We start from the raw sequence: 57671 nt of genomic DNA on the forward strand, positions 1-57671 counted from the left end.
CAGGGCGTGGCTTCGAATGAATGGGACCCTGAGGGCTTCACGCGACTGCAATAGATACCCCGGCTTGTCGCATCGCGAATGCGGATTCAGATGGCGTTTCGTTTCCACGTTTGCGCTTTCGAGCCTGAGCAGGTTCGGCTCGGTGGTGGAATAAGCGCGACTCGACAGTTGTGTTGAAGACGAGGCTCGTTGGATACAAGGTGCCCGAGTGGCTGATCGTGCTCGATGAAATTCCGCGTACCGGGATGGGCAAAGCGATCCATCCGCGCCTGCAGGAGCATGCGGCACAGGCCTGAGCGCGGCGCGCAGTATCTGCTTGCACGGCCTGGCGGCTGGCTGCCGGTCGCGCATCCTGGCGAGCCTTCCGCCTTCCTTCGGGTTACGATCACGGTATCGTCCATGCGGTATCGTCAGCAGGAGCGCCCGATGAAAGACGTGAAGGCTTTCGTATTCGATGTGTTCGGCACGTTGGTCGACTGGCGAGGCGGCGTTGCACGTGAGGCCGCGGCCTTTCTCCAACGGCATGGACGAAGCGCTCAGGAAGCCGACGCGTTCGCGGATGCATGGCGCGCGCTTTACCAACCGGCGATGGAGAAAGTTCGTCGGGGCGAGCGGCCGTTTGTGAAGCTCGATGTGTTGCATCGGGAAAACCTCGAGCAGGTGCTTGCCGTGTTTGGCATCGATGCCAGGCATCTGCATGCGCCGGAACTCGACGAGCTGAATCTGGCATGGCATCGGCTCGATCCGTGGCCCGATACGGTCGAGGGGCTGCGTCGGCTCAAATCGCGCTACATCATCGCGCCGCTGTCCAATGGCAACATCCGGTTGATGATCGACATGGCGAAACACGGCGGCTTGCCGTGGGATGCGATTCTGGGCGCGGAGGTTGCGCAGGCGTACAAGCCGTCGCCTGACGCTTACTTGCGCACGGCCGACGTGCTTGCATTGTCACCCGATCAGATATGCATGGTCGCCGCGCACAATAGCGATCTCGCGGCGGCGCAGACGTGCGGGTTCAGGACGGCGTTCGTTGCGCGGCCCTATGAACACGGGCCCGCGCAAACAATCGATTTGCAGGCGGAAGGGGCGTGGGACTGGGTGGCCGCCGATCTTGCCGAACTGGCCACGCAGGTTATCTGAGCGGAAAAACGCCGCTTTCCTTCAGGCGCGGCTCGATGATCGATGTCGCGCTCAGCGCTGCGATGTGTCCGTGCCGTTGACGAACGCATCCGCGAACTGATCCGAATAGAGTTCCGCGAGCGCGGCCCGCAGCGCCGCCGCGCGTTGCGCGCCGTACACCTCTTCGAACCGATTCTGCGCTTTGCGCCACAGGCGGTTTGCCTGCGTGAGCGCGGCCTTGCCGCCGGCAGTCAGCTGGACGCGCTTGCTGCGGCCGTCGAGCGCATCGGGAACCTGTGTCAGATACCCCGCACGTTCGAGCGGCTTGATGTTGCGCGCGAGCGCTGAACGGTCCAGCACCATCGCGTACGCGAGCTCGGTCATGGTCGGATTGCCGGCGCGATCGATGTGCACCAGGATCGAGCGCTGGGACACGCTCAGTCCGCACGGCGTCAGGAACGCGTCGTATAGCTGGCTGATGCGCCGCGTCGCCTTGCGCAGCGCGGCGCCATTGCAGACGAGCGGATCTTTCGGAATGGTCGGCGGCACGACATGACTCCCAGGCGGATGGCGCGCGGCACGCCTCGGGTGCACGCGGCTTCGGACTCGAATTCGACATGCGCAGTGTACTGCAGCTTGACCGATGTTGGCATGTGCAAGTAAATTGACGTCATGTTTTGTTTGCATATACCAATACTTTTCATCCGCCACCTTTCATGACATGTCATCGGTAAACGGCAATCCAGTTCCCTCCGCGGCGCCGCGCGCGGACAATCCGCGTCTGCGCCTGATGCTCGATGCGCCGATCGCGCCGACGCTTGTCCGCATGGCGTGGCCGAATATGCTGATGATGCTCGCGCAGTCGTCGACCGGGCTGGTCGAAACATGGTTTCTCGCGAAACTCGGCACCGATGTGCTGGCGGGTATCGCAGTGGTCGTGCCGGTGCTGATGTTGATGCAGAACATGTCGCAGGGCGCGATGGGCGGCGGCATTTCGTCGGCGGTCGCGCGTGCGCTGGGCGCCGGCGATGCGTCGCTGGCCGACCGGCTGCCGCGCCATGCGGTCGCGCTGAACGCCGCAATCGGCCTGGTTTTTTCCGTGCTGTTCGTGTGTTTTGCGCGGCCGCTGTTTGCGCTGCTCGGCGCGCGCGGCGCTGCGCTCGAGGCGGCCACCACATATGGTCACGTGCTGTTCGCGGGTCTCGTGCTGATGTGGGTGATGAACGCGCTCGCGAGCGTGATCCGCGGCACCGGCAATATGATGGTGCCGGGTGTGGTGATTTGCGGTGGCGCGGTATTGCTGATCCCGCTGTCGCCGTGCCTGATTTTCGGCGTCGGCCCTGCGCCGCGCCTGGGCGTGGCGGGCGGCGCTTATGCGCTGCTCGCCTATTACGCGGCGGGGACGGCGATTCTCGCGTGGTACTGCGCGAGCGGCCGCAATGCCGCGCGCCTGATGCGCGGCTTGCTCGAATGGGCGACGCTGCGCAACATCCTGACCGTCGGCGGCCTCGCATGCGTGAATCCGATTCTCACGAATGCGCTGATTGCGGCCACGACCGCCGCGGTCGGCGCGGCCGCGGGCACGGCGGCGCTCGCCGGTTACGCGACCGGCGCGCGCCTCGAATATCTGCTGATGCCGATCGCGTTCGGCCTCGGCGCGCCGATGGTCGCGTTAGTCGGTGCGAATATCGGCGCCGGTCAGGTGGATCGCGCGCGCCAGATTGCGCTAACCGGCGGCGCCCTCGCGTTTGCGATTGCCGAGACGGTGGGCGTGGCCGCGGCGATCTGGCCGCATGCGTGGCTGCGTCTGTTCGGCGCCGACGCGCGCCTGCTCGAAACCGGCACGCTGTACCTGCATATCGTCGGTCCGTTTTACGGATTCTTCGCGCTGGGCTTTTCGCTGTATTTCGCGTCGCAGGGCGCGGGGCGGCTCATGTGGCCGCTCGCCGCGGGCGGGATGCGGCTCGCGCTGTTTGCCGGACTCGGGTCGATGGTGCTCGCCTTGACTTCTTCACTCACGCTGTTCTTTGTGATCGGCGCGTTGGCGATGCTGCTGTACGGCATGTGCATTACATGGTCGGTTGCGACGGGGCGATGGATGCGCCGTCGCTGACGTTTCGCTTGAAGGAGCAGGGCTGCGCCGTCGTGCTGTGCCGGCCGCCGGCGCAGCGGTCTCGTGGCGACAGCCCTGGTTGAGGACGTGTTTATGCCGGAATGATCCGTTCCGCCTTGAGCCGGTCGAACAGATCGAAAAACGCGTCCGGCGTGCTCTGATAGTCGAGAAAGCCTGCCTTGCGGCTCTTGGTCATGTCCGTCAACACTTCCATCGGCCGGCCAAGGTCGGCGTCCGTATGCCACCACGACACCAGCTTGCCGATCTCGGCCTCCTTCAGCTGGTGACGCGCGGCGATCTCCGCCCATGGCTTGCCGGCGTGCTGCATGCGGCTTTCGAGCGGACGGGTTTGTCCGTCGAACGGCGCGGGCTCGATGCCGAAATACTGCGCGATGCGCGACCACATCCATTTCCACCGGAACACGTCGCCGTTCACGACATTGAAGTCTTCGTTGCGTGCGTTCGGCGAGGTAGCCGCCCATTCCAGATGCCGCGCAAGCAGTCGCGCGTCGGTCATATCCGTCAGGCTGTCCCATTGAGCGGGGGAACCGGGGAACACGAACGGTTGCCGCGTTTCCTTGCAAAGCGTCGCATACACGGCAAGCGTCATGCCCATATTCATCGCGTTGCCCAAAGCGAAGCCGATGATCGTATGCGGACGATGCACGCTCCAGCCGAAGCCATACCGCCCGGCCGCTTCGAACAGGCGGTCTTCCTGTTCATAGTAGAAGTTGTCGACCGGCTGGCGGCCCTGTTCCTCGCGGAACGGCGTGACCGGAACGTTGCCCTGCCCATAGGCTTCGAAGGGCCCGAGATAGTGCTTGAGGCCCGTCACCAGCGCCGTATGTTGCAGGTTGCCGGTCGGTCCGAGGGCCTCCAGCACGTGCTGCACCATCGCACCGTTGACGCGAATGTTTTCGCGCTCCGTTGCCTGTCGCGCCCAGGCGGTAAAGAACACATGACTGAAATCGCGTCCCTTCAACGCGTCGGCGACCGATGCCTGCGACGTCAGGTCGGCCGCGACGGAGGCGACGCCGCTTTGCATTGCGTTGCGGCCGCGCGAGAGGCCGGTTACGTGCCAGTCGCCGCGGGACAGCAGATGTTGCGCGAGATTGCCGCCGACAATGCCCGTCGCGCCGATGATGAGTGCCTTTTTTTCCATGAGAAGCCAGATTTGCTGAATGCCTGTTGCTGGGAGAAGCGTCCGTTACGATGCGCTCGCGGCGCTATGGTTTTGGACCGGATGACATCACGAAGCCCGGTTCAGCACGAAATCGAACTCGAGCGTGGCGAACGGCGTAGTCATGTGCGTGCCGTCGGGTGCTGTGCCGCTTGCGTGCTGGCGCCATGGTGCGATCAGCGACGAACGCACGCCGAATACGGCATCGGAGTCGAGGTAGCGATCGTCTTCGCGAAACACGTGCGTGACGAGCCGTTCGTAACCGGGCGCGGTAATCATGAAATGCAGATGGGCGGGCCGCCACGGATGCCGGCCGAGCGCGTCGAGCATGCTGCCGACCGGGCCGTCATGCGGAATAGGGTACGGCACCCCGACGATCGAGCGGAAGTGGTAGCGTCCATCCGGCAAGCTGTGCAGCACGCCTCGTGCACGATGCGTGTCGTTGTTGTCGTATTGCACGTCGTAAAAGCCCGCCTCATCCGCTTGCCAGACTTCGATGCGCGCGCCGCTCACCGGTTCGCCTTCGAGGCCGCGCACGACACCTGACACGAAGCAAGGTTCGCCTTGCGCGCCGTTGGCGACGTCGTCGCCGTTGTTATAGACCGGCGCGTTGTCGACGAAGAATGGCCCAAACACGGTCGCTTCGGTGCAGCCTGCCGGCTTGCGATGGTTCATCGCGGTGACGAGCGTCGACAGTCCGAGCGTATCCGACAGCAGAATGAACTCCTGGCGCTTCTCGTCGGTAATGTGGCCGACTTCGGTGAGAAAGCGTATTCCCGCCTCCCATTCTGCTTCGGTCAAATGGGTTTCGCGCGCAAACGCGTGCAGGTGCCGCACGAGGCTTGTGACGATTTCCTTCAGCCGTTCGTCGGTTGCCTGCGCGAGACGGGCCAGCACCGCATCCGTGATCGTGTTCTCGTCGAGATTCCGCATGGTTCGGGTCCAAATGCCTTTTCAGCGATGATAGTCGCTTCATCGCTGGCTGGCAGTGGACCCGGCATCGCCGTCCGGAGCGGTGTGTGCGCCGGGGAGAGAGGCGGGGAAGGGAACGCCGGCGCCCGATCGGGTACGTTCGGCACCGCGCTTTTTCGGCCCGAAGGAAGGTGGCGCTCAGGAAGTCGAGGCGCCGGGGCAGAACGATTCGCCGGTCGCGTTTATCAGCGCATTGACGCCAGCTTCGCCGAGCAGGTCCTTCGCCCTCGTCTGGGCAATCGACCACGAGCTCACCGCGCGATCAAGCAGCGCGCTGCCTTGCGGCGTCAGCGACAAGGGCCGGCTGCGGCCGTCGCCCGCGAGAAAACCTTCGCGCACCCACCCTCGCGACACCAGCGGCTCGACATTTTTTGTCAACATCGGCCGGTCATGATGACTGCGTCGCCCGAGGTCCGCGCGGCTAAGCGGTCCGTGTTCCATGAGTAGCGCGAGCAGCGTGAATTGATGGGCGTTGATGCCGAAAGGCCGCAACTCGTTATCGTAGATTGCGGTCAGGACCCGGGAAATCTGCCGCGCGCATTCGAGCAGGCAGTCTCGCGCGATTCGGCGGCGCGCGTCATGATGTGCGTGATCTGGAGCATCCAGCGCCATATCGACCTCGCGTTGCGTTTGCCCTGTACGAGGAACCATTGAGCGGCTGGGATGTATCTCGTGTTTGTCGGGAAACACGGCATCTGTATGCGCATGTTTCCCACACATACTGCGGATACATTGAAGTACAAACGATCAAAGCACGCGATGGTGCTCAATACTCAATACTCCTGACGCGTCGGTCGGAACAGGATCTCGTTGATATCGACGTCATCCGGTTGCGTCATCGCGTAAAGCACGGCTCGCGCGAACGAATCGGGCGGAATGGCGAGCGAGGCGTAAGACGCGCGGATCGTTTCGCGCACGTCGGGTTCGGTCGCGCTGTCCGGCAGTTCGGTGTCCACGGAGCCCGGTGAAATGACCGTGGTGCGGATGCCGTACGGCTTGACCTCCTGACGCAAGCCCTCGGAAATGACACGCACCGCATGTTTGCTCGCGGAATAAACCGTGCTTCCGGGGCGCACCTTATGCCCCGCAACCGACGACACGTTGATCACATGTCCCGCCTTGCGTTGCGTCATATGCGGCAGCACTGCCGCGATGCCGTACAGCACACCTTTGATATTGACATCGATCATACGGTCCCAGTCCTCGATCTTGCATCTTTCGAGCGGGGAGTGCGGCATCAGGCCGGCGTTGTTGATGATCGCGTCGACGTGGCCGAAATGCTCGACGGCGCTGTCGACAAGACGCTGGACCTGCGCCGCTTTCGTCACATCGGTCGCGACTGCGAGCGCCTGCCCGCCTGCTGCGACGATTTCCGATGCGAGCGCTTCGATGCGCGAGACGCGGCGTGCACCGAGCACGACAATCGCGCCGTGTCTGGCAAGCATCCGGGCAGTCGCCTCACCGAGGCCGCTGCTGGCGCCTGTAATGACGACGACCTTGCTTTTAATGTCATTCATGTCTGAACCTGGGGGTTGAAGTAGCGCTTCGACTTTAATTCAGGGTCGACGCCTGGGAATCCGGTTTTTTGTTGATGCGGTATGAAGCGTCGCTTCAAGACGTGGTCAAAGGGGGCTGGCGAAGTGGCGTCGTCTCGCGTCGTCTTGCATCGCCTTTAGCGCCGTCTGAACGACGCTGCGCATACCGCACCGCAGATCAGTATTCCGCCGAGTGCGGTTCTAAGCGCAGGCGTTTCGCCGATCAGCAGCCACGCGAGCGCAATGCCATACACCGGCTCCAGGCCGAACACGACACTGGTTGTCTGCGCGCTCAGATGTTTCAGACTGGCGACGACGAGTCCCTGTCCCAACGCGGTAAACACCACGCCGAGGACAATCAGATACAGCCAGTCGGTTCCGGAAATCGGGTTGTGTGCCTGGATTGCGAAAGGCAGGATGCATAACGCGGCGACGGCCTGCTGATAGAACGAGATGCTCACCGACGGATATCTGGCCGTATAGAGACGGTTTAGCAATGCGAGGACAGCATAGGCGAAGGCGGACAACACGCCCCATAGCACGCCCTGCGTCAGCTGATTTCTGAAATCGAGGCTGGGCGTCACGAGCACGAGGCCGAAGGTGACAATTAGCGCGGTGACGACGTCATGGCGGTGGATTCGCTCGCCGAATGCGAGCGGTTCGAGAAACGTCGTGAATAGCGGAAACGTCGAGAACGCCAGCAGGCCGATCGCGACCGTCGAGACTTGAATGGAGTGAAAGAACGTGTACCAGTGCAGCGCGAGGATCATGCCGGATATTGCGAGCGCGGCCGTATCTTTTAGCGTTGCCAGCCGGAGGCTTTTTTGGGTGGCCCATGCGAATAGCAACAAGGCCACACTGCCAAAGACGGTCCGGCCTGCGGTCAATTGCGTCGCGCTGACGTTGAGCAGTTTGGCAAACAGGCCCGCACAGCCTGCTAGCAATACGGCGATATGAATCTGGGCGAGACCGAGCGTATGGTTACGTTCATATTTATGCATCGGCGTAGGATACCGCACTCGTGTGCCGGCCTTCCAAGGTTGCGATGCCTGTGTTTCGTGAGGATGGCAAAGCGGTATGCCGCGGATATCCCGGTTTCGAACCTGAGCATGCATGTCGAAGACGGACGGCGGCCTGTCCGCGGCAATCCCCGATACCGACGCAGTAGAATGGCGCTGGTCAAATCACATGAGCCTGTTACGCAGAGGTTGCGGGCTCGAGAGTTCAATCCTTATGTCCTATTTCGGAATCGGCTTACACATTATCGTCGCGATCTGTTTCGCGGTGCACGCGGTCCAGACCCGGCAGAATTTTTACTGGCTTTTTATTCTTTTTGTGTTTCCGCTGCTCGGCAGCCTGGTTTATTTCTTTGCCGTGCTGTTGCCGAGTTTGCGCCAGTCGCGCGGCGGGTATGCGGCGTCGCGGGCGATTGCGCAGCTCGTCGATCCCGATCGTGCGCTGCGCGAGGCCCGCACCGATTTCGATCGCGCGCCGACCGTTCAGCACCGGATGCGCCTCGGCGCGGCGCTATTGGCGGCCGGCCGGGCAGGTGAGGCGCTCGAGCAGTATCAGGCGGCCGCCAATGGTCCCTTCGCGGACGATCCAGGGCTGCTGCTCGGTTTGGCTCAGGCCCAGTTTGCGGTCGGCAATGCCGCGGCCGCCAGTGCGACCTTGACGCGTCTGTTCAATGCCAATCCGCAGACGCGCAATCAGGCTGAACCGGCTTTGCTCTATGCGCGTGCGCTTGCCGCGCAAGGCACGGCCGACACGCGCGCGGCTTTCGAGGTCGCGCTCAAGTGCGCGAGCGACGCGGCTCCGCGTTGTCTGTTCGCCGACTGGCTCGTTCAGCAGGCCAACGAGGCGGACCGCGAACGGGCTCGCGGCCTCTATGCGGATATCGTGCAGGACGCGAGGCACTGGCCGCGCCACGCGCGGGAACACAATCGCGAATGGCTGCAACGCGCGCAGGCGGCGCTGGCCTCGATGCCGGCTCACGGATGAACCTGCGGGAGCAAGCCGCGCGATGACTTCGCATGGTGACGGCGCGCGGACCTTATTCGCGCATCACCTACGCGAGCACATCGAATCCGCTGCCTGTACCCGCATTGCGCGACGTTAAAGCGCATAGAGCGGCTCGCCGTGCGACACGCTAAACACATCGGCCGCCGCAAGCACCAGCTTGTGTTCGACCGCGCGCTGCGCAAGCCCGGCCGAATTGTTGGACACACGCTGCAGTTCCGCAAGCCGTCGGATTGACGGCAGTTTCACGCCGGGCGCGCTTTCTGCGCGCCCTCTTATTGCCGCCACGGACAGCTCGACGCGGGTGGGTGTTTTGATCCGGCCCACCATCTGTGCCTCTTGCTGAGTCAGTACAGATTGGTCGAACCGTACCGTATCTGTTTCTGTCAATTGTACCCGCCACCTGATAATTTGAAGCTCGGCTCGCGTTCAAAGAGCGCGCGGCCAGGCTTTATCCGACGGCTTGCAAATACTCATCCGGAAAAGGATTCCCATGATTTACGAAGACATCACGCGCACGATCGGCCACACGCCGTTGGTCCATATGGCGCGATTGGCCGCGCATCAGCCCGGACGCCTCCTCGCGAAACTGGAAATGCGCAATCCGGGTGGCAGCGTGAAAGACCGCGTCGGTCTCGCATTGATCGAGGACGCCGAAGCGGCGGGCCGCATCGCGCCCGGTGCGACGCTGATCGAAGCAACCGCCGGCAACACCGGCATCGGTCTTGCCGTTGCGGCGGCCGTCAAGGGTTATCGCCTGATCGTCGTGATGCCGGAGGTGATGTCGGAGGAGCGTACGGCGCTGCTCAGGCACTTCGGCGCGCAGGTGCGTCATACGCCCGGCATTCTGATGGCCGACGCGGTGCACCTGGCGAGACAGTTGCAGCAGGAGATTCCGGGCGCGATTCTGCTCGATCAGTTCAACAACCATTCGAACACGGCGGTGCATCGGCGTACGACGGCCGAGGAAATCTGGTCGGACACCGGCGGTGAAATCGATGTGCTCGTCGCGGCAGTCGGGACGAGCGGCACGCTGATGGGAATCGCGAGCGTATTGAAGGAACGGCGGCCTGGCATTCGCGTGGTCGCGGTCGAACCGGTGGATTCCGCGGTGCTTTCCGGCGGACAGCCGGGGCAGCACCGCATTCCCGGCATCGGCGTCGGATTCGTTCCGCCTCTGTTCGACCGGACGCTGGTTGACGAGGTGATTCCCGTGTCGAACGACGATGCTTTTGCAGCCGCACGGTTGCTCGCGAAAACCGAAGGCATCTGTGCGGGGGTGTCGGCTGGGGCGGCCATTCATGCGTCGCTTGCCGTACTGGTGCGGCCCGAGATGGCAGGCAAGACGGTTGTGGCGATCTTGCCCGATACGGGTGACCGCTATGCGAGCGCGGGTCTTTTCGAGGGTGGCGCGCAGTCGTGAGAGAGCGGACGGGCGTTCTTCGCTGACGCGGCCACGCGGCAACCCACCACGCTTACCTCATTGGCGCATGCATGACATGCCTGTCAAGAAAACGAAAACCGCTCCCGATACGTCTGCGGCGCTACGCGCAATAGCCGGATAAAGCTGCGCCGCATCGTTTCTTCACTGCCGAATCCGCAGCGGGTGGCGATCCGCTTGACCGACCACGCGGTTTCGCCGAGTAGCCGCTGGGCTGCCTCGACGCGCAACTGCTCGACCGCGCGCGCCGGCGTGCGGCCCGTTTCCGCCTTGTAATGACGCATGAAACTGCGCTCGCTCATATTCAGGCGCCGCGCCAGCAGCGGCACTGAAAGATCCGACGCAAGGTGCGCGGCCATCCACGTGTGCAATTCACCGAAGCGGTCGTCGGCCTTTTGCATCGACAGCATGGTGCTGAACTGCGACTGGCCGCCCGGCCGCTTCACAAACACGACGAGCTCGCGTGCGACATCGAGTGCGATCGAGCGACCGAGGTCTTCTTCGACCAGCGCAAGCGCGAGATCGATTCCGGCAGTGACGCCTGCCGACGTCCAGATATCGCCGTCGCGCACGAAGATCGGATCGGTCTCGACGCGCAGGTTCGGATAGCGCGTTGCGAGTTCGTCGCAACGCGCCCAGTGCGTCACCACGCGCCGCCCGTCGAGCAATCCGGCTTCCGCGAGCAGGAACGCACCTGAACACACCGACGCAATGCGCCTGGCCCGTTTGACCTGGCGCTGCGTCCAGCGTGTCAGGCGCGTATCCGCCGACGCCGCGATCACGCCGCGCCCGCCGGGGATGAGAAGCGTATCGATCGGTCCTTTCACGGACCGTATCGAATCGGCGAGCAGTGCGAGGCCGGACGCGGACGTCACGAGGCCGCTTTCGGCGGCGATCACGCGGGGCGCGTAGGGCGGGTCCAACCCGCGTTGCGCGGCGAGTTCGTTGGCGGATGCAAAGACCTGGAGGGGGCCGCAGACGTCGAGCAACTGGACGTCCGGGAAGGCGAGCAACAGAATCGGTCGAGGTTCGCGTGACATGGCGACAACGGCGGCGTGGCGGAAAGCGAGGGGAGAATGGCAATTTTGCCAAAGGCTACCTCTCTAGAATGGATCTGTCCACTTCGCGATGGCAGTCGCGGGTGTGCACCTTCCGACACTCGATGAGGTATTTCAATGGCACTGCAAATCGGCTTTCTGGTCTTTCCGCGCGTACAGCAACTCGATCTGACGGGGCCGCATGAAGTGCTTGCGTCGCTGCCTGACGCGACGGTGCGGATAATCTGGAAAACGCTCGAACCCGTGGTGTCCAGCAATGGACTGACGCTGACACCCAACACCACCTATGACGATTGCCCGCCGCTCGATGTGATTTGCGTGCCCGGCGGCAGCGGCGTGACCGATCTCCTGCAGGATGCGCAAACGATCGAGTTCGTTCGGAAACAGGCCGCCGCCGCGCGTTATGTCACGTCGGTCTGTACGGGCGCGTTGCTGCTGGGTGCGGCAGGTTTGCTTCAGGGGCGGCGTGCGACGACGCACTGGGCGTTTCACGCATTGCTCGAACCGCTCGGTGCGATTCCGGTGCGGGAGCGGGTCGTTCGCGACGGCAACCTGATCACGGGCGGCGGCGTGACCGCCGGGATCGATTTCGGCTTGACGGTCGCCGCGGAACTGGCGGGGCCGGATGAAGCACAGGCCATTCAGCTCGAGCTCGAATATGCGCCGGCTCCGCCGTTCAATGCCGGCGATCCGGATCTGGCGCCGCGTGCGGTGGTGGAGCGGGTGACGCAGCGCTCGGCGCAGACGCTCGCGACGCGGCGTCGAATCGTCGACGATATTGCCGCCAAACGCGCGGCGCGTTGATGCAAAACGATGCCGATCGATTCCGCTGCGGCATTGATCGGCATCGATCGGCATCGTGATTCGGGGAGGGCGCATTCACAGTTTGCCTGTTGTCGCGATCGACGTGATTCTTGCGAGAGCGACCGTACGGGACGCACACCGGACGACGACAAGTTATACGCGCGACTGCGGCGCGTACAACAGCGATACGCGCCGCATTGACTCCAGGCGTTACGCGTCGCGTTAGCGCGTGGCTGCCGCGCAGCGAACGGGCATTCGATGGAAGCGGCCGCCCGGCCTCATCCGCCAATCGTCCTTGCCTGTTTCGCCGCAAAGTCCCAATACAACGCCTGATTCGTCGCGACATCGGCCGGCAACAGACCGTTGTGATAGAACGCATCGGCGATGGTCTGCTGCTCGGTGAAGTTGCGCGCTTGCACCGGCCGCACGAGATAGCTTCGGCGTGCGTTGGCCCGCTCGATGGTCGACGCATCCAGCCCCCAGATCGGCGCCAGCGTGTTTGCCGCATCCTGTGGATGCGCGCGCAACCAGTCGCCCGCTTCCTTCAACTGATCGAACACGATCTGGACGACTTGCGGATGCGCGTCGGCGAACGCGCGCGACGCGAGGTAATAGCGTTGATAGGACGCGAGCCCCGCACCGTCGGCGAGAATACGCACGTCCGCATGGCGGTCGACCGACGCCACATACGGATCCCACGTGATCCACGCATCGACGCTGCCGCGCTCGAAGGCCGCGCGTCCGTCGGCCGGCGTCAGGTAGCTGGTTTTCACGTCGGCCGGCTTCAGGCCGGCGCGCGCCAGCGCCGCAAGCAGCAGATAGTGGCTGCCCGCTGCCTTGGTCACGGCAATGCGCTTGCCCTTCAGATCGCCAAGCGTATGCAGCGCGCTGTCGCGTTTCACGATGATGGCCTGCGCGCCCGGCGATGGCGCTTCCTGTGCGACGTACACGAAGCGCGCATGCGCAGCCTGCGCGAAGACCGGCACGGTGTCGGCGACATCCGCGCTGAAATCGACCGCGTCGACGTTGAGCGCCTCCGTCAACGGCAGGCCGCTAGCGAACTCATTCCACGATACCCGCACATTGAGCGGCGCCAAGGCCTTCTCGAGCGAACCGCGCGCTTTGAGCAGTGTGATCAGCGTCGACGATTTCTGATAGCCGATTCGCAGCGCGACCGGCGCGGCGTTTTGCGCCGGCGTCTGCGCGAAACCCGGCATGCTCGCCGCGGCCAGTAGCGAAACAAAAGCAAAACGCCCGAAGGCGCGGCGGGTGATATGCGGCATGGCGCGAGTCCTGGTTGTCTTTGTTGTCGCCGAGCAAACGATGCGGAATGACTCGGTGATCTGCGATCGTAGCAATCGCAGCGCGGACTGCGAACCGACAGATTCAGATATCGATTCAACTGGCGCAGATAAGCGCACGCGGTATCCAACCCGCGGCATCCAACCTGTCGCGTGGCCATGAGCGGCTCGCGAAGCGAGCCTGTTCGCCTGCTCGTTCGCTTATTGGCTGGAGCCGGGGGAGGCGCCATCCTTTGCCGCGGCGGCCGGCGCGCTAGCCATCGAGGTATCGGTCACCGTGCCTGATTGCCCGTTACTCGCGGTGATATGGCTACTGCCTGCGCTCATGCTGTCGTTACCGGCGTCGTGGGCTTTCTTGCAGGCGGTGGTGCCGAATGCAAATGCGGCTGCGGCGATTGCAATATAGGCGAATCGTTTCATTTTTCCTCCTCGCGTGTGTATTGCGTGACGGACAGCAGACGCTGTGCCCAGTCCAGGCTCCATGCAAAGGCCGACGCGTCGAACTTGCGCCGTTTCCCGCTGCGCGGTGCATGTCGGCTCGATGAATGCTCCAGGCACAAGACGTGCAAGCGCTGAACCGCCAGGGCTCGACGCCATAACGGCACGAACCCGGCATGCGATGCACGCAGACAGCATCAAGTCGAGGCGGGACCGGCGATCGGCGCCGCATCGCTTGTCTCAGGCTTATCTTCAAGGAAGGACTTCACCATGACCCCAAGCTCCCCGAGATACCGGTCGAGATTCGCGACGGCCGTCTTCGATCTGCTCAACCCCATCCCCTATGGGCTGTTTGTCGGCACGTTGATCTTCGACATCACTTACGCAAGCACGCGCAATGTGTTCTGGGGAAAAAGCGCCGCGTGGCTTGTCATAGTGGGATTGTTTTTCGCGATCATCCCGCGCCTGATCAACCTGTTTCATGTCTGGCTGCCGTCGCGCTATCCGGTCACCGGTATCGAGAGAATCGCATTCTGGTTGAACCTGTCAGGCATTATTGCGGCGATCGTCAACGCATTCGTGCATAGCCGCGATGCATACGCGATGGTGCCGGAGAACATCATTCTTTCGGTGATTACCGTGGCGTTGCTGAGCCTCGGACAGATCGTGCTTGCGTTCGACAAGTTTGTTTTCCGGGAGGTCGCCCATGACTAAGGTCATTTCGATCAGCGCGCTGGCGATAGCCTGTGCAGCCCTCGTCAGCGGATGCGGCAATCGCGCTCAGTACGATGAGCAGCAGCAGGCCGGAGACAATCCGCCCTTGCCGCACGCACGCAATTTCCTCGCGCCGCCGATGCAGGTGCCGAAATTTGTCGGCTGGCAGAACGATGAGACACCGAAGGTGGCGGATGGACTGAAGATCGAGAAAATTGCGTCGGGTCTGGTCCATCCTCGCCAGGTTTATGCATTGCCTAACGGCGATATTCTCGTCGCTGAATCGAACGGCCCGAATGAGGAGGCCGTGACCACACCGAAGCAGCTGATTGCCGGCCTTGTCGAGGAGCGCTCGGGCAAGAAGGCAAAAGGCGCGAATCGCATTAGCTTGCTGCGTGAGCGCAAGGATGGCAGCGGGCAATGGGACAAGACGGTGTTTATCGACCATCTGCATTCGCCATTCGGCATGCAGCTGATCCGCGACACGCTTTATGTGGCTGATACCGATGCCATCCTGAAGTATCCGTATCAGTCCGGCGAGACCCGTATTTCGACGCGAGGCGTCGAACTCACCGACCTGCCGGATACGATCAACCACCACTGGACCAAGGCACTGCTTGCGAGTCCCGACGGCAAGAAGCTGTTTGTCGGTGTCGGCTCGAACAGCAACGTCGGCGAAAACGGGCTCGACGTCGAATACCGGCGCGCCAATGTGCTGGAGGTCGATATCGCGACCGGCGGCAGCCGCATCTATGCGGCCGGAATTCGTAATCCGACCGGACTGCAGTGGGAGCCGAAGACGGGGCAGCTGTGGGCCGTCGCGAACGAACGCGACGAAATCGGCGCGGATCTCGTCCCCGACTATCTGACTTCGGTGCAGGAGGGCGCATTCTATGGCTGGCCATACAGTTACTACGGCCAGCATGTGGACCCGCGCGCACAACCGCAGCGCCCCGATCTGGTTGCAAAGGCAATCAAACCGGATTACGCAATCGGCTCGCACGTGGCGCCGCTCGGGTTGCTGTTCTATACCGGCAACAATCTGCCCGCGCAGTACCGAGGCGGCGCCTTTATCGGCGAGCATGGCAGTTGGGATCGTTCACCGCTAAGCGGTTATGAGGTCACCTATGTCGCGTTCGATAACGGCAAACCGGTCGGCGCGCCTAAACCGGTGGTAACCGGCTTCGCAACGGACGATCAGAAAGGACTGCATGGCGCGCCGGTCGGCCTGGCTCAAGGTCAGGACGGCTCGCTCATCATCGCCGACGATGTAGGCGATGCCGTATGGCGTGTGACAAGGAAAGGGGAGTAGGGGCGGCGCACTCTTTCTGCTGCGACGGCATCAATAACGATTGAGGTTGCAGACAACCTGCTTCTTTGACGGGATCAGGCTTGCGATGCATGTCGGGGTAATGGGCGTTTGTCATTAGCCTGCGCGCATCGCAGCCAGCCGCTTCTTGCAAGAATCTACAAAGAGAAACCCTGGACCGGCAAAGACCGCTGTTCCGCCCGGTGAAAGGGCGATCCGGCAATCCGCACTATCGCGATCACGCAGATGCGATCTCACGCAAATGCGCTTGAACGGCGAATATTTCCCACTACTCTATACCCGTGCTGCCTTTGAGAAGGCGATGCAAAAGCGCATTCATCTCGTGCCTCGCGTAGAGACGCGATGAGGTGATTCGCTGCACTGCGAACACGCCGGCAAGCCGATCTGACAGGTGCCGATGCAGGTGAAAGCCACCGTGACATGTGCAAAATCATGCATTTATCGGTCGTGAATCTGTCGGTGTGCCATGCATAGTCAAATTGTCGCGTGGCGTAGTCAAAAGCGCGCCTGCGCACGCGTAAACAGCCTTCATCCTGCACGGCACGATGAGCTTTCGCGCGTACACTCTTAAAACTCTTTGCCGCGAGTATCGATATGTCAGGCTTGAGCTAAGGACATCGGTTTCCGCGTTGACAGCATGTGTACGTGACCGCTAGTCTTCGGCCGTCGACTGCATCGCCATCTTCTCTCGCGGTCGACCGGCAATCCGATCTGTTGCTCGTGCGAGATACCGGCACGTGTGGTCGCGCTGCACGCGTGCAGCGAAATTGCCTGATCATCGCAGCGCGCTTGACTCATCGCCACAGATCTCAAGCGTGATGCAGCTTCAATCCGGATCGAATGCCCCTACCCGCTGCCCCGTCGGTCATGCATCGGTGCCCCTGACATGCAGGTGGCCACGCGCTAGCCGTGGATAGATAGCATTCCCCTATGTTCATGGGAGCACATGGAAACTGAGCCATTCGATGTGAACGGTACTCGCACTGATGACACTTGCGTCGACCGTCGACATCAACACGCGTTCCGGGTCGACGGCATGCTCGTCGAGTTCGGCCCTGATGGGCCGCAAGACTCAGTGGTCCGAAACTGGAGCCTCGGGCCGCTTGGCCTTATGCTGCTCGAAGTCGATAGTTTGTCGTTGACGCCTGACGCGGGTTACAGCGCGCAGTTCGTGTATCTCGCGGTGGTCAGATCGGGTGGCGTCACGATTGAAATGACCGGGCAAACCCATAACACGGGCGCGGGAAGCATGCTGTTGATCGATCTGGAGGAACCTCATCTGCAGCGCTTCGACCGGCATTCCGAGGCAATCGTGATCCGTGTCCCGCGCAAGATTCTGGCGGACCGCGGCGGCTTTCGCGAACGAAGGCTTGGACTGCTTACGCCCGATATGGCGGAGCCTGACGTGCGCGCCGTCAGCGAGTCTGTCGTGCTGGTCGGCCAGCAGGGCGGCCGCACGAGCCTCGAGTTGCGCCGGCGGCAAGGGGAGCATCTGCTGGATATCCTCAGCGTGATCATCGACGATCCCTACGGGCTCGCGCGACGGCGCAGCAGCAGTGCGACGCTGCTGCGCGCGAAGCGGTTCATATCGCAAAACATCGGGAATGCTGATCTGAGCGTGAGCCTGATCGCGTCCGCCGTCGGGGCATCCGAGGCACACCTGCACCGGCTGTTTCGTGCGGATGGCTATTCATTGATGCGCTACGTGCTCTGTCACCGGCTCGAACTGGCCGCTGAACTGCTGGCAAGACGAAGCGAACGCCGGCTGCACATCAAGGAAGTGGCTTACCGATGCGGCTTTGTCAATGCCGCGCACTTTAGCCGCACATTCCGGCGCCGCTTCGGCATCTCGCCGAGAGCCGTCGCGACCACCGGGTTGAACGTGGAACGCGAAAGCGGCGATGAAGCGCCGACATAAGACATCACGCGCTTCGCATCAGTTTTAGAACACATCTGGTTTTTGGCGGCAAAAAAATCAAACAGGAAATTTAGCCGCTCCAATGATTGGGAATATGCACGAGATTCCGCTTGTTATGGACTCAAGTGCGCCGATCGTCTTCACGCGTTTCGCTTAGCGCACCCTGCGTCGGGTCGATCAACATCGTCGATCCGGCGACACGACGCCTTGCCCGGAATCGTGTATTGCCTGGCCCCCGTGCTGAGCAATCCGGCAAGGCTTCCAGCTCGTAAGAAATGTAGGCGGCCGGCGGCGTCGACGCAGCCCGGCCCCACTCAAAGATGGAGGTCAGCATGGAGAAGCGAACGACGGCGATCGCATTTGAGGATCGGGCGTGGTCGGTCAACCGGCGCAGTGGAGAGCATCCGGCGGAGTTTCTGGCATTTGCGCTACCGGTGTGGGCGCCTGCGCATATCGCTGCAGAAAGGTCGATTGACGCGCAAGATGCAGTTGAATCCCCGGCGCCGCGCTCCACGCGCCTGCGTGCGACATGGGTCAAGGTAGATCGGCTTGGACTGGTGTGTCATTGGATACGTGACGAATGACGAAGCAAAGGCAGGACACGGCTGAAAAGATCAGGGCGTTGGTTGCGCATCACTTCGGGATGGCCATCGAGGATGTGCATGACGAACTGTCGTTTCGGGAAGACCTCGGCGCCGACTCGCTGGACATGATGGATTTCGCGATTGAGCTGGAGGCGCACTTCGGCATGTCGGTGCCCAACGAGGACGTCGAATTGCTGGGTTCGGTCGGCGAAGCGATTCGCTGGATGCTGCAAAGACCGGAGAAGGGCAGTGTTGAGAAAAGCCGCAGCGAGCGGCCAGCGGACATCCGTTCCCATGCGAAGAGGGATCAACGATGACGATGAACTTGCAAAACGAAATGCAACATCGGCAACGCGCGATTGCCACGCGCACGAAAGGCCGTACCAACGGACCGGTCACGCAACTGGTCAGTCCTTCGGACCTCGGGCAGTCGCTGAAACCCTTCGTCATGCTTGCGCGTTATGCGGTTGCCGAAAGCGCCACGTTCATCTACCCGCTGCATCCGCATTCGGGCATCGCGTCGCTGGCGATGATCGTCGAGGGCACGCTGAGTTGCGTCGACAGCAACGGCAAGCCGAAAACGCTGCAGCGCGGCGCGGTGGAACTGCTGGTTGCCGGCCGCGGCATCTGGCACGGCGGCCCGGTTAACACGATCGGCTCGACATGCTGTTATCTGATGTGGCTCGCATTGCCGCCGGAGTACGAACTGGCCGAACCGAGCGAAACGTTTCTCGATGTGCAACAGACGCCGGCCGAAGGAGCTGCGCGAGTCTTGCTGGGCCGTTTGAACGGCACCGAAAGCGCATGGGCGACGCCTGTGCCTGCGACCTGCCTGTACGTCGAACTGCGGGAAGGCGATAGCTGGCGCTACGATCCGCCGGACGGCCACGACGTTTTGTGGGTGGTGGTCTGTTCCGGGTCGCTCGGCGCCGGTCAAACCATCGACGCCGGCGAACTGGTCATATTCGAGCGTTCGTTTGCGAGCGTGCAATTCGTTGCACGCAGCGATTGCAGCTTTATGCTCGGTTCGGCGCCGTTCAGTCCGCACGATATCGTGGAAAGCCATTCGTCAGTGCATACGAGCGCCGCTGCGATGCGGCGGGCGGAAGATGAGATTACCAGTCTCGGCGAACAGTTGAATGCGCAGGGGCGGCTCAGCGCCGAGCAATGGGAAAGCGCAATGCAAAAGATGCGAAGCCGACGCAAGGAGACGGGCGTTTGCTGACGACGGCCGTGATTGGCTTGCGCGATGGCGCCGCGCCTCCGGACGTCTTTTATGCCGTGCGTGCTTCGCTGCGAGGCAAACCAGGCAAGCCACGTAAGCCAACGTAAGCCACGCTTATGAGACGCCCGGTTCAGCGCCAATTCCAGTAGTCGCCACGCTGCTTGCGGGCCGCAAGGTTCGTATGCGGGCGTACAGGTCCACTCCCTCTTTCCGTAGCGCGCGCCGGGTGTGTCATGGCGCGGTCCCGCGTTCGACCCCATTCAAACGGCGTGAACAACCACATTGGTTGCGTTGACAAGCTTTCATTCTGCCTCGAACAAAGGGCCGCAAAGCGCCACCCATTGCCGGTGGGACCATTCGCTCCAGCGCGGTAAATGCGAATTTGTTTTATTATCATCGACGGCAAAACCCTGCGCGAGCAACCGGAAATTTCGTTCGATGAGAAGCATCAGTTTCACCTTCGCACTGCGTTTTATCGCACTTCTGCTGATCGCGCTCTCTCTACCGAAGCCTGCAATAGCCGCTCAAACGCGTTGTGGATGGATCGAGAACGACATGCCGTCCAGCCTGACGCTGTCGGATCGCGACGGCACATGGACCATCGCGTCGATCGACCAGCAGGCGGACGGCTTCGCTCATATGCCGGACACCCGCAAAGGCGACGCATGCGGTTGCCTGTCGGTCGAGACCGACCAGGCCACGATGCACATCACGAAGGTGCTGGGAGGCAGGCTGAAGCCTGTATCGGCCTGTCGGCGGGATAAAAACCTCAAGCAGTAGCCCTGCCGTCCCCGGCCTCCTTACTGGACTCTTGCAGCATCGCGCGATGTCGAATGTTTTCCTGATCAACAATGTGTGGTTTTACGTGCTGAGCGTTCCGGCTCTGCTGCTCACCAGTCTTTCGAAAGGTGGCTTCGGACTCGGCCTCGGCGTGGTGGCGGTCCCGTTGATGGCGCTCTGCGTACCCGTGCCTCAGGTGGTCACCATCCTTCTGCCCATTCTTTGCCTGACGGATCTCGTTGCGCTGTGGCAATACCGCGGAGAGTGGAGCTGGCCGTTACTGCGCGTGGCGATGCCCGCCGCGCTGGTCGGCATCGGTCTCGGCGCGCTCGCCATTCATCATCTTGGGGACGCGTGGCTGAGGCTCGCCGTCGGTGTGATCTCCGTCGATTTCGTCCGGCGTCGTACCTGGAGCGCGCGTCGCACCGCACTGCAAGCCGTCCCGCTTCCGCGGCCGGCTACTTCGCTGTTCTGGGGCGCCACGTCCGGCTTCACCAGCTTTATGGCGAACGCCGGCGAACCGGCGCTGACGATGTACCTGTTGCCGTTCAAACTGAGCAATCGCTGTTTCGCCGGCACCACGGCGGCATTTTTCGCGGCGGTGAATCTCACCAAGCTGATGAGCTTCTCGATGCTTGGCCTCTTCACCCGCACGACGTTGCTTACAAGCCTTCTGCTTACGCCCGTCGCCGTGCTCGGAACTTACGCGGGCATCCGCTTGAACCGCCGGCTGAACGCCACGCTTTTCCATCAATTGTCGTGCGCGATTCTGCTCGTGATCAGCGCGCGGCTGATCTATACGAGCCTCAAGGCGATTGTGTAGCGTGCTTTGTGCGCGAAGCGGCGCCAAAACGGTTCCGGCCTGACGCTGACCGTCACGCCACGGCCACCGCAACCGCCATCGCGCTCACTGGCTCGCGGCAGCCGGCGCTGCCGCCACCGGATGCTGCGGATCATGCAGCACACCGGACCATCCGCCGCCCAGATCGCCGATCAGCGCAGCCGCGTCGAGCAACCGCTGTTGCTGCACATTCAACGCGCTTTGCTGATCGTTCAATTGCGTCGCCTGGGCCGTCGCGACGGTCGTGTAGTCGACGGTGCCGGCCTGGTATTCGTCGAGCGCGATTTGCGTGCCGCGAATCGCGTCCTGCACCGCGGCATCGAGCACCTGCGACTGTGAGGCGAGAATGCGCAAGCCGGACAGATCGTTTTCGACGTTCTCGAACGCGTTCAGCACGGTGCCGCGATAGTTGGCCACCGACGCGTCATAGCTTGCGCGCGCGGCCGCCACCTGCGCGCTGCGCTGGCCGCCGTCGAACACCGTTTCGCTCGCGCTGGCGCCGAGCGACCACACGTAATTGCTGATATGCAGCAGGCCGCCGAGCGGCGACTGCGTGAATCCATCGAGCGCCGACAGCGAAACGGTCGGATAGTACGCGGCAACCGCAATGCCGATGGTCGCGTTCGCGGCGGCCATCTGCCGCTCGGCCGTGGCGATGTCCGGGCGCCGCTGCAGCAGCGTGGACGGCACACCGGCCGGAATGTCGGGCAGTGCGGGCAACGCGGTGCTGTGCGCAACGCTCAGCTCTTCAGGATTCTTTCCGACCAGCACGGCGATCGCATGCTGGAATTGCGCGCGCGATACGCCAAGCGCAATCAGGCTCGCCTGCGCGCTCTCGAGCTGGGTACGCGCCGACACCAGATTCGACGGCGGCACGGTACCCGCGCGGTCCTGTTCGGTGACCACGCGCAGGAATTCGCTAAAGGCCTGCACGGTCTGCGTGAGCAGATCGATATTCGCATCCGTGATGCGCAGGTCGATCACCGCATTGGCCAGTGCGATCTGTTCCGATAACGTTGCGTTCGCAAGCGTCGCCTCGCTGGCTTGCGCGGTCGCCGAATTTTCTTCGATCTGCCGGCGCACCTGGCCCCACAGATCGGGCACCCAGCTCACGTCGGCTTCCAGCGAGCCGCCGGTATTGATGCGCGCCCCGCCGCCTTGCGGAAGAAACGACGAACTGCCGGACGTCGAGGTCGGACTGCGTTCGCGTGTCACCGAACTGGTTATACCGAGCGTCGGGAACAGCCCCGCACGCGCGAGGCGCACTTCGGCCAGCGCCTGCTGGTAGTTCGCGTAGCTCTGGCGCACGGTCTGGTTCGATACCTCGACCTGCGGCTCGAGCTCGTTGAGCAGCGGATCGTTGAAGGCGGTCCACCAGTCGCCTTTCGGGCCTTCGGCGGCGGGCTGCGCCTGCGTCCAGCCCGGCAGCTCCTGCCATGTCGCCGGTACGGCGACCTGTGGACGATGGTAGTCGGGGCCGACCATGCAGCCGCTCGTCAACGCGACGAGCGATACCGCGAGTAGCGTGCGGGTCGTATTCATCATGATGCGCTCGTGTCGGATGCGTCCGATGCGTTTCGTGTTGCGGGCCGGTTGGTCCACGGCAGGCGCGCCGACCAGCGCGCCACCTTCGAACGCAAGCGGTCCAGGTAGAGGTAAATCACGGGCGTCGTGTACAGCGTGAACACCTGGCTTAGCAGCAAACCGCCCATCACGGTGACGCCAAGCGGCTGACGCAGCGACGCGCCCTGGCCGATGCCGATGGCGAGCGGCAACGCGCCGAGCACCGCGGCCGCGGTCGTCATCATGATCGGGCGCAGACGCACGACGGCGGCGGAGTGAATCGCGGCGCGCGCGTCCATGCCTTCGTTGCGTTGCAGCTGGATCGCGACGTCGACCATCATGATGCCGTTCTTCTTCACGATGCCGATCAGCAAAATGATGCCGATCATCGCGATCACCGAGAACGGCGTGCCGAAAATCAGCAGCGCGAGCGTGGCCCCGATGCCGGCGGACGGCAGTGTCGAGAGAATGGTCAGCGGATGGATCGTATTCTCGTAAAGCACGCCGAGCACGATATAGACCACCAGCAGCGCGGCGAGAATCAGCAGCGGCATGGTGCCCATCGATTGCGCGTACGCCTGCGCGGCGCCTGCGAATGCGCCGTGCACCGAGGCGGGCATGCCGATATCGTGCGACGCCTTGACGATGATGTCGTCCGCGACGGAGAGCGACCCGCCGGCCGGCAGGTTGAACGACACCGTGCCGGCCACCAGCCCGCTCTGGTGGTTGACCTGCGTCGCGGTGTGGCTGCTGGACCAGCTCATCATCGCGGAGAGCGGCACCATCGTCTCGGCCGCCGTGCTGTCCGCGCTGCCGCTCGAGCTGCCGCCCTTGCTGTTCGAAATGCTGTTGGTCTGCGAGTTGGCTTCCGCGTCCGCGTTGAGCGCGTTGGTGCCCGCGGCCGAGCTCGCCGCCGCGGCAATCGCCACCGGCGACTGAACGCCGCTGACAATCGCGCTCGACATCTGCGTCTGCTGGGTGCCGCTCGGGTTGCCGGCCGCCGTGCTGAGGTAGATGTTGCTGATCGACTCCGGATGCTGCCAGTATTCAGGCGAGACTTCCATCACCACAAAATACTGGTTCAGCGGGTTGAAGATCGTCGATACCGTGCGTTGCCCGAATGCGTCGTAGAGCACGTTGTCGATCTGGTTCGACACGAAGCCGTAGCGCATCGCCGTGCTGCGGCTGACGTTCACGTACGCTTGCAGACCGTTTTGCTGCAGGTCCGAATTGACGTCGAGAATCTGGCCGCGGTATTTGCCGAGCTCGGTCACGAGCTTCGGCACCCATTTGAACAGCGCGTCCGGGTCGTCGCTCGTCAGCGTGTACTGATACTCGGCGGCCGACTGCCGGCCGCCGATGCGCAAGTCCTGCTGCGCCTGCAGGAACAGTCGCGCGCCGGACACCGCGTTCAGCTTCGGCCGCAGCCGGTTCACGACGGCCGCGGCGGACAGATGCCGTTGCGCAAGCGGTTTCAGTTCGATAAACACGTTGGCCGTGTTGAGCGCGCGCCCGCCGGTAAAGCCGGCCACCGATTGCACGGCCGGATCTTTCTGCACGATCGCCTGCAATTGCGCGAGCTTCTTCTGCATCGCGTTGAACGAAATGCTCTGATCCGCGATGATCTGGCCGATCAGTATGCCGGTGTCCTGTTCAGGGAAAAACGTGGCGGGCAACAGGCGCGCGAGAAACACGTTCGCGACAATCAGCGCGATCAGCGACAGGCTGACCAGCAGCGCATGGTTGAGCACGATATCGAGCGAGCGGCTGTATGCGTTGCGAAAGCGGTCGAACTGCGCGTCGATCCAGCGTGCCACGCGCGAATGCGGGTGACCGGCCTGTTCATGGCGCAGCAGATAGGCGCACATCGTCGGCGTGACGGTCAGCGAGATGACGAGCGAGAACAGAATGGCGATCGACAGCGTGACCGCGAATTCGTGGAACAGCAGGCCGACGATGCCGGGCATCAACAGGATGGGCAGGAACACGGCGATCAGAGACAGGCTCATCGAGACGACCGTGAAGCCTACTTCGCCCGCGCCGCGGATCGCCGCTTCCTTCGGGTCGAGGCCGGCTTCCATATGGCGCACGATATTTTCCAGCACCACGACCGCATCGTCGACCACAAAGCCAGTGCCGATGGTCAACGCCATCAGCGACAGGTTGTCGATGCTGTAGCCGAGCAGATACATCGGCCCGAACGTACCGACGATCGACAGCGGCAGCGCGACGGCCGGAATCAGTGTCGCACGCGGCGACAGCAGAAACACGAATACCACGCCGATGACCAGCAGCACCGCCAGAAAGAGCGTGCGTTCGGTGTCCGCGGTCGACGCGCGAATGGATTCCGAGCGGTCGAGCGCGATGTTGATGTGCACTGCGCCAGGCAGCGCCGCTTCGATTTCGGGCAGGCGCGCCTTGATCTCCTGGACGGTCTTCACGACGTTGCTGCCCGGCAACGGGTAGAGAATGACCAGCACCGCGGACTTGCCGTTGTAGAGGCCGGCGTTGCGGATGTTTTCGTTCGAATCGATCACGTGTGCGACGTCGCGCAAGAACACCGGCGCGCCCGAGCGATACGCGATCACGACGTCGCGATAGGGCGCCGCATTGCTGATCTGGTCGTTCGACAGAATCTCAAAGCGCTGGCCGTTCTGGTCGATATGCCCCTTCGCGCTGTCCGCGTTGGCCGCGCTGACCGCGGCGCGTACATCCTCGAGGCCGATGCCGTAGCTATTCAGTTTGCCTGGCTGCAGTTCGACGCGCACCGACGGCAACGCACCGCCGCCGAGGGTCACCTCGCCGACACCGTCGATCTGCGATATCTGCTGCTGGATCACGGAATCGGCGGAATCGTACAGCTGCGCCTTCGTCAGCGTGTTCGACGTGAGCGCGAGCACCATGATCGGCGCGCTCGCCGGGTTGTACTGGCGATAGGTCGGATTGGCGCGCAAGGTGGTCGGCAGATCGGCGCGCGCGGCCTGAATGGCCGCTTCGACGTCGCGCGCGGCGCCGTTGATGTCGCGGTTCAGACCGAACTGAACGACGATCATCGACGAACCGACATAGCTGGTCGACGTGAGCTCGTTGACATCCGCAATCGTGCTGAGCCGGCGCTCGAGCGGTTCGGCGACGGTCGAGGCCATCGTTTCCGGACTCGCGCCCGCCATCATCGCCTGCACGACGATCACCGGATAGGCGACGTTGGGCAGCGGGGCGACCGGCAACTGGAAATACGCAAGAAACCCGGACAGCAGAATCGCGACGGCCAGCAGGCTCGTCGCGACAGGCCGCCGGATAAAAAGCGTCGACAGGTTCACGGCGCGCTCCGCTCTTCGCCCTCACGGCGTTTGCGCGAGAAGCGTTGCGCGAGCCGGTCGAAGAACAGATAGATGACCGGGGTCGTAAACAATGTCAGCACCTGGCTTAGCGTCAGGCCGCCGATAATCGCGAGGCCGAGCGGGCGCCGCAGTTCGGAACCGGTGCCGGTGCCGAGCAGCATCGGCAGCGCGCCGAGCATCGCGGCGAGGGTGGTCATCAGGATCGGCCGGAAGCGCAGCAGCGACGCCTCGAAGATCGCATCGCGCGGCGTCTTGCCATGCACGCGTTCGGCTTCGAGCGCGAAGTCGACCATCATGATCGCGTTCTTCTTCACGATGCCGATCAGCAACACGATGCCGATAATGCCGATCACGTCGAGATCGCTGCCCGCGATCATCAGCGCGAGCAGCGCGCCGATGCCGGCCGACGGCAGCGTCGACAGGATCGTGACCGGATGGATGTAGCTCTCGTACAGCACGCCGAGCACGATATAGACCGCGGCGAGCGCGGCGATCAGCAGATACACCTCGCTCGACAGCGAATCTTCGAACGCTTGCGCCGCGCCCTGGAACGATGTGGTGATCGACGACGGCAGCTTCACCTGTTGCTCGGCATCGCGGATTGCGCGCACCGCGGCGCTCAGCGATGCGTCTTTCGCGAGATTGAACGAGATCGTCACCGCCGGGAACTGCGCGAGGTGACTGACGACCAGCGGTGTGGGCACGACACGGATCGTCGCGATGCCCGACAGCTGCACCTGTCCGCTGCTGCCCGTCTGGCTCGGCAGATACAGGTTGCCGAGCGAGCGGATGTCCGGCATCGATTCAGGCTTCGCGACAAGAATGACGCGGTACTGGTCCGACTGCTGGAAGATTGTCGAGACGATGCGCTGGCCGAGTGCGTCGTAGAGCGCGTTGTCGATGGTCGCCGCGGTGATCCCGTAGCGCGCCGCCAGTTGCCGGTTCACGTCGACATAGACGCCGAGGCCGTTCACGTTGAGGTCGCTCGCGACGTCGGTGATCGACGGCACCTGTTTCATCTTGTCGATCAGCGCGGGCACGTATTGCTGGAAGGCTTCTTCGCTCAGGCCGCGCAGCACGAAGTTGTACTGGCTCTTCGAGACGGTCGTGTCGAGCGTCAGGTCCTGCTCGGGCTGCACATAGAGCCGGATGCCGGGCACCTTCTCCGTTTCCTGCTGGATGCGGCGGCCGATTTCGTCTGCGCTGAGCGAGCGGTCGTCGCGCGCACGCAGGTTGATCAGGAAGCGGCCGTTGTTCAGCGACGTGTTGGTGCCGTCAATGCCCACGTACGAGGTGATCGACGTGACGTCGGGGTCTTTCAGAATCGCTTGCGCGAGCGCGGTCTGGCGTTGGACCATCGCCGGGTACGACACCGTGTTGTCCGCCACGCTGATGCCTTGCAGCACGCCGACGTCCTGCACCGGGAACAGCCCCTTCGGTATCACGACGTAGAGAATCAGCGTCAGCGCGACGGTGCCGAGCGCGACGACGAGCGTCAGCGTCTGATGATCGAGCACCCACCTGAGGCCGCGCTCGTATGCGGCGAGCGTCTTGTCGAACAGCCCTTCGCTGATGCGCTCGAAACGGCTCGGGTGGCGGTGCGCCTGCGCGCGCAGAATGCGGGCGCACATCATCGGCACGACCGTGAGCGACACGACCGCCGATAGTACGATCGTCACCGCAAGCGTGATCGCGAATTCGCTGAAGAGCCGGCCGATCACGCCGCCCATGAAGAGCAGCGGAATCAGCACCGCGATCAGCGAGATGGTGAGCGACAGAATGGTGAAGCCGATCTGCCCGGCGCCTTGCAGCGCGGCCTCGAGCGGGCTCATGCCTTCCTCGAGGTAGCGCACGATATTCTCGATCATCACGATCGAGTCGTCGACCACAAAGCCGGTCGCGATAATCAACGCCATCAGCGACAGATTGTCGATCGAATAGTTGAGCTGGTACATCACCGCGAGCGTGCCGATCAGCGAGACGGGCACCGAAATGCTCGGGATGATGGTCGCCGGCACATTGCGCAGGAACACGAAAATCACCGCGACCACGAGCACGATGGCGAGAATCAGTTCGAAGGCCGCGTCGCGCACCGACGAGCGGATCACGCCGGTGCTGTCCGAGACGACCGTCACTTTCATGCCGGCCGGCAGCGTCGCTTCGAGCTTCGGCAACTGCTGCATGATCTGGTCGACCGTGCGGATCACGTTTGCGCCCGGCTGACGCTGGATGTTCAGCACGATCGCCGGCGTGCGATTGAACCATGCGCCGCGCTCGACGTCCTGCGGCGCCTGGCTGGCGCGCGCGACGTCGCGCAGAAACACCGGCGCGCCGTTCTGATAGGCGATCACCGAGTTCATATAGTCGGCCGGGTCGACGATCTGATCGTTGCCGTTGATCGTATAGTCGAGCTCCGGGCCGTCGAAGTTGCCTTTCGGCTGGCTGACGTTGATGTTCGCGAGCAGCGTGCGCAGGTCGTCGATATTCAGCCCGTATCCGGCCAGCTTTTGCGGATCGGCTTCGACGCGCACGGCGGGGACGTTGCCGCCCGCGGTCGTGACGAGACCCACGCCTTGCACTTCGGAAATCTTCGTTGCAAGGCGATTGTTGGCGACGTCCTCCAGCTGCGTGAGCGACATCGACTTCGACGTGACGGCGAGCGTGAGGATGGGCTGGTCCGCCGGGTTCACCTTCGCGTAGGTCGGCGGCGCGGGCAGGCCGGCCGGCAGAAAGCTGTTCGCCGCGTTGATGGCTTCCTGCACGTTCTGCTGTGCGACGTCGAGATTCAGCGACAGGTCGAACTGCAGCGTGATGATCGATGCGCCTTCCGAGCTGTAGGAGATCATCTGCTGCAGGCCGGGAATCTCGCCCAGCTGCACCTCGAGCGGCGCGGTCACGGTGGTCGCCATCACGTGAGGGCTCGCGCCGGGGTAGAAGGTTTGCACCTGGATCGTCGGGTAGTCGACCGACGGCAGCGATGAAACCGGCAGGAATTTCACGGCGACGAGACCGACTAGCACGAGCGCGATCATCAGCAGCGACGTGGCTACCGGTCTCAGGATAAACAGGCGGGAGAAATTCATCGGCGCGGGAAGGGCGGCTCAGGTATGGCTGATCGGTTGGCTCAGGAGTCTTGCGCTGCCGCTTCCGACGCGGCCCGGGCGCCCGACGCGCCCGATTCACCCGTCGCCGCATTGGCGCCGCGCGCGCCGCTCGCCGGCACGGTCCGCGCGGCGGCGGCCCGGATATGCGCGCCGTCCGACAAGCGGTCGAGTCCGTCGGTGACGACACGCTGGCCGGCTGTCAGGCCCGACGTGATCGCCGTATTCGCGCCGCTGGTCGGCCCGGGCACGACCTTGTGCACGGATACCGTGTTGTTGTCGTTCACCAGATAGACGTAGTCGCCGGGCGCGCCGGTTTGCACGGCTGCCGTCGGCACGAGCACCGCGTTCTGCAGCGTATCGACGAGCAGGGTGACGTTGACGAACTCGTTCGGAAAGAGCGCTTCGTCGTCGTTCGGCAGGCTCGCGCGCAGCGTGACCGTGCCGGTCGCGGTCGCCATCTGGTTGTTGATCGTATAGAGCGCGCCGGTGGCGAGCTTCTTCGAGTTGTCGCTGCTATAGACGGTGACGGGCAGCTTTGCGCCGGCATTGAAGCGGCGCAGCACGTGATCGAGCGAGTTTTGCGGCACCGTGAATTCGACGGTGGTCGGTTTCATTTGCGTGATGACTGCGATGCCCGGCTGGCTCGACGCGGTGACGAAGTTGCCCGGGTCGATCAGCCGCAGGCCGATACGGCCGGAAATCGGCGCGGTGATATGGCAGTAGATCAGGTCGAGATCGAACTGCGCGATATTGGCGAGGTCGGCCTTGACTGCGGCTTCGTCCTGCTGCACGAGAAATTGCTGGTCGACGTAGGTTTGTTCGGCGATCGACTTGTGCTCGTTCAGCTGCGTGAATCGCACGAGATCGGCGCGCGCCTGCGCAAGCGCCGCTTTGTCTTTCGCGAGTTGCGCCTGTGCCTGCTGTTTGCTGATCTCGAACTGCCGCGGGTCGATCTGGGCGAGGAACTGGCCTTTCTCGACGTCCTGCCCTTCGCGATAACCGACGGCGGTCAGGTAGCCGCTCAATTGCGGCAGCACGGTGACGGTGGCGATCGGCGTGATCGTGCCGAGCGCGCTGAGCGTCTCCGGCATCACGCCGGCGGTGGCGGTTGCGACCGTGACGACTTGCGGCGGCGTGCCGCGTTGCGGCTTCTTGCCATGCAGCAGATGGAACACGACGACGGCGATCAACACGATCGCGATGACGATGATCGCGATCAGGCCGCGGCGTTTCGGCCTGGTTTGCGGAGGCGACACTGCGTTCACGGGCGCCTCGCAGATGCACATGCGCACGGATGACGGAACCCTGGCGCGCGCGCCGGTTCGCAGCGGCCGATGCCGAGCGGGGAATAATGATGTTGCATACGGGTTCTCATGATTGGTTCTCCGTTCAGCGGGAGCGCCCCGTCCCAACCTGGATCGAGAATGAAAGCCAGCTTTCGAATGACGCGTGAGCCCGCACTCGAAATGCATAGGATGATGTTATATACCGCACGTACACCTTACGATTTGTCAGAAATACGCTCGGCATCGGCAAGACCCAACACTTTAACCGGTCGCATGGGGTGGACGCAGAAATCGTGTAACGCGGTGTAATGAGTAAAGACGGATTGAACGGGCGCGACGGCGCCGTGCCGTCCCGGTTGAACGGCACGGCGGGCGTGCCGCGGTTTGACCGCGCGTGGAGAAGGGCGGCGCCGTGCGCCGCTTTCATTTAGAACCGGTGGCGAATGCCGGTCGCAACGAGCACCTGGTTGCGATTGCTGGATGGGTCGTTGGTGTTGATCACCGCGAGGCCGTTTTCCGATGCGCGCTGGTAGATCGCTTCCGCATAGACGTCGGTGCGTTTGGACAACTGATACACAGCTTGCAGCGCGCCCTGATGCCAGTGCGTCGACGATGCGTCCGTGTACACGTACATGCCGGCCAGCGCGATGGTGGGCGTGACGGACCAGATCGCGCTGATTTCATAGTTGCTGAACGCGATGGAAGGCAACGCGGCGCCGCTATCGGTATCGGCCACGCCGGTATAGATTGCGCGCGACCACGCGCCGGCGAGCGTGACGTCGCCGATCACATAGCTCGCGCCCGCGGCGATGGTGTCCTGCTTTTGCGCGCTTGCGTCGACGACCGGTTGGTCGACGCCCGGAAGCGATGCCGCTTCGAATGCGCCGTTTTCGGTGAGGCCGCGCCCGTTGTTATGCATCCACGACGCACCGGCGCTGAATGGGCCGTTCGCGTAATTCGCGCCGATACCGTATGCGCGATTTTGCGCGAAGCGCCCGGCGGCGTTGGAGAACGCATACATGCCGCCAAAGCTGAACCCGCCATAAGATGCGCTCGCATACTTGACCGAGTTGGCCGCGAGGTACGAGTTGTTGGCGTTGTCGTTATCGAATGGATGCGCGAAGGCGGTGCCGCCGGTGCCACCGGTCAGCGTAAAGGGCGCGAAGTAATCGTGCACCAGGTCGTATTGATGACCGAGCGTCAATGTGCCGAACGGGTTGGATTGGAGTCCGACGTAGGCTGGATGGTCGTTGAATTGTTCACCGGAGCTCACCGAGTAGCCGCGCTCGAGGCGAAAGAGCGCCTGCGTGCCGTCGCCGAGCGCTTCGGTGCCTTGCAGACCCCAGAAGCTGCCGTCGATGAGCCCGGAGGTTGCGCGGTATTGCGTGTGTCCGTTCACGTTGCTGACGTACGCAAGGCCGGCGTCGAGTTCACCGTAAAGCGTGACGCTTTGCGCGCCGGCTGTGGTGCTTTGAGTCGCGATGTAGGCTCCCGCGAGAGAGCAGCAGAGCAATCGGTTCATGTCGGTGAGAGCGCTAGGTCAACTGGACGGACGAGTACGGCCATTTCCCGCGCGTTGTATTGCGAGGGAGCGGGTGGGTCGCACAGGCCACCACGAGGTGCGGGAGTCGTGATCAGCCGACTGGACTGATTGAAATGCTGTTCGGGCAGATTGCCGGGCCCGGGCTTGGGCCTTGCCGCCGGCCGGAATGGAGAGTGAGATTCATGAGCGGCTCCGTGGGGTTTCGCGCCCCGGTTGGTCCGATACAGGAACGAAGCAAGGTCTGGCTCCTGACTCGACGGCGTCGCAATAGCGATTCAGGCACGACGCAATGAGGCAGATACAGTGGCGCGACCGCGCCGGGCTCACACCGGCTTCCGGGCTTCGTTCAGCGGATGATGCTGTGTTGAGTGCGATTGCTGACGGCTTTGCAATTGGTTGAAAGCATAACGGAAGAAAGGGGATTGTCCAAGCGGTGTTGCGGCCTGGCGTCACGTCGTAGTTCTGGTTCGCCAGCGGCGCACCGCGCGTCCGAGCAGCCATAGGGCGATTCCGGTGAGGGTCCATGAGAGGCAGGCGACGATTAGCGTTGCCATGACCTCCGCGTCGTCCGTATTGTTCTCTGGTCCGATTCCAACGACGCGTAACACGAACATCGTCGAATAGAAAAGCCAGTTGGGCATCGGGGCGGGCCATTCCAGGTAGACGTTGGCGGCGACTCCTCCGACGAGGTAGGTGAGTGTGACGAAAGTGAGGGCACGCAGTGTTCTTTTCATTGGACCACCACCGTTCCGTACGCCTTATCGTTCGTACCGGGTACAGGAACATCGGGTGGCCGCGATCTGATATGACGTTCGAGCCTATCAAACTCCTCGCGTGACTTCACAGTGATACAGCCTTTGCTAACCCGTCTCTGACCTTCCGGGTGTAAACGGAATTCCCCCCGTTTGACACCATTGATAAAGGTTGAGTCGCCTGTTCGCTCATTCCAGAGCATGAACCACTTCGAGCGGTCGGTCGTGACGACGTTCATTTCCGAAAGCCAGTCATGAAGCCACCCGAAGCGCCCACCTGAACGCCTGTCAAGCAGATAATATTTTCCCGGAGGGAGCGGCCCGATATCGGGAATGGCCACCGCTCGCGGGTCATCGATGGCATCCATCTGCCCCGAGTACGCCGCAACGCTCCCAAACCCCGAACAATAAAGCGTCGACGTCGACTGGCCGTTCAACCTGAACGTGCACTGTACAGACATGGCTCACCCCGCCTGGACGGTGCGCCACGTATCGGCAAACAGCAGATTGCCGTCGTGATAGTTCCACGTTATTTCGCCATACCGCAGTTCGACAATTTCGAAGTGGTTGCGGTGCACATGTTCCTGCTCCTTGATGTTTTTCAGCCTCGGCGCGATTGACGCGAGCTTCACGTTTTTCATCGACATCGTGAAGTAGTTCTCCTCCTGTCCGGCGTCGTTTGTCCGATACCACCGGAGCACCGCGCTATTGAGCGTGTTTCCGCGCACGATGGCTTGATAAAGCAGCGGCGATGACCGGTCTATTTCCTTTTCGAAAGTCATCGACCGATGCGAGTGCGTGCCCATGAGCTTGCCGGTGTGATGATCGACGGGTGCGTCCACGCCGTGCGTCAAGCTCAGTACTTCAATGCTTCCCTCTCGTCCGGATACTTCGCTGCCGCCGCGAATCGGCGTGTCTCCATCATCGGTAAGCCAGAGGTGCAAGGGAGTCCCCATCGTTACTGTTCTCCTGTCTGATGCCGGTTGAAATCAGTAGTACCGGCGCCGACTTTTAGCATGCGTCCTGGCGCGCGATGTAAAAAACTGTCGCAAGCTTGAATCGCCTGTCGTCAGATGCATGGAGAACGGAGAGGGGCGGTCGCTGCCGCGCCGTTTGCAGCCGCGACAAGGGTCCACGTTTGCAACGCGGATTGCGCAGGCGCAGGCAGGCGTAATGAGGGAGCGTCGGCTAAAGAGGGGAGACGCCCATCGCTTGCCCATGCAAGCGAGGGCGCTTGTTCATCGATATACGTGCAGCGACGGCAAGCCCACGTCGGGTCGAGCCGTTTATTGAACGAAACAGCCGCAAAGGCTCAATTCGTCGAAATCACAATCGCCACGCGGCGATTCTGCGCCCGGCCTTCGGCCGTGCCATTGTCCGCGACCGGATGCGATTTGCCCTCGCCGATCGATGTGAGGCCATCGCGCGCCATGCCCGCGCCGACCAGCGCATCGGTCACCGCGTTCGCTCGTTGTTGGGACAACCGTTCGTTATGGGCGTCGCTGCCCGTTGAATCGGTGTAACCGTAAATGCGCACCGTCGACAGGCCGACCTTGAGCAGCGTCGACGCGACATGCGAAATGACATCGCGTGCGGCAGGTTGAATCTCGGACTTGTCGGTCTCGAACAGCACCTTGTCGCTGATGCCGAATTCCCAGCCCTCGTCGGTTTCGTGAAAGCCCGCTTCCTTTAGCGCCGCGATCTGCGCGGCGGTCAAGCCGTGCTTCGGCGGCGTGCTCTGGCATCCGGCCAGCAGCGCGAGCACCAGCAGCAAGCCCGCCGTCAGAACCGCCAGATACCCGCTTGCTATGTTTCTGCTTCTACCGCGTGTTCCATCAACGATGCATTCCACTTCAATCCCCATTTGCGTGTGTCACTGCGAGTTGCTGTTTTCTCTTGCTATCTGCCAGGCGCGATTGCCGGTACGCTTGGCCTCGTACATCGCGGTATCCGCCATACGCAGCAAGCTTGCGACGTCATGTGCATGCAGCGGGAACAGCGCAATACCGATGCTGACCGAGGTCGTCACTTCACGGCCGCCTGGTAGGGTTATCGGCGCGAGCATCGATTCACTTAATGCCTGCGCAACGCGGGTTGCATTTTCCTCGCGGTCGAGGCCGGGTAGCAGCGCGACAAATTCGTCGCCGCCGAGGCGTGCGACCAGATCGTCTTTTCGCAGCGTAGCGCGCAGCCGGGATGCAATCGTCACGAGCACCGCATCGCCGGCATCATGGCCGAGCGTATCGTTGATTTCCTTGAAGCGGTCACTGTCGATATACAGCAGACCCACCGCCGTACCCAGCGCGCGCGCGTCGCGGAGGGCCTGCTCGAGACGCGACTCGAAGTGCGCGCGGTTGGGCAGGCCGGTCAGACGGTCGTGATTGGCCTGGTGGCTGAGCGTCGCGTTCTGCTCGCGCAACGAATGCTGCCAGACTTCGAATTCGTCGAGCAGCGCGTTGAAGTCGTCGCCCAGTTCGTGCAGCTCCGCAATCGGTGTGGCCTCCACGCGCCGGCTGAACGCGCGGTCGCGGCGCACCGCATGCGCAACTTCGGCAAGCGCCCGCAAGGGCTCGACAATGTCGCGATGCATTTGCCGTGCGATCAGCGTCCCCGCGCCGAGAATGATGATGAGACAGACCAGCACCCCGCCGATTCCGCCGATGAGGAAGATCGCGAACTGATGTCCGCGTCCGCGCACGCGAATTCTCGCGAGCACCTTGCCGTCGTGCGTCACCGGCACGCTCACGCCGCCGGGCAGCGCGAGGTCCGCAACACGGTGTACCCAGCGTGAAAGCGGTCCGTCGCCCGTACGTTGCCAATTTGCAAAGATTGCGCCGTGCGTGTCGATAATGCGCACGTCGGCAATATCCTCATTGCCGGCAATCTGCGCAATCGCGTCCTGAGCCGCGGGTTTGTCGTTGAATACGACCGCTGCCTCCACCGTATAAGCGATCGAACGCGCCAGCAGTGTCAGATTGTCGTTCGCGTAGGCGCGCAGTACGGTCCACGCGACGAAAACGATGCACACGGCCGCGAGCGCCACGGCCGAAACCGCGAGCCGCATATAGGTTCGACGCAGCACGCGCTCGAGCGAAGGGCGCGGCGCGACAACGGGGTGCGCCTGCGCATAGCGCGTAACGATGCGTGGCTTCATGGTGTGCTCCGTTTGCGCGCGAGCTCCAGCACTTTCGGGCTCACACGCACACCGCTGCGTGCCACGCTGTCCAGATTCATATCGAACTTGACGCGATTTCTATCGGCGCTCAGGCAAAACATCGCGCCGAGCGTACACGTACTGTCGTTGTCACTGATGGTAAGAATCGGGTGCCCCGCGCGGTTTGTGTCGACTTGCCGGCGCTCGGCCTCCGACAGCTTGCCCATATACAGCGCGTCGCATGCGCTGCCGAGCGCCGGGTCGTCTGCCGAAACATTGCGCGTGACCACGTCCGGCGCCGGCGGCGAAAGCGGCGCTGCGCCGCTTTCGAGTGCGAATCGTGTGCTGCCCACGATGCATAACCGAACCGGATTCGGCGGGGCCGGCCAATGCGTGAAGCTGATAATGCCGAGCACGACTTGCCGGGCGGCGGAGTCCTGCTCGAGCGGCGACCCATTGGACACCGTACTTTGCGCATGGCTCGGGATGGCGAAGATGGACATAAGCAGGCTGCTCATCCAGGCGCTGGCTTTGCCACTGAGCTTTGCGCGTGCGATGGTACGTTCTTTCTCTCTCTGCACAATATGTCGTCGTGGCCTGGATGCCGCAGCCGTTCAGCAGCGGAACAGTAGGTCGTACCACACCAGGCGCCGTCCGGAGATCGGCCAGGCGTGGAGGTCGACGTGATAACGATCAGGCTCGTGCGCTTCCCCTGAGTGAAGCGTACGAGCCTGCTTGAACAGCCTCGCGCGAAGTACGCCGGGCATGTCGCGCCACGGCGATACGGCTTTATTGCGCGATATTGATACATCCATATGCCAAGCCATTGTTCCGGCCAGTCGTGAGCGTGGCAACGCTTTTAAAGCGGCAAACGACTATGCGGATTTTTTGGTCTGGACATCCGATGCGGCAGCGGCGTGCGCAATTTTGCCATGCATTCTGGCACGCTTGCGACCAGTATGCTCAAAGGGTGTCGAGACGTTGTCGTGTGGATGAGGGGCGAAGCCCGCTTCGCGCTGAACGGTATTGCCCAATAATTGGGCCTGGCCTTAAAGGAATGAGCAAATGCGGGCGTCTTAGGCAGGGTTGTCTGGAATCGTTAAACGATTCGCCGTGACTCAGAGCAGGCTCTGCAGCTTGACGATGTTGTCCATTAGCGTTCCGCGCGTAATGTCTGCGCCGCGCGGCCGCCGACGTGTCCGGCGCCGACGATCGCCATCGAACGCCCGGATGCCATGGCTTCAGACCTCGATCAGAATACGGCCGTCTGCCACCTTCGCCGGATAGGTCTTCAGTTTTTCGCAGACCGGCGCGCACAGCGGCCGGCCATCACGGATGTCGAAACGGCCGTTGTGCTTCGGGCATTCGATCACATGGCCCATCACGAACCCGTCGCTCAGATGCACATGTTCGTGCGTGCAGAGTCCGTCGCTCGCATACACGTGGCCGTCGACGCGATAGATCGCGTACGTGTGTCCAGCATGATCGAAGCGCATCACGTCTTCGTCTTCGATATCGTCGAGTGCCGCTGCATCGAGCCACTGCGTCATGGATGTCTCCCGGGTTGTGTATTGGCGGATCGGATCAGGCGCGCGCGGCTGTGTCCGGCACCGGCCGGTCCACGGCATACGAAGGGTCGCGCGTTTGCCGTACCAGTGCCGGAATGATCTCCGCGTAGGCCGCAATGGTGCTGCGATACGGCGGCGGCATGTCCGCTTTCACGGTCTCGTGCAATTGCGGCAACGCATGAAACGGCACCATCGGAAACATGTGATGTTCGACGTGGTAGTTCATGTTCCAGTAAAGAAAGCGGAACACCGGATTCATCCGCACGGTGCGGCAGTTGCGTCGATGGTCGAGCACGTTCTCGGGCATGCCCGCGTGCTGCGTAAGACCGAAATACAGGTACAGCCATCCGCCATACAAGCTTGGCAGCCCGATATAGAGCAGCGGCAACAGCGTGCGGAAATACGCGCACGCGGCAATCGCGACCACGTAGATGGATAGCGTCATACGCGCTTCGCGGATCACCTTCGGCCGTTCGGAGGGCGGAACAAAGGTCTCTTCCGCGGCGCCGATGCGGCCGAATGCGGCGCCGATCATCTTCGGCAATTCATTGGCGACATGCTTGATCGCCAATACGCTGAGCGCGAGCCCGAGCCAGTCGGTGGGTTTTTGCGCGGCGATTTCCGGATCGCGCCCGACGATCAGCGTATCCGTATGATGGCGCGCGTGACTCCAGCGCCACACCGTGGCTCGCCGGAATATCTGAAACGAAGCCATTTGATAGAGCACGTCGTTCATCCAGCGTGTCCTGAATGCGGTGCCGTGTCCGCACTCGTGCCAGCGCGAATCCGCCGGGCTGCAATAGAGCGTGCCGTACAGCCAGAAGGCGGGAATCGCCCACAGCGAATGCGCGTGCCACGCGAACCACGCGGCAACGCCGCTCGCGACGATCGCCGCATACCAGATCAGCGTGTCGCGTATCGCGCGTGCATCGCTGCGCTGCATCAATTGTTTCATCACCGCGCGCGGCACCGGGCACTTGTACCAGTCGGCATTGACGAGGCCCGCCGCCCTCGCGCGTTCGCCGGCGCCGCCGACAAGCCGGTACGCGTCGTGCCGCGCCGTGCGGGACGTTGCGTGCGCATCGGTCTCGCCATTCGTCTCCGTGTGGGCCACGTGTGTCTCCTTGGGCTCTTTTGAATCGCCGTTGCATTCGCGCGCCGTGCAGCGCGCGGGGCGTGTGATCACCATAATTGACGGCCTCATCCCGCTCAACTGAAAGATTGACGAAATTTCGTCAATCTTCTAGCGTACGAAACAGTGCGTCGCCGGGAGCGACGGGCAAGGAGACGATGTGTCCAGCGAAACCGCGCCGCGATGGCGCAAGCGCACCGCGCGCTTCGTTGAAATTGCCGAGCGGGCCGGCGTCAGTACGGCCACCGTCGACCGGGTGTTGAACGAGCGGGGCAGCGTCTCGCCGAAAACGCGCGAGCGGGTCGTCGTCGCGGCGCGCGAACTGGCGCTGCCGCGCCTGCTGCCGGATACGCAGCACGGCCTGATTCATATCGACATTCTCCTGCCCGATAGCGATGCGCCGTTTTTTCGCCGTCTGCGTGACGCAGTGCAGCGTTCGATGCAAATGCTTGACAGGCGTGTCGTCGTGCATCGCACGCTGATGTCCGCAGCCGACGAAGCGCGTCTGCCGAAAACGCTTGCGCAGGCGGGCTACCGGCGCGCGGCGCTGATCGTCACGACGCACGATACGCCGCCCGTGCGCGCCGCACTCGCGGCGGCCATTGCACGCGGCGAAGCGGTGATCACCATGGTCACGGACGTCGGCGGCATCGAGCGTCTGCATTACGCGGGTATCGACAACCTGCGTGCCGGCCGTACGGCCGGCTACTTCATCGGACGCCTCGCGCGTCAGCCAGGCAGGGTGTTGCTGCTGCCGGCCCGGCTCGATTACCGCGCCCATGTCGATCGTGTCGAAGGCTGCCGCGCGCAACTTGCCGGGCGGTTTACGCAACTGACGTGCGAGATCGCCGCGGACCAGACCCTCGACCAGGACGATCGCAGCTTTCGTGCCGTGAGTGCCGCGCTCAAACGAGGCGGGCTGGTCGGCATCTATAACACCGGCTACGGCTCCGCGGGCATCGACGCTGCGTTACACAAGTTCGACGTTGCGGGCAAGGTCGTATGGGTCGGGCATGAGATGCTCGACCAGCATCGTGCTTTTATCGATGCGGGCGTGATGGATATCGTCATCGACCAGGACCCGGACGGGCAGGTGATCTCGGCACTGCAACACGTGTTGCATGCGTGTGCAATGGTGCACGAGGCGCCGCACGCCGAGCCTGTGGAGTTCAGGGTGTTCTGTTCGGCGAACGTCAGGGAGAGCGGGTATCTGGGCGGATAAATCGAAGGTCTGGTGACCGCGGCGTTCTAAAGAGCCCGTCTGTCGACGCCGCGCACGAGGTCAAGGTGCGACTGCGACGCCGCGAGCGCGGCGCCCCGTCCGGACCAGCCATGCAAAGACTTATGCCGGTGTATCTTCAGCAGAATCCGCATTTCGCTTGATGCGCGCTTAGTGGTGCTCGAAAAGTTTGAGCTGGCCGCTTTTGTACATTTGCCGCACCTTCGTGTGGAGCGACGCTTTCGGCGTCTTCTGGCATTCGGCGACCAATGCGGCGACCGGCGTCGCGGTATCGACCGTCATCGTGTCGGTTTCGGTGACGCCGAGTCTGTCGACGCCTGCGAGATAGTAGACGACCGCGGGACGGTAGGCTTCATCCACCGCGATGAAATCTTCGCATTTCATCTTTGTCGGATTGGTCTTTTGGGCGTTTTGCGCGAATGCGGGCATGGCCGCCACCGCACCGAGCAGGCAGGCGACAATTGCTTTGCGGTTCATCTGGTACTCCCGGAATGAGTCGGGCAGCAACCGGTGCTGGCTACGACCCGCCACGGTTGAACACCCTGGGTTGGACACAAGGGGGTGACTTCGGCTCTTGCACGTCGAGCGTAGATCGGGCGCCACGCGCACTGAATTGCCATCGTGCAGTATTGACGCGGCCGCTGATAAAACAATTGGACTTTGGTCCCATATCGCGTCAGCCTTGTGCGAAATGCGAGGGTTTAAGTTTGTCGAGCACGTTGCGGTATCCCGACGTCTGCTAAACGCATGCCCGGCAGCGGGCGATATGCGCGTTAGCGCACAGAGCGATCGGGCGAACGACACTATGCTCTTTCGATAGCCGGAACACCGCGTCCAATCCGAAGCACCACGCTGCACCTGTTATTACGGTGATCGCCTATGCGAAGCCAGGTCATCAGGTATGCGCTGATTCTCGCGTGCGGGTGTCTGCCTGCTGTCGATGCGTGTGCGGCCGATGTGATCGGCATCGTGAAGACCGTCAAGGGCGCCGTGCATATCGAACGGGGCGGAAAAAATCTGGACGCGGCCGTCGGCAGCGAGGTGTACAGCGGCGACCGCATTGTCACAGGAGCCGATTCTTCCGTCGGCATTACCTTGCACGACAACACGCTGCTTTCAGAGGGCGCCGGCTCGACGCTCGAACTCAACAACTTCGCGTTCAATACGACCACCTATGAAGGCGCGCTCGATGCAACGATCAAGCGCGGTTCGCTAGCGGTGGTCGACGGCAAGATCGCCAGGAACAATCCCGCCGCGGTGCGTTACAGCACGCCGACCACGACGCTTGGCGTACGCGGCACGGAATTTATCATCGAAGTCGGCGGCGAAGGGGAGGGGGCGCGTTGAAGGCCGCGACTTCGCGACGCTGGCTTCCGTTCAATGCGACCGTTGCGGTGCTGCTTTTGCTGTCCGCCTGCAGCACGCCGCGCGACAAGATCACCTTATTGCCGAACCCGGACGGCAGCGCCGGATCGGTCGTGGTACGCAGCGCGACGCAGACGCAAGTGCTGGACAAGCCTTACGCAAGCGTCGACGTCGCACAGGGCGGTGCGATTCAGGCATCGATGGACAGTCCGGCGACCGTGCAGGCACACTATGCGCAACTGCTTGCTGCACAGCCGCCGCGGCCGGCTACGTTCACGATCAACTTCCTGTTCGACTCGGCAACCGATCTCGCGCCCGAGTCATCCGCGACGGTCGCGAAGCTGAAGACGACCCTGGCGACGTGGCCTGCGCCGCATCTTACGGTAGTCGGTCATACCGATATGGCAGGCTCGCAGGAATTCAATGACAAGCTGTCGATGCGGCGCGCGCAGACCGTGGCGGCGTTTCTCGTCAAATCGGGCATTCCTGCGCAGCAAATCGAGACCGCGGGCCGGGGCAAACGCGAGCCGCTCGTGCGCACGCCGGACGGCGTTCCGAACCAGGCGAACCGGCGCGTGGTGATCACCATTCAATAGTGAACAGTGCGCGCATGCTCCTTTGGAGCCCGCGCCCGACATCGATCTGCTCTGGCTGACATGAAACGCTTGCGCGACTCATGGCTTACCTTTGTGAAGAAATTGCCGAGGGCGTACAGCGGGCGTCCGATGGCGTTCGCCGTGCTGCTTGGCTTGAGCGCGCTCAACTTCTGCAGCGAGTGGCCTCAAGGTATTCCGCGGCCAGCGTGGATCGACACCTATGACCGGATCTTGCCGGACTCGTTTGGCTCGGCGCGGCAGCTTCTGTTCGATCACTTTCAGCGCTGGTTTCCGCGTGTGCCGGCTTCACAGCCGGTCATCATCGTCGCGATCGACGACAAGACGCTTGCCGCGGCCGGTCAATGGCCGTGGCCGCGCAACCGGCTGGCGAACCTGATCGACGCGATCGCCGCGCAAAAGCCGCTCGCGATCGGTCTCGACATCTATATGCCGGAGGCCGATCAAACGTCGCCCGACAAGGTCGCCGGGAATCTGCCCGCGTCGGCGGCCGCGCTTGCGGCCGGCTTGCGCGCGCTGCCGAGCCACGAGGCGATACTGGCGCGATCGCTGCGCGCGGCGCCATCCGTGCTGGGCGCAGCGGCGTCCGCGCACGCCACGGCGGACACGAGCACCGATTTGCGCAGTGCACCGATTCTCGTGCACGGCACCGATCCGCTCGAGAGCGTGCTGCGCTTCGACTATGTGCTCGCGAGCCTGCCCGAATTGCAGGCCGCGGCGCACGGTCAGGCGATGCTGAACGTGGCGCTCGAACAGGGAACGGTCCGGCGGGTTCCGTTGATCATGGGCCTTGGCAACAAGCTCGTGCCCGGCATGCCGGTGGAAATGCTGCGCGTCGCGACCGCTTCGCCGTTGGTCGAAGTGTTCGCGTATCCATCGGGCGTGCAGGCGGTCGGCGTGGCGGACGTGCAGGTGCCCACGCAGCCCAATGGCGAAATATGGCTGCACTTCGCGTCGATCCGCGCGACGCAGAACCGCTATGTGTCCGCCGTCGATGTGATGCAACGCAAGGCCGGTGCGGAGCGCATGCGCAACAAACTGGTGCTGGTCGGCCTCACGGGCACGGGCCTCACCGACATACGCGCGACGCCGCTGGGCGAACTGGTGCCGGGTATCGAAGTTCAGGCTCAGGTCATCGAGACGATCTTCGACGGACGTTTCCTGCAGCGCCCGGCCTGGCTGAAACTGGGCGAAAGCCTGTTTATCATCGCGTTCGGGATGCTGATTATCTGGTACGTGCCGCGCACCGATTCGCGGCTTGCGGTATTCATTCGGGCGGTCCCGAAGTCGTCGGCCATTCTCGGCATTGCGCTGAATCTGCTGTTGCTGCTGAGTTGCGTGCTGGTGTTCAGGTACTTTGGCTTGCTTATCGATGCGGCTTCGATTTTTATCATCGAGTCTGTCGTGATGGGCTCGTTTTTCTCGACCGCGTTGCTCGAAGACGAAGCACAAAAGAGACAGGATGCGGCGCGCGAGCAGGTGCGTAACAGCGGGAAGACCGGCGCCGGGAAGGTATTCGACGGCGCATTGGCGCGCTGGAAACGCATACATCGAAGTTCGAAATAATGTGGGTTCTCGCGAACCGCGCCATGCAAAGCGGCTTGCCTGCGGCCGTTCGGCCTATCATTCGGGATCGTTCACGCGTATTCAAGGCTTGAGCATCCATGAATCCATCGGCACAGATCGATCAACTGATCGCAGGTATCGCGGACTGGCGCGGTAAGACATTGGCCGGCATTCGCAAGTGCATTCTCGCGGCGGACGACGGCATCGTCGAGGAGTGGAAATGGATGGGCAGCCCGGTGTGGTCGCGTGACGGCATGATCGCGGTTGCCAACGCGCATAAGGGGAAGGTCAAGCTGACCTTTGCGCACGGCGCGCATCTGCCGGACCCGGAGAAGATTTTCAATGCCGGCCTCGAAGGCAATGCGAGACGCGCAATCGATTTTTTCGAAGGCGAGGCAATCAACGAGCGCGCGCTCAAGCAACTCGTTCGCGCCGCCATCGAGTACAACCGGACGAAGCTCAAGAAGAATGCCCGCGCGGACACGCATTCGAAAGCGCATAAAAGTAAAACGGCCTGAAGCGGCAGCGGGCTCCTGGTGATTGCCCTGGTCCGGCGTGCAGCGCCCTTGGAATTCTGCTGCCTGCGAATTACAGTTCAGCGAACCATGTAGTCGAACAAGGATCGGCATATCGGATGTTGCCCGAATGCCGGCGCCCGCTGTCCGGGTGCATATTGTGTGTCTGGCTGTCACCACTCCAGGGGATGTCAATGGCCGCTACGCAATCAGGGGTACCGAATCTTTCCGACGAAGAAGCACGGCGCCAGTTGCGACGCGCGGTGATCGCCAGCACGATCGGTACGACGATCGAATGGTACGACTTCTTTCTCTATAGCACGGTGACCGGTTTGGTCTTCGCGAAGCTGTATTTCCCGCAGTCCGATCCGCTCGTCGGCACACTCCAGGCCTTTCTGATCTACGCGGTCGGCTTTCTTGCAAGGCCGGTTGGCGCGGCGATCTTCGGTCACTATGGCGATCGCATTGGCCGCAAGGCCACGCTCATTGTCACCCTGCTGCTGATGGGCCTCGCGACGTTCGCCGTGGCCTTCGTGCCGACCTATGCGTCGATCGGCATCTGGGGGGCGGTGCTTCTCACCGTGCTGCGCTTTATTCAAGGGGTGGGCGTCGGCGGCGAATGGGGCGGCTCGGTGCTGATGTCGATGGAGTGGGCGCGTACGGACAAGCATCGTGGGTTCATTGCCGCGTGGCCGCAGTTCGGCGTGCCGGCGGGGCTCTTTATAGCCAACCTCGCGGTACTCGTGACCAGTCAGATCTCCGGCAGCAGTTTTCTCACCTGGGGCTGGCGCGTGCCGTTCGTGCTGAGCATCGTACTGGTCGCAATCGGCCTCTATATCCGCCTGAATATTCTCGAGACGCCGACCTTCGCGCGTCTGCTTGCCGAGCAGAAGATCGAAAAGACGCCGACGCTCGAAGTGATTCGCCGGCAGCCCAAGGACATTCTTCTTTCGGCGTTGGCTCGCATGGCTGAACAGGCGCCGTTCTATATCTATACGGCGTTTGTCTTTACGTACGGCGTGACGAATCTCGGCGTGTCGCGCGATCTTCTGTTGACGGCGGTGCTGGTTGCTTCAATGCTGGAATTCATCACGATTCCGCTATTCGGTCATATCTCCGATCTGATCGGGCGGCGCAAGATGTACATCATCGGCTCGATCGCCGTCGGTATTTTCGGCTTTATCTACTTTGCGCTGGTCGATACGCGCGACCCGGTGTGGATCTTTGTCGCGATCGTGCTTTCGCTGGTGCCGCATGCGATGCTGTACGGTCCGCAGGCCGCGTTTATCGCCGAGTCGTTTACCGGGCGCCTGCGTTATAGCGGCGCATCGCTTGGCTACCAGTTGGCTTCGATCATCGCCGGCGGCCCGGCGCCGCTTATCGCGACCGCGCTTTTTGCGTACTACCATTCGGGTTACGCGATCGCGTGTTACGTGTTCGCATGCGCGGTGCTGAGCGTGATCGCCGCGTCGCTGCTGGGCGATTACACGAACAAGGACATTTCGCGGGAGTACGACGAAGCGCACCCGCTTGCGGACCACGGGCACGCGCCTCCGGCGCGGTGAGCGGTAAGTCGGGCGGGCGCTCCGATTCTCCCGATGGGCGCCCGCTCGTGGCCGAGTCGATTCGCTCGACACTCATGTCAACTTTAGCGTCACCACGCCAAGCAGAATGATGATTGCCGCGACCGGGCGGCTATAACCGTAGCGCTCTTTCAGAACGAATACGGAAATCGCGGTGCCAAAGAGAATCGCCGATTCCCGTAACGCGGCAACCATCGCGATCGGAGCGCGCGTCATCGCCCAAAGCACGAGCGCATAGCCGGCGAGCGAGCAAGCGCCGCCGATCAGCATCAGCAGCCAGCGATCGCGAAGATGTCTTTGCGCGGCCGCACGGCGGCGTACGAACGCCCAGCCCAGAATGGGCAACGCGGTTAGCGCGAACATCCACATCGTGTACGACGCCACATGCGCGGACAATCGCGCGCCGGTTCCGTCGACCAGCGTATAGAGCGCAATGAGAATGGCGTTGGCGAGCGCAATGCGCGTCGTGTGAGCGGTGTTGACACCCGCGCGAGTAAAAAGCAGCAGACACAGGATGCCGCCGCATATCAGCAGCACGCCAACCCATTCGCCTGTTGTCAGCCGTTCTCCGATCAGCGGGCCGCTCGCCAGCGCGACGATGAGCGGCGGGGCGCCTCGCATCAGCGGGTACGCATGACTCATGTCGCCGCTGCGATACGCGGCGCCGATCAGCAGAAAGTACGCAACGTGGATAACCGCGGATGCCGCGATATAAGGCCAGCTGCTCGCGTCCGGCAGCCCGACGAATGGCAGTACGACGGCGCAGATCACCGCCGCGCTGCCGGAGACGAACACGATATCGAGGAATTTGTCCGGGCTCGACTTCACGAGCGCATTCCAGCTCGCGTGCAGGAACGCGGCGAAAAGCACGACAAGCATCACGCCGGTGGACATGGTTCGACGACTCCCATTCAAGTTATATTTGTAAGCAGCTTATCTATCTTGAAGTGCGCTGACAAACCAGATAAATTCGGCTATCGCGTCAATTAAACTATTCCGAATGAAACGGGCACTTCCTCCGCTCAACGCATTGCGCGCGTTCGAGGCTGCGGGCCGGCTCGGCAGTTTCAAGCATGCCGCCGCGGAATTGCATGTGACGCATGGCGCGGTGAGCCAGCACGTACGCGCGCTCGAAGACTGGCTGGGCGCGCCGCTATTCGAGCGGCACAACCGCCGCGTGGTGCTGACGCCGGCGGCGCATGCTTACCTCGAGGAAATCGGCCCGTTGTTCGAGCAGCTCGCGCAGGCCACATCGCGCTATGGCATTCCCGCCACGATTTCCCGCACGCTGTCGGTCAGCTCGATTGCCACTTTCACGCTGCGCTGGCTGGTGCCGAGACTGGCGAGATTCCATCTCGAGCATCCGGGCGTGGATGTCGAAGTGGAGACCTCGAACGTCCCGCTCGAGAGCCTGAAAGGAACACACGACGTGATTATTCGCGGCGGTCCGGATACGTTCTATGGCTATACGATGCGGCCTTTCCTTGCCGAAGAGCGCGTACCGGTCTGCAGTCCGGCGCTGCTCGAGCGCTTGCCGATCGAGGCGCCGGACGATCTGCGCCGCCATACGCTGCTGCATACGTCGAGTTTGCCGCGGCTCTGGCCGGACTGGCTGGCGAAGGTGAACCGGCCTTCATTGAGCCCGTCCGCCACGCTGACTTTCGACCATTTCTATCTGACTTTGCAGGCCGCGATCGACGGCATCGGTATTGCGATGGGACCGACTGCGCTGGTGGCGGACGATCTCGCCGCGGGCCGGCTGGTGATGCCGTTCGCCGAGCCTCGTCTGCCATCGCGCAGCTATTGCGCGTATGTTCCGCTGGAGAAGTCCGCGGACGAACTGGTCGTGCTGTTCTGCGCGTGGCTTGAACGGGAAGGGGCGCGCGGCAGAACGGACACTGCATCGTAACTGTCTGCTGACACGATGCTTGCGCAATGATCTGGATAGAGCGAGCGTCCCTCAAGACCGCTCCAGCGGAAACCCGCCGGCGAACGTCTCCCTCAGATACGCGACAAAAGCCGCCACTGCGCGCGGCACATTCGGTGCATACGGACGGACCACATACAACTGTTCGGCAAACGCGCCGAGCGGCCGCCAGTCCGGCAGCACGATTTCGAGCTTGCCCGCCTGTACCGCGTTTTGCGCGGTGAAATCGGGAACGAGCGCGATGCCGAGATCATCAAGCGCCGCATCGCGCAGCGCTTCACTGTTGTTGGCCGAAAACGCGCCGTTCACCGGCACGCTGACCGGCCCCGCCTGTGCCTTGCGCGCGGCTTTGTGCTCGAACGTCCAGACGGCGGAGCCGCCCGCGCGCGGATAGAACAGACACTCGTGCGCGGCGAGGTCGGCGGGCTGCGCGGGCCGGCCGCGGCGCTTCAGATACGCGCGCGTCGCCACCGCGACTGAATGGGTCTCGCAAAGCTTCCACGCGACATGGGTCTCCGGCGCCTGCGCGCTGTGCCGTATCGCGAGATCGAATCCTTCAGTCGCAATCGAGCTGAGCCGATCCGACACTTCGAGCTGCACCTTCACCTCCGGATTCGCGCGCAGAAAGTGCGACATCCGCGGCACGAGTTGCTGGCGGACGAACGCGACCGGCGCCGTCACGCGCACCAGCCCGCGCGCGACGCCGGCCAGTTCGCGAACCGTCGAAAAGACGTTCGCAATGTCGTCATAACGCGGCCGCGTGCTGTCCACGAGGCGCTGACCGGCTTCCGTGAACCGCACGCTGCGCGTGGTGCGCTGCACGAGCGGCACGCCCGCCGCGCGTTCGAGTTCGGCGATGCGCTGGCTCATTGCCGCCTTGCTGACGCCGAGGCGCGCGGCAGCGGCGGTGTACGAACCCTGTTCCGCGAGGACGGTGAGCCAGTGCAGGTGCGTCCAGAGGCCTTCGATCTTTTGGGTGTCCATGGATGGATTGTTCACCATAGAAAACAATAATTTCAATGTTACCGTCTTTGATTACATGCCGATGCTCCATACACTGGTGTCATAGCGATTTACCACCAAGGAACGGACATGCAAGCGTACACAGACACAGCGGACGTCACCCATTTCATTCACGGCGAAGCGGTGCGCGGCACAGGCGAGCGCACGCAGCCGATTTTCAACCCGGCGACGGGCGAACGGCCGCGCAAGCTGCTGCTGGGCGAAGCGGCGGACGTCGATGCGGCTGTCGCGAGCGCCAAGGCGGCTTTCCCGAAGTGGGCGAACACGCCGCCGATTCGCCGCGCGCGCGTGATGCTGCGCTTTCTCGAATTGATGAACCGGCACCACGACGAACTGGCCGCGATCATCACCGCCGAGCACGGCAAGGTGTTCTCGGACGCGCAAGGCGAAGTCGCGCGCGGCATCGACGTGATCGAATTCGCGTGCGGCATTCCGCAATTGCTGAAGGGCGACTATACGGAACAGGTGTCGACCGATATCGACAACTGGACCGTGCGGCAGCCGCTCGGTGTGGTCGCCGGCATCACGCCGTTCAACTTTCCGTGCATGGTGCCGTGCTGGATGTTCCCGGTCGCGATCGCGGCCGGCAACGCATTCGTGCTGAAGCCGAGCGAGCGCGATCCATCGGCGTCGCTATTCATGGCGAAGCTGCTGAAGGAAGCAGGCTTGCCCGATGGCATCTTCAATGTCGTGCAAGGCGACAAGACGGTGGTCGATGCATTGCTCGTGCATCCGGATGTGAAGGCGGTCAGCTTCGTCGGTTCGACGCCGATCGCGAACTACATCTATGAAACCGGTGCGAAGCACGGCAAGCGCGTGCAGGCGCTCGGCGGCGCGAAGAATCATCTGGTCGTGATGCCCGATGCGGATCTCGACAAGACCGTCGATGCGTTGATCGGCGCCGCTTACGGTTCGGCCGGCGAACGCTGCATGGCGATTTCGGTCGCGGTGCTGGTCGGCGATGTGGCCGACAGGATCATTCCGCGTCTTGCGCAGCGCGCACGCGACCTGGTTATCAGGAATGGCATGGAGTCCGATGCGGAGATGGGTCCGGTCGTTACGCGTCAGGCGCTGGAGCGCATCGAAAGCTATATCGCGCTTGGCGAACAGGAGGGCGCGAAGCTGGTGGTCGACGGCCGCGGTCTGAAGGTGAAAGGCCATGAAGACGGTTTCTTTACCGGCGGCACGCTGTTCGATCACGTGACGCCCGCTATGCGCATCTATAAGGAGGAAATCTTCGGGCCGGTGCTCGCGTGCGTGCGCGCGAAAGACTTCTCCGAAGCGGTCGATCTGATCAACGCGCACGAGTTCGGTAACGGCGTCGCGTGCTTTACGCGCGACGGGCATGTTGCGCGCGAATTCGCGCGCCGTATCGAAGTCGGCATGGTCGGCATCAACGTGCCGATTCCGGTGCCGATGGCGTGGCATGGCTTCGGCGGCTGGAAGCGCAGCCTGTTCGGCGATACGCATGCGTATGGCGAAGAGGGCGTGCGTTTCTATACAAAGCAGAAGTCGATCATGCAGCGCTGGCCTGACAGCATCGAAAAAGGCGCGGAGTTCGCGATGCCGACGGCGAAGTAACGCGAGGCAAATCACGCAATACCGGTGACGCTGTAAAGAACGCCGCGTGCATGCACGCGGCGTTTTCTATGGTGCGTCTGATCGTGCTTCGGTCTCGTGCGGTCTGTACTACCCTGGCGAGAGATCACCATGCTTGAATCCGGATTCAAACGAAGCTTGGCTTGTGCCATCCAACGAGGAGTCCGGATCATGTTGGTTCAAACAGCAGGGAATGGAGCAATCGCGGCAGTTGGCAACGACGATGGGGTGGTGAGACCCGATGCATCGGCACCGGGGGGCGATACGCCGGTGGTGCGCAATATACCCCGTCGAGCGAGGCTCGCGCGGACGCTCGATTCAATATCGCCGCCTGGGGTCGAACCTGCGGCACAACCGGCTTCACGTCATGCCACTGGCGCAGGCGGCGCGAATCCAGCCACGTTGACGCTGGAAAGGCGCGGACCCGTATTCAGCAAAATCGCATCGGGTTCGCCGTTTCGCCCGTTTCGAGGCGGTGAGGCGCTGAGGTCCACCGCCTCGTCTTACTATCCGTTCGACCAGGCGGACTATGCGGATAGAACCGGGCCCAACGGCATTTGCCAGGGCTGGGTCCGGCTTGCGTTGAGCAGGCTGGACCGTCAGCAGGCCGGGGGCCTGACGGATGCGGTCAGGCTTATCCAGGCTGATTTGAATAATCGCCGGGACTTTGTCTCAACAGACACGATTGCGCGCGCCCGCAGCTTGCAAACATACCACGATACGTTGCGGCTGCAACGTTATGGGCCGGGCATCTGGACGCAGATGGATGGACCGCGCAGATGGCACATGCGCGAGCTTTTTGAACAGATGCGCGAGCACCTGCAGGTGGGAGGCGCTGCGCATATCGCGCTAGGCCTGAATCCTCCGGGAACGAATCGCGGTACGAAAGGCCATGTGTTGCTGGTGCATCGTTCGTCGCCGAGCGAGTACGAGGTATTTGATCCGAATAACGGCGTGATGAGCTATTCGAGCCGGCGCGACATGGTAGCGGCGTTGCGCCGGTATATGGATGAGGCCTTCACGGATACGGGCATGCGGCTCACGCCGGATGCCGTGCAGTATTACTCGATTCTGGGGCCATCGAATAGCGTGAGCGCGCATGACGTTCCAGCCCGGCCGCCGACACGGCCCGAAGCACCGCTCACCGTGTCCGCACAACGCGAGTCGACAACACGCGATGCCCTCCGGACCAGTGCTGACGAATCGAACAGCTTGTCGAGCGACACGTTATCGGGTGCCGCCGGCCAGCCAGACGCATTGACCGGCAGGGACCGCGGCCTCGCGACTGCCGCGTTATCCGATATTGCACAAGGACATTCGTCGAATCTGACCGACGCAACCGAAAATATCAGGCGCAGGTTGACCGATAGGCAACTACGATCAGTGACGCTTCGCGAGATTGACGATATGCAGCGAGATAATGGGTCCGGGGTCGTCGAGCCTTTGCCCGGGTATGCAAGACGGCGAGGCTCCGCCGGTATATTGTCGGCTGCGAATCTGATTGCCGACGTGCGGGAGCATTTCAACAGTTTGCACGTGAACCAGGATACCGGCGTCGGATATCCGACAGACCTGGCGGTAATCAACCTTGCGACGCGCGAACGGCCTCCCGGCAATGGCGGTTCCACAAACGCACGCGCCGGCACGCGGGCCGATGGCGAGCCGATCGTCGTGCACCGGCTGAACGAAATCGAAGACTATGCCGGCGACCGATACGAACTCTACGATCCGGGCTCGGGCGTCTGGCGCTATGACGGCTTTGAGGAAATGGCGAGTGCGTTGCGTGGCGTATTCGATCGCGGGTATCACGCGCTCGGCGGGGTCGATCATGCCGACACGAGCTACTACGCGAACCTTTCGAGGCCGATGGCGGCGGCGGGCGGCTCGGCGCCGGCGCGACTTGCGATTGCGAATCTCAACCTGGGCCAGATCGAGCAACTGCTGGGGATCCTCAATGCGCGGCCCGGCGTGACACCTCGTCCGGATCTGGCGCCGCCGCCCTTCTCGATCGTGCCGAAACACGACCCTCGCGATCTGAAACGCGGGGAGACCTCACCGATCCCGTTGAAACCGGACGGACTATTCCGACCGTCGACGGTGACGCCGCAGGATCTCAAGACACACGGTGGCTTCGATTGCGAGCGCACACAGGTGAGCGATATCAATCTTGGCGTGCACAATCTGGATGTCGCGTCGAATCCGCATCTGATCGACAGCGCCGGATATCTCGGGACTTTCCGCAGCGAGCGAACCGCGCTGGACCGGTTTCCAGCCCAGTCCGGCGACGGCTACATCTACTTCATTGCGCCGACGCCGAACATGGTGGATGTTGCCGGCAGTCTCGGCAGCCAGATGCATGCGCCGTGGGATGGCGAGGTCGCGGCGATGGGGTGGATCGATTATCCGCAGATTCGCGGCTGGCGCGTGGTGAAGAACGGCGTTCCGGGTCAATACGTCGCCAATCCGGATTACCGCTGGGACGTCTATGACCACACTGGCATGGCCGGCGCACAACCGCAACTGTCGAGATTGCCGGTCGATCACCCCATCTGGCGCGAAGACGGCTATAACGCGTATGTATCGGACAACAGGAAGAACGGTGGCACTCTGAAATTTAATGAGGATCCCAATGTTACCCATGCGCTGTTTTACGATGCCGCATGGGAAAAGGTGCGTGAGCTGAATAAACGCCAGGCCGCGGATCTCGACTACCGCGGCCCGTTGCGGCTTCACGCATACGGTAGCGGTGACCGGTCCAGAACGGAGATTTATCTCGACGGACAGAACAACGTATGCGTCAATACGATGATCTCGCCGTCATCGACCGGAACTGGCACCCGGCATGATTTTGCGTTTGCCGACGACGGCCGTTTCCATGTGATCGGCAACACCCGCAAGGTTCTGCAGGTCGATTCGAATGGCTACGTCTACGCGGGCGATGTACCGGATGACCCGAATTCGCTGAACGGCGTATTCGAGTATGACGGCAAGCATCTGATACACCAGGAAGACCTGAAGCTGCTGACGACGGGTTTGTCGTCGTTCACGCCGTTTGTCGACAGCAACTTGCATGGAGAGCGCAGCGAGTGGCATTTACGCGCGCCCGATGGAAAGGATGTCAATCCGCCTCGTGTCAACATGCACACGTTTCGCCGGGGGACAAGCGCTAGCGCGCAGCAACTCTTTGCGTTTTACCAGGATCCCGATGTGGCCTTGCCGCATTCCGCGACCCACTTCGTAACGCGTGTGCCGGACAACGCATACAGCGGCAATTTTCTCGACTATGTGAAGCGGATCACGAGTGAGGAGGCTCGCGATGCCTCAAACTGGTTGCGCACACACAATGCCGCCTGGTTGTTCGACGATGGCTTTTATGCAACCGCAAACGGGCCGAACATGCTTGAAGTGCGCAGGCTGGACGGCATACCGGTCTGGCAGGCCGAAGGGGTCGATATCGACCCGCGCAAGGTGGGTCACGTCGAGTTCAGGACGCTGCTGCCTCTGTCGTCGAACTATCACATGCTGGATGAAACGAAGCAGCGCATCGCAGCGCGCGAAGCACGGCGCAGCCGCGGGCTCTCCCTGTTGACGACGCCGCTGCCTGCCGCCGCGTGACGTCCTTCGAACCTCGTGCTCAACAGAGTTTTTACGCGCCAGACGGTTGACCGCTTGCGAGCGGAAAGAGATCATCACTGACAGGTCGTTTCGTTTAAGGACATCAGATGAGCACGCGTTCCGAAGGTCAATCTCTTTTAAAGATGCTAGGCATCTCGAATCCGATCATTCAGGCGCCGATGGCCGGCGTCAGCACGCCCGCACTTGCCGCTGCGGTGTCGAATGCGGGTGGGCTCGGGTCGCTCGGCGTGGGCGCGATGAACGCGGAGGGCGCGCGCAAGGTGATCAGGCAAACGCGCGCGTTGACCGGCAAGCCGTTCAACGTCAACGTGTTTACGCATGTGCCGGCGGTGGCCGATGCGGCCGTCGAGGACGCCTGGTTGAAGTGGCTTGCGCCGGTATTCGGCCGGTATGGTGCGAGCGCGCCTGAGAAACTCAGCGAGATCTATACGAGCTTCGTCGAAGATGAGGCCATGCTCGATGTCTTTCTCGAAGAGAAACCCGCAGTCGTGAGCTTTCATTTCGGGCTGCCGTCGCAAGACATCATCCGTGCGCTCAAGCGCGCGGGAATCATACTGTTCTCGTCCGCAACCAATGTGCGGGAAGCGGCCGCGTCAGTCGAAGCGGGTGTCGATGTGCTCGTCGCGCAAGGCATCGAAGCGGGCGGACATCGCGGCATGTTCGATCCCGATGCGTTCGACGAAGGGCTGGGTACGTTTGCGCTGACGCGGCTGCTTGTCGAGAAATTCGCGGTGCCAGTTGTCGCGGCCGGCGGCATCATGGACGGCGCAGGCATCGCGGCGGCACTCGCGCTCGGCGCACAGGCCGCGCAACTGGGCACCGCGTTCGTGGCGAGCCCGGAGACATCGATCGACGACGGCTATCGCGCGGCTATCCTCGGCGCGCAGGCGGAGCACACGATGCTGACCTCGGCCATTTCGGGCCGGCCGGCGCGCAGCATGATGAACCGTTTCACCGAACTCGGCCGCGCATCGAATCTGCCCGCAACGCCTCACTATCCGATCGCTTACGACGCCGGCAAGGCGCTGCACGCGGCGGCAAAAGGAAAGGGCGAATTCGGTTACGGCGCGCAATGGGCCGGCCAGGCGGCGGCGCTCGCGCGCTCACTGCCGGCGGCGGAACTCGTCGCGGTACTCGATGCCGAGTTCAACGAAGCGATCAGGCGTTTGCAGCAATACGTGGGCTGATATCGCATGCTGAACCCGCGCATTGGCACGCTACTTCATCGGACGGCGACGCGCACGAGCAACCGCTGCGCAGGCAGTGTTACCGGACGCGCCGCGGTCGCCTGGTTGGGGGCGGATAATAGAAGAAGCGCATGTTATGCGCCTCTTGCACCGTTCATGCCGCTCAAGCCTGTTTCGACTTTCGCAGCTTGCGGAATTCGTCGACGGGCAGGCCGCCCCATCCCCAGTTTTCCTTTTCGACTTCCTGAATGACGACGAACGTGGCCTCCAGCGGCTTATGGAGCACGTTCAGCAGCACTTCGCTGACGCCCTTGATGAGCTGGGCTTTTTCGTCCGGTGTGACAGCGTCCCTGCCGGGCGCTGATCCTTCGCGCGTTACCTGGATGGTCACGATAGGCATGGAAATCTCCGTTATCTGAAGCCTGAAGTACACAGTCGCAGAAAAAGGCGCCGTCACCGGCGCCTTCGCGTTACGGGGTCGAGCGGCGCTCGCTTAGTGGCCGGCGCTCTGGCCGCCATCCACGTGCAGGATCTCGCCGGTGACGAACGGTGCGTTGTCGAGATAGAGCACCGCATTGACGATATCACTCATCTCGCCCATATGACCGACCGGATGCAGTGCGCCGAGCGCATCGTGGGTTTCGGGTGCATGCATCGGCGACTTGATGATGCCGGGCGAAACCGCGTTTGCACGAATGCCCGTTTTTGCATATTCGATTGCAAGCGATCTGGTCGCCGCATTCAGACCGCCCTTGGTCAGCGACGCGAGCACCGACGGGACGCCTGCCACCGCATGCTCCGCGAGCGTCGTCGTGATCTGCACGAGGTGGCCGCTGCGGTTCTTCTCCATCTGCTCGATGGCGAGCTGCGTGATATGAAAGAACCCGTTCAGGTTCACGTTCAGCACCGCCGCGTAATCTTCCAGCGTGTACTGCGTGAACGGCCTGGCAATAAAAACGCCGGCATTGTTGACGAGCGTATCGACCCGGCCGAAGCGCGAGACGGCGGTGTCGACCGCGCGTTGCGCGACCTCGCGTTCACCGATGTCGCCGGCAACCGTCGCGATGCCCGGGTCGTCGGACGGCTTGATCGATCGCGCCACGGCGACCACGCCATAACCTCGCTCACGGAATGCCTTGACGAGTTCTGCGCCGATACCTTGCGATGCACCCGTGACGATCGCGACTTTCTTCGGGTTGCTCATGATGTTCCTCTTTTCAATGGTTGGTTGCAGATCGAGCCGGTGGCGGCATCGATTGATTGGCAATTTAGGCAACCTGAGGACGTTTGCGCATACCCGTGATGACCAAAGAGACTTAACCGCGAGGAACAAATCGCTGGCGCGAGCGCAGCCGATTGCATGCGAATGCACGCGAGGGCCGCCGGCAGGCGCTGTGGTGGATGGACGGGCTGCCGTCGACGCATTATTGATTTCGTGTAATAACGCGTGTTACACGCTGACATGCCTGCGCGGAATGACCGCTATGCCCACATGTGAATGCACGGAACGTGCGATCAAGCGCGCGTGACGCGCAAGGCGGCGCTGGCTGCAGGTCAGACGAAATTCGGGCAACATTCCGACAACATTCAGGCAGCATTCGAGCGCCGCGTCATCCGGGCGAATGCAGTGAAACAACGCGCCGGCAAGCGATCGACCGGCGTGGAAAAACCAGGGGCGTCTCTCGTATGGATACGTTGCGCAACATGAAGATGTTCGTCGAGGTAGCCGAAGCGGGTAGCTTCACCGCGGCCGCACAACAGCTCGACACAACCACCGGCTACGTGTCGCGATCGGTATCCGAACTCGAAGCGCATTTGCGCACGCGGCTGCTGAATCGGACGACGCGCCGGATCGCCTTGACGGAAGCGGGTGAGCGCTATCTGGTCCGTTGCCTCTCGATTCTCGAATCGGTGACCGAGGCCGAGCTCGAAGCATCCGAAGCGCATGCGAGGCCGGCTGGCACGCTCAGGGTGCATGCGATGTCGAGTATCGGTCAGAACTACGTGGTGCCCGCGGTGGCGGCGTTTCAGGAGCGCTTTCCCGCAGTCACCGTGGATCTGACCTTGTCGCAGAACGTGCCCGATCTGCTCGAGGACGGATACGACGTCGCGCTGCGTACGTCGCCCCGGCCGTTGCCGGATTCGAACTACATTTCACATCACCTCGGCATTGTGCATAGCGTGTTGTGCGCATCGCCGGCGTATCTCGAAGTGCATGGCCGGCCGGAGACGGCGGCGGATCTCTCGCATCACATGTGTCTGCAGGTGTCCGTGCCGATTTTTCCGGCGGATCGCTGGACCTTGATCGGCAAAGACGGGCAGCACGAGTTTCTTCTGCCCACTACGCGCTTCAAGGTGAACCTGGCGGACGCGATGGCGGCGGCGCTGATTGAAGGGATGGGCATCGGTGCGCTGCCGGCGCTGACCGTGCGCTCGGCATTTCGAAATGGCACGCTGGTCCGGGTGCTGCCCGACTACTATCTGCAAGATCTGAACATTTACCTGGTCTATGCATCGCGCCAGTATCTGGACGCGAAGATCAAGGCGTGGGTCGAGTTTCTGAAGGAGTGGATCGGCGACGCTTTGCGTGAGGACGACACG

At 62.5% G+C, this 57671-nt stretch carries 55 protein-coding genes and 1 riboswitch (2 of these 56 cut by a window edge); of the genes, 26 read left to right on the forward strand and 29 right to left on the reverse strand.

Translation table 11 applies throughout. The features are described from left to right. The 3 genes from HV675_RS00260 to HV675_RS00265 form a co-directional block, all read left to right on the forward strand. Positions 1-54: the final stretch of an FAD-binding oxidoreductase gene (locus HV675_RS00260; RefSeq protein WP_217477982.1), read on the forward strand. It extends 1776 nt beyond the left edge of the window; 54 of the gene's 1830 nt are visible here — the last part of the coding sequence; the start codon falls outside the window, past its left edge; its stop codon occupies positions 52-54. Positions 55-173: 119 nt separating this feature from the next. After that, complete coding sequence (locus tag HV675_RS32715; RefSeq protein WP_281363999.1) at positions 174-296, forward strand: hypothetical protein; 123 nt, start codon at positions 174-176, stop codon at positions 294-296. 130 nt (positions 297-426) lie between these two features. Beyond that, complete coding sequence (locus HV675_RS00265; RefSeq protein WP_175108734.1) at positions 427-1140, forward strand: haloacid dehalogenase type II; 714 nt, start codon at positions 427-429, stop codon at positions 1138-1140. Between the two features lie 51 nt (positions 1141-1191). On the opposite strand, the gene HV675_RS00270 is transcribed toward HV675_RS00265, so the two are convergent. Further along, positions 1192-1668, reverse strand: coding sequence for a MarR family winged helix-turn-helix transcriptional regulator (locus HV675_RS00270; RefSeq protein WP_246270017.1), 477 nt, complete (start codon positions 1666-1668; stop codon positions 1192-1194). Between the two features lie 172 nt (positions 1669-1840). Between HV675_RS00270 and HV675_RS00275 the strand changes: the two genes are divergently transcribed. Next, positions 1841-3232, forward strand: a complete 1392-nt coding sequence (locus HV675_RS00275) for an MATE family efflux transporter (protein ID WP_377700756.1) — start codon at positions 1841-1843, stop codon at positions 3230-3232. Between the two features lie 91 nt (positions 3233-3323). Here HV675_RS00275 and HV675_RS00280 read toward each other — a convergent pair whose 3' ends face one another. From HV675_RS00280 to HV675_RS00300, 5 genes are all read right to left on the reverse strand, one after another. Next, positions 3324-4394: an SDR family oxidoreductase gene (locus HV675_RS00280; RefSeq protein WP_175108736.1), complete on the reverse strand. Its 1071-nt coding sequence runs from the start codon at positions 4392-4394 to the stop codon at positions 3324-3326. Between the two features lie 87 nt (positions 4395-4481). Beyond that, positions 4482-5345, reverse strand: a complete 864-nt coding sequence (locus HV675_RS00285; RefSeq protein ID WP_175108737.1) for an intradiol ring-cleavage dioxygenase — start codon at positions 5343-5345, stop codon at positions 4482-4484. Positions 5346-5522: 177 nt separating this feature from the next. Then, positions 5523-6074: a MarR family winged helix-turn-helix transcriptional regulator gene (locus tag HV675_RS00290; RefSeq protein WP_246270018.1), complete on the reverse strand. Its 552-nt coding sequence runs from the start codon at positions 6072-6074 to the stop codon at positions 5523-5525. A gap of 83 nt (positions 6075-6157) precedes the next feature. After that, positions 6158-6901 carry an SDR family oxidoreductase gene (locus tag HV675_RS00295; protein ID WP_175108738.1) on the reverse strand — a complete coding sequence of 248 codons (744 nt, stop codon included), beginning with the start codon at positions 6899-6901 and terminating at the stop codon, positions 6158-6160. Positions 6902-7056: 155 nt separating this feature from the next. Then, positions 7057-7920 carry a DMT family transporter gene (locus tag HV675_RS00300; RefSeq protein WP_175108739.1) on the reverse strand — a complete coding sequence of 288 codons (864 nt, stop codon included), beginning with the start codon at positions 7918-7920 and terminating at the stop codon, positions 7057-7059. Positions 7921-8152: 232 nt separating this feature from the next. On the opposite strand from HV675_RS00300, the gene HV675_RS00305 reads away from it, so the two are divergent. Further along, a complete protein-coding gene (locus tag HV675_RS00305; RefSeq protein WP_175108740.1) occupies positions 8153-8920 on the forward strand; it encodes a tetratricopeptide repeat protein in 768 nt (255 codons plus the stop codon). Between the two features lie 114 nt (positions 8921-9034). Here HV675_RS00305 and HV675_RS00310 read toward each other — a convergent pair whose 3' ends face one another. Continuing rightward, complete coding sequence (locus HV675_RS00310; RefSeq protein ID WP_175108741.1) at positions 9035-9187, reverse strand: hypothetical protein; 153 nt, start codon at positions 9185-9187, stop codon at positions 9035-9037. A gap of 244 nt (positions 9188-9431) precedes the next feature. Between HV675_RS00310 and cysK the strand changes: the two genes are divergently transcribed. Beyond that, a complete protein-coding gene (gene cysK, locus HV675_RS00315; RefSeq protein WP_175108742.1) occupies positions 9432-10361 on the forward strand; it encodes a cysteine synthase A in 930 nt (309 codons plus the stop codon). 83 nt (positions 10362-10444) lie between these two features. Here cysK and HV675_RS00320 read toward each other — a convergent pair whose 3' ends face one another. Continuing rightward, complete coding sequence (locus HV675_RS00320) at positions 10445-11419, reverse strand: GlxA family transcriptional regulator (protein ID WP_175108743.1); 975 nt, start codon at positions 11417-11419, stop codon at positions 10445-10447. A gap of 135 nt (positions 11420-11554) precedes the next feature. Between HV675_RS00320 and HV675_RS00325 the strand changes: the two genes are divergently transcribed. Continuing rightward, the gene (locus tag HV675_RS00325; protein WP_175108744.1) at positions 11555-12241 is read left to right on the forward strand and encodes a DJ-1/PfpI family protein; all 687 of its coding nucleotides are present in this window, start codon (positions 11555-11557) and stop codon (positions 12239-12241) included. 278 nt (positions 12242-12519) lie between these two features. On the opposite strand, the gene HV675_RS00330 is transcribed toward HV675_RS00325, so the two are convergent. Both HV675_RS00330 and HV675_RS00335 read right to left on the reverse strand, forming a co-directional pair. Further along, positions 12520-13524: an aliphatic sulfonate ABC transporter substrate-binding protein gene (locus HV675_RS00330; RefSeq protein ID WP_175108745.1), complete on the reverse strand. Its 1005-nt coding sequence runs from the start codon at positions 13522-13524 to the stop codon at positions 12520-12522. A 219-nt stretch (positions 13525-13743) separates the two neighbouring features. Further along, positions 13744-13962 (reverse strand): hypothetical protein, encoded by a 219-nt coding sequence (locus HV675_RS00335; protein ID WP_175108746.1) that lies wholly within the window; start codon positions 13960-13962, stop codon positions 13744-13746. Positions 13963-14250: 288 nt separating this feature from the next. On the opposite strand from HV675_RS00335, the gene HV675_RS00340 reads away from it, so the two are divergent. The 6 genes from HV675_RS00340 (at position 14251) to HV675_RS00365 (ending at position 19751) form a co-directional block, all read left to right on the forward strand. Beyond that, positions 14251-14694 carry a DUF2231 domain-containing protein gene (locus HV675_RS00340; RefSeq protein WP_175108747.1) on the forward strand — a complete coding sequence of 148 codons (444 nt, stop codon included), beginning with the start codon at positions 14251-14253 and terminating at the stop codon, positions 14692-14694. Then, entirely contained in the window at positions 14687-16006 is a 1320-nt protein-coding gene (locus HV675_RS00345; RefSeq protein WP_175108748.1) for a PQQ-dependent sugar dehydrogenase, read from the forward strand. The genes HV675_RS00340 and HV675_RS00345 overlap by 8 nt, the downstream gene beginning before the upstream one ends. A 964-nt stretch (positions 16007-16970) precedes the next feature. Then, positions 16971-17942, forward strand: coding sequence for an AraC family transcriptional regulator (locus HV675_RS00350; RefSeq protein ID WP_175108749.1), 972 nt, complete (start codon positions 16971-16973; stop codon positions 17940-17942). Positions 17943-18274: 332 nt separating this feature from the next. Then, on the forward strand, positions 18275-18526 hold the full coding sequence (locus HV675_RS00355; protein WP_175108750.1) for a hypothetical protein: 252 nt from the start codon (positions 18275-18277) through the stop codon (positions 18524-18526). Beyond that, positions 18523-18843: an acyl carrier protein gene (locus tag HV675_RS00360; RefSeq protein ID WP_175108751.1), complete on the forward strand. Its 321-nt coding sequence runs from the start codon at positions 18523-18525 to the stop codon at positions 18841-18843. The genes HV675_RS00355 and HV675_RS00360 overlap by 4 nt, the downstream gene beginning before the upstream one ends. 2 nt (positions 18844-18845) lie before the next feature. Beyond that, positions 18846-19751, forward strand: coding sequence for a pirin family protein (locus tag HV675_RS00365; protein WP_175108752.1), 906 nt, complete (start codon positions 18846-18848; stop codon positions 19749-19751). A gap of 302 nt (positions 19752-20053) precedes the next feature. Here the strand turns inward: HV675_RS00365 and HV675_RS00370 are convergent, their stop codons facing one another. Further along, positions 20054-20200: a hypothetical protein gene (locus HV675_RS00370; protein WP_175108753.1), complete on the reverse strand. Its 147-nt coding sequence runs from the start codon at positions 20198-20200 to the stop codon at positions 20054-20056. Between HV675_RS00370 and HV675_RS00375 the strand changes: the two genes are divergently transcribed. After that, positions 20190-20531: a DUF4087 domain-containing protein gene (locus HV675_RS00375; protein ID WP_281364000.1), complete on the forward strand. Its 342-nt coding sequence runs from the start codon at positions 20190-20192 to the stop codon at positions 20529-20531. The genes HV675_RS00370 and HV675_RS00375 overlap by 11 nt on opposite strands. A gap of 46 nt (positions 20532-20577) precedes the next feature. After that, positions 20578-21354 carry a sulfite exporter TauE/SafE family protein gene (locus HV675_RS00380; protein ID WP_175108755.1) on the forward strand — a complete coding sequence of 259 codons (777 nt, stop codon included), beginning with the start codon at positions 20578-20580 and terminating at the stop codon, positions 21352-21354. Between the two features lie 84 nt (positions 21355-21438). Here the strand turns inward: HV675_RS00380 and HV675_RS00385 are convergent, their stop codons facing one another. From HV675_RS00385 to HV675_RS00445, 13 genes are all read right to left on the reverse strand, one after another. Further along, the gene (locus HV675_RS00385) at positions 21439-22917 is read right to left on the reverse strand and encodes an efflux transporter outer membrane subunit (RefSeq protein WP_377700758.1); all 1479 of its coding nucleotides are present in this window, start codon (positions 22915-22917) and stop codon (positions 21439-21441) included. Further along, complete coding sequence (locus HV675_RS00390) at positions 22914-26255, reverse strand: efflux RND transporter permease subunit (protein ID WP_175108756.1); 3342 nt, start codon at positions 26253-26255, stop codon at positions 22914-22916. The genes HV675_RS00385 and HV675_RS00390 overlap by 4 nt, the downstream gene beginning before the upstream one ends. Beyond that, positions 26252-29359: an efflux RND transporter permease subunit gene (locus HV675_RS00395; protein ID WP_175108757.1), complete on the reverse strand. Its 3108-nt coding sequence runs from the start codon at positions 29357-29359 to the stop codon at positions 26252-26254. Before HV675_RS00395 ends, HV675_RS00390 begins: the two co-directional genes overlap by 4 nt. Before the next feature lie 41 nt (positions 29360-29400). Further along, a complete protein-coding gene (locus tag HV675_RS00400; protein WP_175108758.1) occupies positions 29401-30666 on the reverse strand; it encodes an efflux RND transporter periplasmic adaptor subunit in 1266 nt (421 codons plus the stop codon). Between the two features lie 427 nt (positions 30667-31093). Then, positions 31094-32188: a porin gene (locus tag HV675_RS00405; RefSeq protein ID WP_175108759.1), complete on the reverse strand. Its 1095-nt coding sequence runs from the start codon at positions 32186-32188 to the stop codon at positions 31094-31096. A 264-nt stretch (positions 32189-32452) separates the two neighbouring features. Next, a riboswitch (cobalamin riboswitch) is annotated at positions 32453-32546 on the reverse strand. A 112-nt stretch (positions 32547-32658) separates the two neighbouring features. Beyond that, positions 32659-32943, reverse strand: coding sequence for a hypothetical protein (locus HV675_RS00410; RefSeq protein WP_175108760.1), 285 nt, complete (start codon positions 32941-32943; stop codon positions 32659-32661). Continuing rightward, positions 32940-33422, reverse strand: a complete 483-nt coding sequence (locus HV675_RS00415) for a DUF2778 domain-containing protein (RefSeq protein WP_175108761.1) — start codon at positions 33420-33422, stop codon at positions 32940-32942. The genes HV675_RS00410 and HV675_RS00415 overlap by 4 nt, the downstream gene beginning before the upstream one ends. Positions 33423-33425: 3 nt before the next feature. Continuing rightward, complete coding sequence (tssD, locus tag HV675_RS00420; RefSeq protein ID WP_175108762.1) at positions 33426-33917, reverse strand: type VI secretion system tube protein TssD; 492 nt, start codon at positions 33915-33917, stop codon at positions 33426-33428. 356 nt (positions 33918-34273) lie between these two features. Next, positions 34274-34813: an outer membrane lipoprotein YfiB gene (gene yfiB, locus HV675_RS00425; protein WP_246270023.1), complete on the reverse strand. Its 540-nt coding sequence runs from the start codon at positions 34811-34813 to the stop codon at positions 34274-34276. A gap of 21 nt (positions 34814-34834) precedes the next feature. Then, positions 34835-36115, reverse strand: coding sequence for a diguanylate cyclase DgcN/YfiN (dgcN, locus tag HV675_RS00430; RefSeq protein ID WP_175108764.1), 1281 nt, complete (start codon positions 36113-36115; stop codon positions 34835-34837). Then, the gene (gene yfiR, locus HV675_RS00435; protein ID WP_175108765.1) at positions 36112-36618 is read right to left on the reverse strand and encodes a regulatory sequestration protein YfiR; all 507 of its coding nucleotides are present in this window, start codon (positions 36616-36618) and stop codon (positions 36112-36114) included. Before yfiR ends, dgcN begins: the two co-directional genes overlap by 4 nt. 738 nt (positions 36619-37356) lie before the next feature. Beyond that, positions 37357-37665, reverse strand: coding sequence for a non-heme iron oxygenase ferredoxin subunit (locus HV675_RS00440; protein WP_175108766.1), 309 nt, complete (start codon positions 37663-37665; stop codon positions 37357-37359). 34 nt (positions 37666-37699) lie between these two features. Beyond that, entirely contained in the window at positions 37700-38872 is a 1173-nt protein-coding gene (locus tag HV675_RS00445; protein ID WP_175108767.1) for a fatty acid desaturase family protein, read from the reverse strand. 103 nt (positions 38873-38975) lie between these two features. On the opposite strand from HV675_RS00445, the gene HV675_RS00450 reads away from it, so the two are divergent. Next, positions 38976-40037, forward strand: a complete 1062-nt coding sequence (locus tag HV675_RS00450; protein ID WP_175108768.1) for a LacI family DNA-binding transcriptional regulator — start codon at positions 38976-38978, stop codon at positions 40035-40037. A gap of 168 nt (positions 40038-40205) precedes the next feature. Here the strand turns inward: HV675_RS00450 and HV675_RS00455 are convergent, their stop codons facing one another. Continuing rightward, positions 40206-40532 carry an HdeA/HdeB family chaperone gene (locus HV675_RS00455; protein WP_175108769.1) on the reverse strand — a complete coding sequence of 109 codons (327 nt, stop codon included), beginning with the start codon at positions 40530-40532 and terminating at the stop codon, positions 40206-40208. Positions 40533-40934: 402 nt separating this feature from the next. Between HV675_RS00455 and HV675_RS00460 the strand changes: the two genes are divergently transcribed. From HV675_RS00460 to HV675_RS00480, 5 genes are all read left to right on the forward strand, one after another. Beyond that, positions 40935-41402 carry a FecR family protein gene (locus HV675_RS00460; protein ID WP_175108770.1) on the forward strand — a complete coding sequence of 156 codons (468 nt, stop codon included), beginning with the start codon at positions 40935-40937 and terminating at the stop codon, positions 41400-41402. Then, positions 41399-42016 (forward strand): OmpA family protein, encoded by a 618-nt coding sequence (locus tag HV675_RS00465; protein ID WP_175108771.1) that lies wholly within the window; start codon positions 41399-41401, stop codon positions 42014-42016. The genes HV675_RS00460 and HV675_RS00465 overlap by 4 nt, the downstream gene beginning before the upstream one ends. Positions 42017-42109: 93 nt before the next feature. Further along, positions 42110-43600, forward strand: coding sequence for a CHASE2 domain-containing protein (locus HV675_RS00470; RefSeq protein WP_246270027.1), 1491 nt, complete (start codon positions 42110-42112; stop codon positions 43598-43600). Between the two features lie 98 nt (positions 43601-43698). Then, positions 43699-44118: a DUF1801 domain-containing protein gene (locus HV675_RS00475; RefSeq protein WP_175108773.1), complete on the forward strand. Its 420-nt coding sequence runs from the start codon at positions 43699-43701 to the stop codon at positions 44116-44118. A 191-nt stretch (positions 44119-44309) separates the two neighbouring features. After that, on the forward strand, positions 44310-45680 hold the full coding sequence (locus tag HV675_RS00480) for an MFS transporter (RefSeq protein ID WP_175108774.1): 1371 nt from the start codon (positions 44310-44312) through the stop codon (positions 45678-45680). 72 nt (positions 45681-45752) lie between these two features. Here HV675_RS00480 and HV675_RS00485 read toward each other — a convergent pair whose 3' ends face one another. After that, entirely contained in the window at positions 45753-46592 is an 840-nt protein-coding gene (locus HV675_RS00485) for a DMT family transporter (protein WP_175108775.1), read from the reverse strand. Between the two features lie 106 nt (positions 46593-46698). Here HV675_RS00485 and gcvA point away from each other — a divergent pair, with 106 nt between their 5' ends. After that, positions 46699-47607 carry a transcriptional regulator GcvA gene (gene gcvA / locus HV675_RS00490; protein ID WP_175108776.1) on the forward strand — a complete coding sequence of 303 codons (909 nt, stop codon included), beginning with the start codon at positions 46699-46701 and terminating at the stop codon, positions 47605-47607. 51 nt (positions 47608-47658) lie between these two features. On the opposite strand, the gene HV675_RS00495 is transcribed toward gcvA, so the two are convergent. Continuing rightward, on the reverse strand, positions 47659-48609 hold the full coding sequence (locus HV675_RS00495; RefSeq protein WP_175108777.1) for a LysR family transcriptional regulator: 951 nt from the start codon (positions 48607-48609) through the stop codon (positions 47659-47661). 108 nt (positions 48610-48717) lie between these two features. On the opposite strand from HV675_RS00495, the gene HV675_RS00500 reads away from it, so the two are divergent. The 3 genes from HV675_RS00500 to HV675_RS00510 all read left to right on the forward strand — a co-directional run bounded on the left by HV675_RS00500 (position 48718) and on the right by HV675_RS00510 (position 55070). Further along, complete coding sequence (locus HV675_RS00500; protein ID WP_175108778.1) at positions 48718-50229, forward strand: CoA-acylating methylmalonate-semialdehyde dehydrogenase; 1512 nt, start codon at positions 48718-48720, stop codon at positions 50227-50229. Positions 50230-51033: 804 nt separating this feature from the next. After that, positions 51034-53862, forward strand: coding sequence for an enterotoxin A family protein (locus HV675_RS00505; RefSeq protein WP_175108779.1), 2829 nt, complete (start codon positions 51034-51036; stop codon positions 53860-53862). 107 nt (positions 53863-53969) lie between these two features. After that, positions 53970-55070, forward strand: a complete 1101-nt coding sequence (locus HV675_RS00510; protein ID WP_175108780.1) for an NAD(P)H-dependent flavin oxidoreductase — start codon at positions 53970-53972, stop codon at positions 55068-55070. 163 nt (positions 55071-55233) lie between these two features. On the opposite strand, the gene HV675_RS00515 is transcribed toward HV675_RS00510, so the two are convergent. Together HV675_RS00515 and HV675_RS00520 are read right to left on the reverse strand one after the other, a co-directional pair. After that, the gene (locus tag HV675_RS00515; RefSeq protein ID WP_175108781.1) at positions 55234-55470 is read right to left on the reverse strand and encodes a tautomerase family protein; all 237 of its coding nucleotides are present in this window, start codon (positions 55468-55470) and stop codon (positions 55234-55236) included. A gap of 93 nt (positions 55471-55563) precedes the next feature. Further along, entirely contained in the window at positions 55564-56274 is a 711-nt protein-coding gene (locus tag HV675_RS00520) for an SDR family NAD(P)-dependent oxidoreductase (RefSeq protein WP_175108782.1), read from the reverse strand. Between the two features lie 482 nt (positions 56275-56756). Here HV675_RS00520 and HV675_RS00525 point away from each other — a divergent pair, with 482 nt between their 5' ends. Continuing rightward, positions 56757-57671, forward strand: partial view of a LysR family transcriptional regulator gene (locus HV675_RS00525; RefSeq protein ID WP_175108783.1) — the 5' portion only. Its footprint extends 45 nt past the window's final position; 915 of the gene's 960 nt are visible here — the first part of the coding sequence; it begins with the start codon at positions 56757-56759; its stop codon lies off the right edge, out of view.

The organism is Paraburkholderia solisilvae, assembly GCF_902859875.1.
Classification (GTDB): Bacteria; Pseudomonadota; Gammaproteobacteria; order Burkholderiales; family Burkholderiaceae; genus Paraburkholderia; species Paraburkholderia solisilvae.

Bases quoted from the DNA above. Each gene is read 5' to 3' on its own strand.
- HV675_RS00455 (WP_175108769.1), bottom strand. From the start codon at position 40,532: ATGAACCGCAAAGCAATTGTCGCCTGCCTGCTCGGTGCGGTGGCGGCC.
- yfiR (WP_175108765.1), bottom strand. From the start codon at position 36,618: ATGTCCATCTTCGCCATCCCGAGCCATGCGCAAAGTACGGTGTCCAAT.
- HV675_RS00520 (WP_175108782.1), bottom strand. From the start codon at position 56,274: ATGAGCAACCCGAAGAAAGTCGCGATCGTCACGGGTGCATCGCAAGGT.
- HV675_RS00400 (WP_175108758.1), bottom strand. From the start codon at position 30,666: ATGTGCATCTGCGAGGCGCCCGTGAACGCAGTGTCGCCTCCGCAAACC.
- HV675_RS00275 (WP_377700756.1), top strand. From the start codon at position 1,841: ATGTCATCGGTAAACGGCAATCCAGTTCCCTCCGCGGCGCCGCGCGCG.
- HV675_RS00330 (WP_175108745.1), bottom strand. From the start codon at position 13,524: ATGCCGCATATCACCCGCCGCGCCTTCGGGCGTTTTGCTTTTGTTTCG.
- HV675_RS00410 (WP_175108760.1), bottom strand. From the start codon at position 32,943: ATGAAAAGAACACTGCGTGCCCTCACTTTCGTCACACTCACCTACCTC.
- HV675_RS00515 (WP_175108781.1), bottom strand. From the start codon at position 55,470: ATGCCTATCGTGACCATCCAGGTAACGCGCGAAGGATCAGCGCCCGGC.
- HV675_RS00305 (WP_175108740.1), top strand. From the start codon at position 8,153: ATGTCCTATTTCGGAATCGGCTTACACATTATCGTCGCGATCTGTTTC.
- HV675_RS00395 (WP_175108757.1), bottom strand. From the start codon at position 29,359: ATGAATTTCTCCCGCCTGTTTATCCTGAGACCGGTAGCCACGTCGCTG.
- HV675_RS00385 (WP_377700758.1), bottom strand. From the start codon at position 22,917: ATGATGAATACGACCCGCACGCTACTCGCGGTATCGCTCGTCGCGTTG.
- HV675_RS00510 (WP_175108780.1), top strand. From the start codon at position 53,970: ATGAGCACGCGTTCCGAAGGTCAATCTCTTTTAAAGATGCTAGGCATC.
- HV675_RS00265 (WP_175108734.1), top strand. From the start codon at position 427: ATGAAAGACGTGAAGGCTTTCGTATTCGATGTGTTCGGCACGTTGGTC.
- HV675_RS00325 (WP_175108744.1), top strand. From the start codon at position 11,555: ATGGCACTGCAAATCGGCTTTCTGGTCTTTCCGCGCGTACAGCAACTC.
- HV675_RS00485 (WP_175108775.1), bottom strand. From the start codon at position 46,592: ATGTCCACCGGCGTGATGCTTGTCGTGCTTTTCGCCGCGTTCCTGCAC.
- HV675_RS00295 (WP_175108738.1), bottom strand. From the start codon at position 6,901: ATGAATGACATTAAAAGCAAGGTCGTCGTCATTACAGGCGCCAGCAGC.
- HV675_RS00280 (WP_175108736.1), bottom strand. From the start codon at position 4,394: ATGGAAAAAAAGGCACTCATCATCGGCGCGACGGGCATTGTCGGCGGC.
- HV675_RS00370 (WP_175108753.1), bottom strand. From the start codon at position 20,200: ATGCTTCTCATCGAACGAAATTTCCGGTTGCTCGCGCAGGGTTTTGCC.
- HV675_RS00495 (WP_175108777.1), bottom strand. From the start codon at position 48,609: ATGGACACCCAAAAGATCGAAGGCCTCTGGACGCACCTGCACTGGCTC.
- HV675_RS00415 (WP_175108761.1), bottom strand. From the start codon at position 33,422: ATGTCTGTACAGTGCACGTTCAGGTTGAACGGCCAGTCGACGTCGACG.
- HV675_RS00405 (WP_175108759.1), bottom strand. From the start codon at position 32,188: ATGAACCGATTGCTCTGCTGCTCTCTCGCGGGAGCCTACATCGCGACT.
- tssD (WP_175108762.1), bottom strand. From the start codon at position 33,917: ATGGGGACTCCCTTGCACCTCTGGCTTACCGATGATGGAGACACGCCG.
- HV675_RS00300 (WP_175108739.1), bottom strand. From the start codon at position 7,920: ATGCATAAATATGAACGTAACCATACGCTCGGTCTCGCCCAGATTCAT.
- HV675_RS00445 (WP_175108767.1), bottom strand. From the start codon at position 38,872: ATGGTGATCACACGCCCCGCGCGCTGCACGGCGCGCGAATGCAACGGC.
- HV675_RS00360 (WP_175108751.1), top strand. From the start codon at position 18,523: ATGACGAAGCAAAGGCAGGACACGGCTGAAAAGATCAGGGCGTTGGTT.
- HV675_RS00440 (WP_175108766.1), bottom strand. From the start codon at position 37,665: ATGACGCAGTGGCTCGATGCAGCGGCACTCGACGATATCGAAGACGAA.
- HV675_RS00505 (WP_175108779.1), top strand. From the start codon at position 51,034: ATGCGCGAGCTTTTTGAACAGATGCGCGAGCACCTGCAGGTGGGAGGC.
- HV675_RS00475 (WP_175108773.1), top strand. From the start codon at position 43,699: ATGAATCCATCGGCACAGATCGATCAACTGATCGCAGGTATCGCGGAC.
- HV675_RS00350 (WP_175108749.1), top strand. From the start codon at position 16,971: ATGGAAACTGAGCCATTCGATGTGAACGGTACTCGCACTGATGACACT.
- HV675_RS00380 (WP_175108755.1), top strand. From the start codon at position 20,578: ATGTCGAATGTTTTCCTGATCAACAATGTGTGGTTTTACGTGCTGAGC.
- HV675_RS00460 (WP_175108770.1), top strand. From the start codon at position 40,935: ATGCGAAGCCAGGTCATCAGGTATGCGCTGATTCTCGCGTGCGGGTGT.
- HV675_RS00355 (WP_175108750.1), top strand. From the start codon at position 18,275: ATGGAGAAGCGAACGACGGCGATCGCATTTGAGGATCGGGCGTGGTCG.
- HV675_RS00345 (WP_175108748.1), top strand. From the start codon at position 14,687: ATGACTAAGGTCATTTCGATCAGCGCGCTGGCGATAGCCTGTGCAGCC.
- HV675_RS00285 (WP_175108737.1), bottom strand. From the start codon at position 5,345: ATGCGGAATCTCGACGAGAACACGATCACGGATGCGGTGCTGGCCCGT.
- HV675_RS00480 (WP_175108774.1), top strand. From the start codon at position 44,310: ATGGCCGCTACGCAATCAGGGGTACCGAATCTTTCCGACGAAGAAGCA.
- cysK (WP_175108742.1), top strand. From the start codon at position 9,432: ATGATTTACGAAGACATCACGCGCACGATCGGCCACACGCCGTTGGTC.
- HV675_RS00335 (WP_175108746.1), bottom strand. From the start codon at position 13,962: ATGAAACGATTCGCCTATATTGCAATCGCCGCAGCCGCATTTGCATTC.
- gcvA (WP_175108776.1), top strand. From the start codon at position 46,699: ATGAAACGGGCACTTCCTCCGCTCAACGCATTGCGCGCGTTCGAGGCT.
- HV675_RS00365 (WP_175108752.1), top strand. From the start codon at position 18,846: ATGAACTTGCAAAACGAAATGCAACATCGGCAACGCGCGATTGCCACG.
- HV675_RS00320 (WP_175108743.1), bottom strand. From the start codon at position 11,419: ATGTCACGCGAACCTCGACCGATTCTGTTGCTCGCCTTCCCGGACGTC.
- HV675_RS00375 (WP_281364000.1), top strand. From the start codon at position 20,190: ATGAGAAGCATCAGTTTCACCTTCGCACTGCGTTTTATCGCACTTCTG.
- HV675_RS00340 (WP_175108747.1), top strand. From the start codon at position 14,251: ATGACCCCAAGCTCCCCGAGATACCGGTCGAGATTCGCGACGGCCGTC.
- dgcN (WP_175108764.1), bottom strand. From the start codon at position 36,115: ATGAAGCCACGCATCGTTACGCGCTATGCGCAGGCGCACCCCGTTGTC.
- HV675_RS00500 (WP_175108778.1), top strand. From the start codon at position 48,718: ATGCAAGCGTACACAGACACAGCGGACGTCACCCATTTCATTCACGGC.